The organism is Stutzerimonas stutzeri, assembly GCF_009789555.1.
Classification (GTDB): domain Bacteria; phylum Pseudomonadota; class Gammaproteobacteria; order Pseudomonadales; family Pseudomonadaceae; genus Stutzerimonas; species Stutzerimonas stutzeri_R.
The window spans coordinates 1-52,835 of the sequence record NZ_CP046903.1 but is presented as its reverse complement, the minus strand read 5'-3'; the positions used below and the strand labels follow the sequence as shown (position 1 = coordinate 52,835).

General features: G+C 57.6%; 68 protein-coding genes, 2 pseudogenes and 1 other annotated feature. Of the genes and pseudogenes, 38 read left to right on the top strand and 32 right to left on the bottom strand.

The window, feature by feature from the left end; genetic code table 11:
• Window positions 1-671: 671 nt before the first annotated feature.
• From GQA94_RS22170 to GQA94_RS22155, 4 genes are all read right to left on the bottom strand, one after another.
• Window positions 672-1,685 carry a ParB/RepB/Spo0J family partition protein gene (locus tag GQA94_RS22170; RefSeq protein ID WP_044314871.1) on the bottom strand — a complete coding sequence of 338 codons (1,014 nt, stop codon included), beginning with the start codon at window positions 1,683-1,685 and terminating at the stop codon, window positions 672-674.
• A 25-nt stretch (window positions 1,686-1,710) separates the two neighbouring features.
• The gene (locus tag GQA94_RS22165; protein WP_063542355.1) at window positions 1,711-2,808 is read right to left on the bottom strand and encodes a ParA family protein; all 1,098 of its coding nucleotides are present in this window, start codon (window positions 2,806-2,808) and stop codon (window positions 1,711-1,713) included.
• A 174-nt stretch (window positions 2,809-2,982) separates the two neighbouring features.
• Window positions 2,983-3,303 carry a hypothetical protein gene (locus GQA94_RS22160; protein WP_063542357.1) on the bottom strand — a complete coding sequence of 107 codons (321 nt, stop codon included), beginning with the start codon at window positions 3,301-3,303 and terminating at the stop codon, window positions 2,983-2,985.
• A gap of 4 nt (window positions 3,304-3,307) precedes the next feature.
• Window positions 3,308-3,655, bottom strand: a complete 348-nt coding sequence (locus GQA94_RS22155) for a hypothetical protein (RefSeq protein ID WP_063542359.1) — start codon at window positions 3,653-3,655, stop codon at window positions 3,308-3,310.
• Between the two features lie 209 nt (window positions 3,656-3,864).
• Between GQA94_RS22155 and GQA94_RS22150 the strand changes: the two genes are divergently transcribed.
• From GQA94_RS22150 to GQA94_RS23480, 7 genes are all read left to right on the top strand, one after another.
• Window positions 3,865-5,163: a tyrosine-type recombinase/integrase gene (locus GQA94_RS22150; protein WP_044316034.1), complete on the top strand. Its 1,299-nt coding sequence runs from the start codon at window positions 3,865-3,867 to the stop codon at window positions 5,161-5,163.
• Between the two features lie 248 nt (window positions 5,164-5,411).
• Window positions 5,412-5,594, top strand: a complete 183-nt coding sequence (locus GQA94_RS22145) for a hypothetical protein (RefSeq protein ID WP_044316033.1) — start codon at window positions 5,412-5,414, stop codon at window positions 5,592-5,594.
• A 15-nt stretch (window positions 5,595-5,609) separates the two neighbouring features.
• The gene (locus GQA94_RS22140; protein ID WP_044316032.1) at window positions 5,610-5,900 is read left to right on the top strand and encodes a hypothetical protein; all 291 of its coding nucleotides are present in this window, start codon (window positions 5,610-5,612) and stop codon (window positions 5,898-5,900) included.
• A 486-nt stretch (window positions 5,901-6,386) separates the two neighbouring features.
• Window positions 6,387-7,892 carry a UvrD-helicase domain-containing protein gene (locus tag GQA94_RS22135; protein ID WP_044316031.1) on the top strand — a complete coding sequence of 502 codons (1,506 nt, stop codon included), beginning with the start codon at window positions 6,387-6,389 and terminating at the stop codon, window positions 7,890-7,892.
• Window positions 7,893-7,953: 61 nt separating this feature from the next.
• Complete coding sequence (locus GQA94_RS22130) at window positions 7,954-8,253, top strand: hypothetical protein (RefSeq protein WP_158190219.1); 300 nt, start codon at window positions 7,954-7,956, stop codon at window positions 8,251-8,253.
• Window positions 8,246-8,650, top strand: coding sequence for a hypothetical protein (locus GQA94_RS22125; RefSeq protein WP_158190218.1), 405 nt, complete (start codon window positions 8,246-8,248; stop codon window positions 8,648-8,650). The genes GQA94_RS22130 and GQA94_RS22125 overlap by 8 nt, the downstream gene beginning before the upstream one ends.
• A gap of 80 nt (window positions 8,651-8,730) precedes the next feature.
• Window positions 8,731-9,411, top strand: a complete 681-nt coding sequence (locus tag GQA94_RS23480; protein ID WP_044316030.1) for a hypothetical protein — start codon at window positions 8,731-8,733, stop codon at window positions 9,409-9,411.
• Window positions 9,412-9,681: 270 nt separating this feature from the next.
• Here GQA94_RS23480 and GQA94_RS22115 read toward each other — a convergent pair whose 3' ends face one another.
• The 5 genes from GQA94_RS22115 to GQA94_RS22095 all read right to left on the bottom strand — a co-directional run bounded on the left by GQA94_RS22115 (window position 9,682) and on the right by GQA94_RS22095 (window position 12,949).
• Window positions 9,682-10,410, bottom strand: coding sequence for an EAL domain-containing protein (locus tag GQA94_RS22115; protein ID WP_044316029.1), 729 nt, complete (start codon window positions 10,408-10,410; stop codon window positions 9,682-9,684).
• 27 nt (window positions 10,411-10,437) lie between these two features.
• Window positions 10,438-11,415, bottom strand: coding sequence for an endonuclease (locus GQA94_RS22110; RefSeq protein ID WP_063542341.1), 978 nt, complete (start codon window positions 11,413-11,415; stop codon window positions 10,438-10,440).
• 84 nt (window positions 11,416-11,499) lie between these two features.
• A complete protein-coding gene (locus tag GQA94_RS22105; protein WP_125869317.1) occupies window positions 11,500-11,763 on the bottom strand; it encodes a hypothetical protein in 264 nt (87 codons plus the stop codon).
• Complete coding sequence (locus GQA94_RS22100; protein ID WP_019405861.1) at window positions 11,733-12,248, bottom strand: hypothetical protein; 516 nt, start codon at window positions 12,246-12,248, stop codon at window positions 11,733-11,735. The genes GQA94_RS22105 and GQA94_RS22100 overlap by 31 nt, the downstream gene beginning before the upstream one ends.
• Complete coding sequence (locus GQA94_RS22095) at window positions 12,245-12,949, bottom strand: DUF551 domain-containing protein (protein WP_125869316.1); 705 nt, start codon at window positions 12,947-12,949, stop codon at window positions 12,245-12,247. The genes GQA94_RS22100 and GQA94_RS22095 overlap by 4 nt, the downstream gene beginning before the upstream one ends.
• 257 nt (window positions 12,950-13,206) lie before the next feature.
• On the opposite strand from GQA94_RS22095, the gene GQA94_RS22090 reads away from it, so the two are divergent.
• The 3 genes from GQA94_RS22090 (at window position 13,207) to GQA94_RS23550 (ending at window position 15,139) form a co-directional block, all read left to right on the top strand.
• Window positions 13,207-14,361 (top strand): phosphoadenosine phosphosulfate reductase family protein, encoded by a 1,155-nt coding sequence (locus tag GQA94_RS22090; protein WP_044316244.1) that lies wholly within the window; start codon window positions 13,207-13,209, stop codon window positions 14,359-14,361.
• A gap of 72 nt (window positions 14,362-14,433) precedes the next feature.
• Complete coding sequence (locus tag GQA94_RS22085) at window positions 14,434-14,784, top strand: hypothetical protein (RefSeq protein WP_141239064.1); 351 nt, start codon at window positions 14,434-14,436, stop codon at window positions 14,782-14,784.
• A 223-nt stretch (window positions 14,785-15,007) separates the two neighbouring features.
• Entirely contained in the window at window positions 15,008-15,139 is a 132-nt protein-coding gene (locus GQA94_RS23550) for a hypothetical protein (protein WP_256371966.1), read from the top strand.
• A 106-nt stretch (window positions 15,140-15,245) separates the two neighbouring features.
• Here the strand turns inward: GQA94_RS23550 and GQA94_RS22080 are convergent, their stop codons facing one another.
• Complete coding sequence (locus GQA94_RS22080; protein ID WP_063542345.1) at window positions 15,246-16,493, bottom strand: DUF1173 family protein; 1,248 nt, start codon at window positions 16,491-16,493, stop codon at window positions 15,246-15,248.
• Window positions 16,494-16,524: 31 nt separating this feature from the next.
• Window positions 16,525-16,812 (bottom strand): hypothetical protein, encoded by a 288-nt coding sequence (locus GQA94_RS22075; protein WP_040138030.1) that lies wholly within the window; start codon window positions 16,810-16,812, stop codon window positions 16,525-16,527.
• A 209-nt stretch (window positions 16,813-17,021) separates the two neighbouring features.
• On the opposite strand from GQA94_RS22075, the gene GQA94_RS22070 reads away from it, so the two are divergent.
• From GQA94_RS22070 to GQA94_RS22040, 7 genes are all read left to right on the top strand, one after another.
• The gene (locus GQA94_RS22070) at window positions 17,022-17,396 is read left to right on the top strand and encodes a hypothetical protein (protein WP_040138028.1); all 375 of its coding nucleotides are present in this window, start codon (window positions 17,022-17,024) and stop codon (window positions 17,394-17,396) included.
• A 307-nt stretch (window positions 17,397-17,703) separates the two neighbouring features.
• Window positions 17,704-17,955, top strand: a complete 252-nt coding sequence (locus tag GQA94_RS22065) for a hypothetical protein (RefSeq protein WP_044316242.1) — start codon at window positions 17,704-17,706, stop codon at window positions 17,953-17,955.
• A gap of 83 nt (window positions 17,956-18,038) precedes the next feature.
• Window positions 18,039-18,452 (top strand): hypothetical protein, encoded by a 414-nt coding sequence (locus GQA94_RS22060; protein ID WP_044316241.1) that lies wholly within the window; start codon window positions 18,039-18,041, stop codon window positions 18,450-18,452.
• Between the two features lie 422 nt (window positions 18,453-18,874).
• A complete protein-coding gene (locus GQA94_RS22055; RefSeq protein ID WP_040138021.1) occupies window positions 18,875-19,132 on the top strand; it encodes a hypothetical protein in 258 nt (85 codons plus the stop codon).
• A complete protein-coding gene (locus GQA94_RS22050; RefSeq protein ID WP_040138019.1) occupies window positions 19,129-19,551 on the top strand; it encodes a hypothetical protein in 423 nt (140 codons plus the stop codon). Before GQA94_RS22055 ends, GQA94_RS22050 begins: the two co-directional genes overlap by 4 nt.
• Complete coding sequence (locus tag GQA94_RS22045; protein ID WP_019406418.1) at window positions 19,548-19,988, top strand: hypothetical protein; 441 nt, start codon at window positions 19,548-19,550, stop codon at window positions 19,986-19,988. The genes GQA94_RS22050 and GQA94_RS22045 overlap by 4 nt, the downstream gene beginning before the upstream one ends.
• An 81-nt stretch (window positions 19,989-20,069) precedes the next feature.
• Entirely contained in the window at window positions 20,070-20,339 is a 270-nt protein-coding gene (locus GQA94_RS22040) for a hypothetical protein (protein ID WP_019406417.1), read from the top strand.
• A 48-nt stretch (window positions 20,340-20,387) separates the two neighbouring features.
• Here the strand turns inward: GQA94_RS22040 and GQA94_RS22035 are convergent, their stop codons facing one another.
• A complete protein-coding gene (locus tag GQA94_RS22035) occupies window positions 20,388-20,651 on the bottom strand; it encodes a hypothetical protein (protein WP_019406416.1) in 264 nt (87 codons plus the stop codon).
• Window positions 20,652-20,867: 216 nt separating this feature from the next.
• Here GQA94_RS22035 and GQA94_RS22030 point away from each other — a divergent pair, with 216 nt between their 5' ends.
• The 7 genes from GQA94_RS22030 (at window position 20,868) to GQA94_RS22000 (ending at window position 24,855) form a co-directional block, all read left to right on the top strand.
• A complete protein-coding gene (locus tag GQA94_RS22030; protein ID WP_158190217.1) occupies window positions 20,868-21,152 on the top strand; it encodes a hypothetical protein in 285 nt (94 codons plus the stop codon).
• A gap of 129 nt (window positions 21,153-21,281) precedes the next feature.
• Complete coding sequence (locus tag GQA94_RS22025; protein ID WP_063541562.1) at window positions 21,282-21,815, top strand: hypothetical protein; 534 nt, start codon at window positions 21,282-21,284, stop codon at window positions 21,813-21,815.
• A gap of 17 nt (window positions 21,816-21,832) precedes the next feature.
• Entirely contained in the window at window positions 21,833-22,375 is a 543-nt protein-coding gene (locus GQA94_RS22020) for a hypothetical protein (RefSeq protein ID WP_158190216.1), read from the top strand.
• Window positions 22,376-22,441: 66 nt separating this feature from the next.
• On the top strand, window positions 22,442-23,173 hold the full coding sequence (locus tag GQA94_RS22015) for a hypothetical protein (protein ID WP_158190215.1): 732 nt from the start codon (window positions 22,442-22,444) through the stop codon (window positions 23,171-23,173).
• 310 nt (window positions 23,174-23,483) lie between these two features.
• Window positions 23,484-23,891: an antitoxin Xre/MbcA/ParS toxin-binding domain-containing protein gene (locus GQA94_RS22010; protein ID WP_019406411.1), complete on the top strand. Its 408-nt coding sequence runs from the start codon at window positions 23,484-23,486 to the stop codon at window positions 23,889-23,891.
• Window positions 23,892-24,010: 119 nt separating this feature from the next.
• A complete protein-coding gene (locus GQA94_RS22005; RefSeq protein WP_019406410.1) occupies window positions 24,011-24,211 on the top strand; it encodes a hypothetical protein in 201 nt (66 codons plus the stop codon).
• A gap of 62 nt (window positions 24,212-24,273) precedes the next feature.
• On the top strand, window positions 24,274-24,855 hold the full coding sequence (locus GQA94_RS22000; RefSeq protein WP_044316239.1) for a DUF262 domain-containing protein: 582 nt from the start codon (window positions 24,274-24,276) through the stop codon (window positions 24,853-24,855).
• A gap of 117 nt (window positions 24,856-24,972) precedes the next feature.
• On the opposite strand, the gene GQA94_RS21995 is transcribed toward GQA94_RS22000, so the two are convergent.
• From GQA94_RS21995 to GQA94_RS21980, 4 genes are all read right to left on the bottom strand, one after another.
• Entirely contained in the window at window positions 24,973-25,278 is a 306-nt protein-coding gene (locus tag GQA94_RS21995; protein ID WP_100218732.1) for a hypothetical protein, read from the bottom strand.
• A gap of 88 nt (window positions 25,279-25,366) precedes the next feature.
• Window positions 25,367-25,696 carry a hypothetical protein gene (locus tag GQA94_RS21990; protein ID WP_125869313.1) on the bottom strand — a complete coding sequence of 110 codons (330 nt, stop codon included), beginning with the start codon at window positions 25,694-25,696 and terminating at the stop codon, window positions 25,367-25,369.
• A gap of 253 nt (window positions 25,697-25,949) precedes the next feature.
• On the bottom strand, window positions 25,950-26,291 hold the full coding sequence (locus GQA94_RS21985; protein ID WP_063542781.1) for a hypothetical protein: 342 nt from the start codon (window positions 26,289-26,291) through the stop codon (window positions 25,950-25,952).
• Window positions 26,292-26,379: 88 nt separating this feature from the next.
• Window positions 26,380-26,655: a hypothetical protein gene (locus tag GQA94_RS21980; RefSeq protein ID WP_019406406.1), complete on the bottom strand. Its 276-nt coding sequence runs from the start codon at window positions 26,653-26,655 to the stop codon at window positions 26,380-26,382.
• Window positions 26,656-27,125: 470 nt separating this feature from the next.
• Here GQA94_RS21980 and GQA94_RS21975 point away from each other — a divergent pair, with 470 nt between their 5' ends.
• On the top strand, window positions 27,126-27,935 hold the full coding sequence (locus tag GQA94_RS21975) for an inositol monophosphatase family protein (RefSeq protein ID WP_158190214.1): 810 nt from the start codon (window positions 27,126-27,128) through the stop codon (window positions 27,933-27,935).
• Window positions 27,936-27,948: 13 nt separating this feature from the next.
• Here GQA94_RS21975 and GQA94_RS21970 read toward each other — a convergent pair.
• The 3 genes and pseudogenes from GQA94_RS21970 to GQA94_RS21965 form a co-directional block, all read right to left on the bottom strand.
• Window positions 27,949-28,836: pseudogene (locus GQA94_RS21970) on the bottom strand (S8 family serine peptidase); the annotation flags it as partial.
• Window positions 28,811-29,257, bottom strand: a complete 447-nt coding sequence (locus GQA94_RS23310; RefSeq protein WP_199270181.1) for a hypothetical protein — start codon at window positions 29,255-29,257, stop codon at window positions 28,811-28,813. The pseudogene GQA94_RS21970 and the gene GQA94_RS23310, both read right to left, overlap by 26 nt.
• 225 nt (window positions 29,258-29,482) lie before the next feature.
• Window positions 29,483-29,665, bottom strand: a complete 183-nt coding sequence (locus GQA94_RS21965) for a helix-turn-helix domain-containing protein (RefSeq protein ID WP_233270284.1) — start codon at window positions 29,663-29,665, stop codon at window positions 29,483-29,485.
• A 100-nt stretch (window positions 29,666-29,765) separates the two neighbouring features.
• On the opposite strand from GQA94_RS21965, the gene GQA94_RS21960 reads away from it, so the two are divergent.
• Window positions 29,766-30,809 (top strand): hypothetical protein, encoded by a 1,044-nt coding sequence (locus tag GQA94_RS21960; RefSeq protein ID WP_158190211.1) that lies wholly within the window; start codon window positions 29,766-29,768, stop codon window positions 30,807-30,809.
• A gap of 70 nt (window positions 30,810-30,879) precedes the next feature.
• Here GQA94_RS21960 and GQA94_RS21955 read toward each other — a convergent pair whose 3' ends face one another.
• From GQA94_RS21955 to GQA94_RS21930, 6 genes are all read right to left on the bottom strand, one after another.
• On the bottom strand, window positions 30,880-31,047 hold the full coding sequence (locus GQA94_RS21955; protein ID WP_158190210.1) for a hypothetical protein: 168 nt from the start codon (window positions 31,045-31,047) through the stop codon (window positions 30,880-30,882).
• A gap of 106 nt (window positions 31,048-31,153) precedes the next feature.
• Window positions 31,154-31,606: a chromate resistance protein ChrB domain-containing protein gene (locus GQA94_RS21950; protein ID WP_158190209.1), complete on the bottom strand. Its 453-nt coding sequence runs from the start codon at window positions 31,604-31,606 to the stop codon at window positions 31,154-31,156.
• 14 nt (window positions 31,607-31,620) lie between these two features.
• On the bottom strand, window positions 31,621-31,947 hold the full coding sequence (locus GQA94_RS21945; protein ID WP_158190208.1) for a rhodanese-like domain-containing protein: 327 nt from the start codon (window positions 31,945-31,947) through the stop codon (window positions 31,621-31,623).
• Window positions 31,948-31,957: 10 nt separating this feature from the next.
• Window positions 31,958-33,289, bottom strand: a complete 1,332-nt coding sequence (chrA, locus tag GQA94_RS21940; protein WP_233270285.1) for a chromate efflux transporter — start codon at window positions 33,287-33,289, stop codon at window positions 31,958-31,960.
• Window positions 33,290-33,318: 29 nt separating this feature from the next.
• The gene (locus tag GQA94_RS21935) at window positions 33,319-34,257 is read right to left on the bottom strand and encodes a chromate resistance protein ChrB domain-containing protein (RefSeq protein ID WP_158190206.1); all 939 of its coding nucleotides are present in this window, start codon (window positions 34,255-34,257) and stop codon (window positions 33,319-33,321) included.
• Between the two features lie 358 nt (window positions 34,258-34,615).
• The gene (locus GQA94_RS21930; protein ID WP_158190205.1) at window positions 34,616-35,329 is read right to left on the bottom strand and encodes an SOS response-associated peptidase family protein; all 714 of its coding nucleotides are present in this window, start codon (window positions 35,327-35,329) and stop codon (window positions 34,616-34,618) included.
• Window positions 35,330-35,413: 84 nt separating this feature from the next.
• On the opposite strand from GQA94_RS21930, the gene GQA94_RS21925 reads away from it, so the two are divergent.
• Together GQA94_RS21925 and umuC are read left to right on the top strand one after the other, a co-directional pair.
• Window positions 35,414-35,845 carry a LexA family protein gene (locus GQA94_RS21925; RefSeq protein WP_158190204.1) on the top strand — a complete coding sequence of 144 codons (432 nt, stop codon included), beginning with the start codon at window positions 35,414-35,416 and terminating at the stop codon, window positions 35,843-35,845.
• A complete protein-coding gene (gene umuC / locus GQA94_RS21920; RefSeq protein ID WP_158190203.1) occupies window positions 35,832-37,112 on the top strand; it encodes a translesion error-prone DNA polymerase V subunit UmuC in 1,281 nt (426 codons plus the stop codon). Before GQA94_RS21925 ends, umuC begins: the two co-directional genes overlap by 14 nt.
• A gap of 219 nt (window positions 37,113-37,331) precedes the next feature.
• Here the strand turns inward: umuC and GQA94_RS21915 are convergent.
• Window positions 37,332-37,580 (bottom strand): annotated as a pseudogene (locus tag GQA94_RS21915) (restriction endonuclease subunit R); the annotation flags it as partial.
• A gap of 146 nt (window positions 37,581-37,726) precedes the next feature.
• Between GQA94_RS21915 and GQA94_RS21910 the strand changes: the two are divergent.
• The 9 genes from GQA94_RS21910 to GQA94_RS21870 all read left to right on the top strand — a co-directional run bounded on the left by GQA94_RS21910 (window position 37,727) and on the right by GQA94_RS21870 (window position 44,345).
• Window positions 37,727-38,656 carry a LysR family transcriptional regulator gene (locus GQA94_RS21910; RefSeq protein ID WP_042920327.1) on the top strand — a complete coding sequence of 310 codons (930 nt, stop codon included), beginning with the start codon at window positions 37,727-37,729 and terminating at the stop codon, window positions 38,654-38,656.
• A 181-nt stretch (window positions 38,657-38,837) separates the two neighbouring features.
• Complete coding sequence (locus GQA94_RS21905) at window positions 38,838-39,767, top strand: ABC transporter substrate-binding protein (RefSeq protein ID WP_233270283.1); 930 nt, start codon at window positions 38,838-38,840, stop codon at window positions 39,765-39,767.
• Between the two features lies 1 nt (window position 39,768).
• The gene (locus tag GQA94_RS21900; protein WP_042920331.1) at window positions 39,769-40,560 is read left to right on the top strand and encodes an ABC transporter permease; all 792 of its coding nucleotides are present in this window, start codon (window positions 39,769-39,771) and stop codon (window positions 40,558-40,560) included.
• Window positions 40,557-41,324 carry an ABC transporter ATP-binding protein gene (locus tag GQA94_RS21895; protein ID WP_158190202.1) on the top strand — a complete coding sequence of 256 codons (768 nt, stop codon included), beginning with the start codon at window positions 40,557-40,559 and terminating at the stop codon, window positions 41,322-41,324. The genes GQA94_RS21900 and GQA94_RS21895 overlap by 4 nt, the downstream gene beginning before the upstream one ends.
• Before the next feature lie 9 nt (window positions 41,325-41,333).
• Window positions 41,334-42,038, top strand: a complete 705-nt coding sequence (nthB, locus tag GQA94_RS21890) for a nitrile hydratase subunit beta (protein WP_042920333.1) — start codon at window positions 41,334-41,336, stop codon at window positions 42,036-42,038.
• Entirely contained in the window at window positions 42,028-42,639 is a 612-nt protein-coding gene (gene nthA, locus GQA94_RS21885) for a nitrile hydratase subunit alpha (protein WP_158190201.1), read from the top strand. Before nthB ends, nthA begins: the two co-directional genes overlap by 11 nt.
• Window position 42,640: 1 nt before the next feature.
• The gene (locus GQA94_RS21880) at window positions 42,641-43,021 is read left to right on the top strand and encodes a nitrile hydratase accessory protein (protein WP_158190200.1); all 381 of its coding nucleotides are present in this window, start codon (window positions 42,641-42,643) and stop codon (window positions 43,019-43,021) included.
• Complete coding sequence (locus tag GQA94_RS21875) at window positions 43,018-43,734, top strand: cysteine hydrolase family protein (protein WP_158190199.1); 717 nt, start codon at window positions 43,018-43,020, stop codon at window positions 43,732-43,734. The genes GQA94_RS21880 and GQA94_RS21875 overlap by 4 nt, the downstream gene beginning before the upstream one ends.
• Window positions 43,731-44,345: a HupE/UreJ family protein gene (locus tag GQA94_RS21870; RefSeq protein WP_158190198.1), complete on the top strand. Its 615-nt coding sequence runs from the start codon at window positions 43,731-43,733 to the stop codon at window positions 44,343-44,345. The genes GQA94_RS21875 and GQA94_RS21870 overlap by 4 nt, the downstream gene beginning before the upstream one ends.
• 947 nt (window positions 44,346-45,292) lie before the next feature.
• Here GQA94_RS21870 and GQA94_RS21865 read toward each other — a convergent pair.
• Both GQA94_RS21865 and GQA94_RS21860 read right to left on the bottom strand, forming a co-directional pair.
• A complete protein-coding gene (locus GQA94_RS21865; protein ID WP_003291638.1) occupies window positions 45,293-46,723 on the bottom strand; it encodes an IS1182-like element ISPmo1 family transposase in 1,431 nt (476 codons plus the stop codon).
• Window positions 46,724-46,944: 221 nt separating this feature from the next.
• A complete protein-coding gene (locus GQA94_RS21860) occupies window positions 46,945-47,505 on the bottom strand; it encodes a hypothetical protein (RefSeq protein WP_080585066.1) in 561 nt (186 codons plus the stop codon).
• A 181-nt stretch (window positions 47,506-47,686) separates the two neighbouring features.
• Here GQA94_RS21860 and GQA94_RS21855 point away from each other — a divergent pair.
• Window positions 47,687-48,909, top strand: a protein-coding gene (locus tag GQA94_RS21855) for an IS3 family transposase (protein WP_101152418.1) whose coding sequence is annotated in 2 segments (ribosomal slippage) — window positions 47,687-47,972 and window positions 47,972-48,909 — 1,224 coding nt in all. Because the reading frame shifts where the segments join, the coding sequence is not laid out codon by codon here.
• Window positions 47,965-48,081, top strand: a sequence feature (AL1L pseudoknot). (Overlaps the previous gene by 117 nt.)
• A gap of 36 nt (window positions 48,910-48,945) precedes the next feature.
• Here the strand turns inward: GQA94_RS21855 and GQA94_RS21850 are convergent.
• The 4 genes from GQA94_RS21850 to GQA94_RS21835 form a co-directional block, all read right to left on the bottom strand.
• Complete coding sequence (locus tag GQA94_RS21850; protein WP_233270282.1) at window positions 48,946-49,533, bottom strand: GNAT family N-acetyltransferase; 588 nt, start codon at window positions 49,531-49,533, stop codon at window positions 48,946-48,948.
• A gap of 100 nt (window positions 49,534-49,633) precedes the next feature.
• Complete coding sequence (locus tag GQA94_RS21845) at window positions 49,634-50,113, bottom strand: YqhA family protein (RefSeq protein WP_017244573.1); 480 nt, start codon at window positions 50,111-50,113, stop codon at window positions 49,634-49,636.
• Between the two features lie 593 nt (window positions 50,114-50,706).
• The gene (dctM, locus tag GQA94_RS21840; RefSeq protein ID WP_017244574.1) at window positions 50,707-51,987 is read right to left on the bottom strand and encodes a C4-dicarboxylate TRAP transporter large permease protein DctM; all 1,281 of its coding nucleotides are present in this window, start codon (window positions 51,985-51,987) and stop codon (window positions 50,707-50,709) included.
• The gene (locus GQA94_RS21835) at window positions 51,988-52,614 is read right to left on the bottom strand and encodes a TRAP transporter small permease (RefSeq protein ID WP_017244575.1); all 627 of its coding nucleotides are present in this window, start codon (window positions 52,612-52,614) and stop codon (window positions 51,988-51,990) included.
• Between the last annotated feature and the right edge of the window lie 221 nt (window positions 52,615-52,835).

Below are 52,835 nucleotides of genomic sequence, written 5' to 3'. Positions count from 1 at the left end.
AGGACATGTTGGAGTTTTTTTTCAGCTATGTGCGCTGGAATCCTGCAGCTTTGTTGTCGCTTTAAAAAATAGTTCGCGTCGGGCGTCGTCGAATGCAGGCCACTATGGCAACGGCGGCGCTCGAAGTCCTTTACTATGAGTGCGCATGCTCAAAGCGCTGCCAATACGGCAATTGGCCGTCCACGCTTGGGGCGTTATGCCAGACGGCATCCAATTTGGCAGCATCAGAATTCCAGCAGATGCTGATGTTTCACAGTGAAACATTGATAAGGCTTCATCTCCTGACTTCACACCAGCCCATTCCTATTTGTTTATCGCGGCGTAGGGGAGGGGCGCATCAACATGTTTCACGGTGAAACACGCAGACGATAGAGTCGCCTCACTCGCTCTCTATGTGATTGGAGTGAGATCTGGGTGACCCATCATAATCAGCATCACATAGTGGGCGCTCAAAGGCGCGGGCATGCTGCGCTCAGCCTGCCATGTTTCACTGTGAAACAACGGCAGCAGCAGATCAGGGCGGGGCAGGGCAGGGCAGGGCGGTTGAATGTTGGGGGGTGGCGATATGCCACTCAAGCTGAGGGCTCAGTCGATAATAACGGGCAGTGTTTCACAGTGAAAAAAAAGGCCCCGTCATGAGCAGGGCCAAGGTAGTGCTTCGATAAAGCTGGCTATTGGATCGACTCAATAGCCTTGCGGATCACTTCCTGAGCCGCGCTCATGTCCAGATCCTTAGGAAGCTTGAGGCTGATCGTGTTCTTCCTGACCGTCATTGATGCAGCGCGTCCATTACCCAGCGTCAATTCAGAGGTGCTAAAGCTAGGTGATCTCTGCTTGTTGCTATCGTCCTTAATGGTCTTCTCGATCCACCTTAACGCCGCCTCTTGGCTGATGCCTTCTTCTTCGATCTTCTGTAGCGCCTGCAAAACCAGATCTGGATGAGATTCGCCGGCCGTTACAAAGTCAGCAATGCTTCGGCCGCCAACCAGGGAAGGGTGGGTTTCGAGATACTGAATTGCCTGGGGAGGAAGCTTCATGAATGACAAGCAGCGGGTTACGGACGCTAGGCTTGCACCAAGCCTAGAAGCTAGCGCCCTTTGATTCTTGATCTTGCCTCGGCTCAGGATCTTCGCGTATTGCCGGCCCTTCTCGAAGTCCGTTAAGTCGGTATGACCTTCGTTGTCGGCGACCGCGAGTATTTCGGCCTCAGCGTCATCAGCTTCGATGATTCGGATTGGAACCGATATCCAGCCAAGATCTGCGGCTGCTCGGTACCTGCCATAGCCGCCAAGCAGTTCCAATTTACCGTCATCCAGCAACCTAACCAGAACTGGCCTGGTGATCTTGCCTGCTACAGCAATCGAGGTCGTAAGACGCTCCTGCTGATCGTCGGTACGCGCGAGGCGCGGTTGGATCTCAGGATTGACGACAATGCGGGAGAGGGGAGCTACGGTCGCGTCACCCTGATCAGCATGCTCATCAGCACTAGGATACTGGGGGAGGGCGGTAGCGCTTGCAGAATGTTCATCAGCGGGCTGCTGCTGATCTTTTGCCTTGAGAATGTCGTCAAGCGTGACTCCAAGGCTCGCCGGTGGAATCTTGCTTGCACTCTCCTGCTTCTGCAGTTGCTGCAGCTCCTCGACCGAGGGCCGGTCCTGGCCGAAAGGCCGCACCTTCTTGGGCATCTGAACCTCCGTTGTGGTGACCTGATTAGCTCAGCGCAATCAGTCGATCAAGAATTTCACTGTAAACAGACCGCATGGCGCCAGCGGAATTGTCAGAAGCACCCTTCCAGGTAAGGATCGGCAGGCCCAGTTCGAGGGCCTTGGAGTAGTCTTCGGACATATACAGCTTCGATTCCGTAACGCACCCAGGGAAAACATCTTCCAGCTTCGCCAGGTGTTCCATGGCCCGTGGGCGATTCTTGATAAACATCGTAGGAATGGCTGCTACGGCCGGGGTGCGACCGTACTCCTCGTGGGAAGCGCGAAGACGGTCACCCAGGCGGGCGAGGGCGCGCGAGGAGAATTTATCCATCCTGATTGGGCAGACAATCAAGTCACAAGCGACAAGACTGTTGCGAGTCATAAGGGATGCTGTAGGGGCATTGTCGAAAATAATCACGTCATAAGAGCGCAGGTCCACACCGGGGAACTCGCCTTTCAGCCCCTTCGAGATGAGGGTGGCGTAGCGGTAGTCGTGGTTCTGCGATGCGTTGATGCCAATCTCCAGCTCTTCCAGCTGCTCCTCCGATGGGATGAGGTGAGGCCCATACTCACCAAAAGGCTTTTTGATGATCTCATCGAGGGATTTGGGGGCGAAAAGTCCACGAATGCCCAGCACGTTGCCAAGGCTTCCGTCTACGCCGCGATCTGCAGGAATTCCAAGGTCCTCCAGCTCTTCCGGGGTGAGGTCGGGATAGTAGCCGAGCATCTCCGTTGCATCGCTCTGCGGGTCATTATCGATGATCAGGACCTTCAGCCCCATGAACCCCAAATAGATCGCCAAATTCACGCAGTTGGTGGTTTTGGCCGTACCCCCTTTCTGCACGTATGTGGAGATCGTCATCGGCCGCTTGAGCGTCCGGGTAAGCCCTTTGCTGCGGCGCATGGCTGCGATCTGGAACAGGTCAGCAGGGGAGTACACACGACGCGCAACCGAGCCGCTACTAATCCGACGAATTTCGATTCCTGGCTCTTCTTCGACCAGGCGCAGGGCGCGCTGAGAGATGCCCAGGCAGTCGGCGGCAAACTGAGGCGCGTAAGCGATCTCATCGTAGTTAGGGTAGGGCGGTCGGGTGTTTTCCATGTCGATTCCTTGAGTGATTTTGGTGAGACTTTACACGGTGTGCGTTGTAAATCAAGTCTGCGTCATACGCGAGCGTTGATTAGAGCTAAAAAGCTTACGTGGAAAGACTTATAAGCATTTTTTACGGCAGGTACAAAAAAGCCCGCATAGGCGGGCTCAGAGAAGAGGCCAGCGTTATACCGCAACGGCATCCGGGAACAGTTCTATCAAGTCCGGGTATTGATCGAGCACATGGGCCGGGGGGAGGGTGGTTGTGCCGTAGAGCGAGCCCGACTGCACAGGATCGTTGAAGAAGAGGGCGTTATTTACGGCAGCACGATGCACATCAAGAAGGGCAAGCACTGCCGTTTCAGCGTCCGAGAAAGCTGAATAGCGCTCGCCTAGCTCCACATTCCAGCGCCGGCCGTGGTTGCTCAGGCGAACAGCCTTGGCCAAAGCGCAGAACTCCTCACGAAGCAACTCATGTGGTGCGGGCTGGCTATCTGTGGTGGTCATGGATTCAACCCTCAGTCCTGGATGTTTGCGGCACGAGCGTGATCAGGGCGCGTCGGTACCGAGCAGCCTGATCCGAGCTGAGTAAACCTCGGGCTTTCAATGCCTCAAAGATCGATACGGCGTACTTCATGGCCTCGCAATCGTCGGCGTGTTGATCGATGACGACCACCGGGAAGGCAGATGGCGCGTCGTGCGTTGCCCCGATGGCAAGCGTCTGCACGACCCAGCCGTGATCTGTCTCCACTTGATCAACCGTGAGGCGCGAGATTGCAATGATGATTCCGCGCTCGATCAGATCGAGCATGCGCAGCTTCGCGTGCGGAGCCTTGGGCTTGATGATTTTGGCTTGCATGGGTGTCTCGTTGCAGCGGGAGATGTACTCAAGTTACCAACGATCCAAGGGAACCCAAGCTGACCTGATGCCGGCCATTCAGGTGGAGTGGCAGCGGCCGGGGAGTGGATATAGAGATATGCAATATCCGATAATCACCAGACTCGGATATTGCACAGAAGGCCGCTGCACAGCAGAATCAGGACAGATTTCATCGCCTGGAATGTCCTATGCCGAGCCCAAACAAAACCGCGCCTGCGCCACTGTTCGAGACGTACCAGAGATTTCAGGCCCTCAATCACCTGAACCTCAACGCTGAGCTACCGGCCGTCCGCGATTACCTTCAAGCATTTCCGGCCGAGCTTCGCGCCGTAGATGGTTACCAAGTCGTTCGGAGCTTCCTCAACTCCTACGCCGGCAACGAAACCACGTTCAACTCCTACAGAACGCATGCCGAGCGCTTGCTGCTATGGTCGCTGCTGATCCGCCGCAAACCCATCCTGGATCTGACCCGCGTCGATGCCGAGGCCTTCATGGAGTTCTGTCTGAATCCTCCTTCTGGATGGGTCGGCCCGGTGGTCAAGTCACGATTCAACCGTATCGGCGGACGCAAGGCCCAAGACAGCGATGTCTATCAGGTCAACGAGGCTTGGCGCCCCTTCAATGCGGTCGCCCCGAAGCGCGCCAAACTCAATTCAGGAACGCCCTGCCAGGAAAAAAAATACACCCCATCTCAGGGCTCCGTGGCGCAGATTTTCGCCGTCTGCGGCAGCTTCTATCAGCACGCCAATGATGAAGGTTTCACCGAGGCAAATCCTTTCCGGGCGATCAAGCAGAAGACGCGGTACAAGCAGAGAAATACCTGGGAGGTGGGCAGTCGGTCGCTCACGCCCCTGCAGTGGGACTACGTGATCGAAACCGCCGAGAGAATGGCTGATGCCGATGACGCACATGAGCGCACCCTGTTCATCCTAGCCACCATCTTCTCAATGTACTTGCGGGTGTCCGATCTGGTTGGCCGGGATAACTGGGAGCCAACAATGGGGGACTTCCGGCGCAACGGACAGGGCATTTGGTTCTTCCATGTGGTCGGAAAGGGCAACAAAGCTGCCAAAATCAGCGTTCGTGACGACTACATGAACACCTACATGGCGCGATACCGGCGCCACCTTGGCCTCTCAGCTACACCTGCCCCTGGAGAGCGCACGCCGCTTCTGCAGGCACTCAATGGGCGCGCCGGGTTGAGTGATCGGCAAATTCGTCTGCTCATCCAAGGAGTATTTGACCAAGCCATCGAACGGATGAAACACGACGCCTGGAACGAGGCGGAAATCGAAAGTCTCCGTGATGCGTCTCTGCACTGGCTGCGCCACACCTCAGCAACCTTCGACGCACCGCTGCGTGATGCAAAAGATCTGCAGGCTGATCTGCGCCACGAGAGCATGAGGACCACGGTCGATGTCTACTACAACTCTCTTGATGATCAGCGGGCCAGTTCCGTCAAAGGGCTGCCAGTCAGGAGGCAGTAGCTCACGGGTGATCGCCTAATCGACTGTGCTTGCCGCAAGCAGGCGTCGAGAGCTATGTGCGGGCCATACAGGGCTACCAATACCTCATTGGCATTGTCCTAGTTTTCTTACCAGAAAGTGGTGACCTTTCAGGCCTTCCATGTGTGCGGGCTATGGGAGAATGCCGGCATGGCATTGGGATTGCGCTAAGTGTCGTCATGCTGGACTCATATCAACCTACCTCAGCGAACAAACCACGGTAATCGACAATGGCCATCTTCGACGAGATGCGGGAACAGCTTCAGGAACTGCTGGATCTGGTAAAGCAGGACGAACAGTACACCGCAGCTGTCGCATACGGCGCGTTTAAGGCTGATGAGGGCTCCGCCCAGGCCCACCGAAAGCGCGTCCTACGCATCGTAGAGCTGAAGCGCAACTTCGGACTGAAGTGATCGAGGGCATCGACCATGGGCATCATTGCCGCTGACCCAATGGGTCGCATTCTGCGAGTTACTGCGGTGCTGTGCATCACCGTTGGTGTCATCGCACTTACTGACTATTTCAGCCTGTTCCGGGCTATCGGCGTCATGTGTGTTGCACTGTCGCCTATCGTTTTTGCCTACGGCTATTTCCTCCGTAAACCTTGGATTACTCGGGTAGCTTCAAGTTTGATCATCACTGGGATGATCTTATGGTTTATCAATGCTGACATGGGTTGGCAGGATCGTTACTGCATCTTATCTCCGATTGGCTGCTGAAGTTTTTGAGGAAATTGTATGAATGTTTGGGTACTTATTTTGTCCTTGGCGACTGGAAGCTCAAGTGGTGGCCAGGCAATAACACATATTCCAGGATTCTCCTCGCAGGAGAAGTGTAACGCGGCAGCTGCGGCTTGGTTAGAAAAGGCCGTGAGAGAGCACAGTCCGGTCCATCCAGCAGCCGTTTGCGTTGAGTTGCGATAGGAGAAGAATATGAAGCGCTACTTAATATGCTCACCTGACGAGTCGGTTACAAATTGGCCACCGCGGTCTGTATTTGCAGCTACAGCAGATGACGCGCTGAACAAATATCTTCATATGCCATGGTTCCCGTAGTGGCGTTTGGGTTGGTTGCCGCCTACAGCGTAGGCCTACTTGCAGACTGTGAGCAGCCGTTCTGTGTAAATATCGCGAAGCAATAATGGGTAATGCTTGGGTTTCCTTTTGGGCGAGGGATAATTTCATTCAGCCCAGGAGGAAGTAACCATGTCATTCGCCTTCACGCACGAGCAACAACCTGCAATTAACTCGCTTGCTCGCCTGATCAGGCTTGTCGCATTCGCCGGAACTGGCAAGACAACCACACTGGTTGGGTATGCCCAAGCTCATCCCCAACAGCGCATTCTCTACCTCTGCTACAACAAGAGTGTCGAGATAACGGCCAAAGAGAAATTCCCACTCCATGTGACATGCAAGACCTCACACGGGCTTGCTTATGGCTCGATGGGTGCGAAGTACCAGCACAAGCTCACCGGGAATCTCAGGCTGACTGATATCGCCCGCGCGATTTCGAGTCAGAGCTGGGATTTCGTGCGCGCGGTGCAAGACACTCTCAATGCCTTCCTGGCCAGTGCGGATGACAGCATCACAATCGATCATGTGCCATCGAGCAGGCTCAAGAACGAACGCATGAAGCGCGCCGCAGGAAAGATCGTCGCCAGCGCCGATCATCTCTGGAGTCGAATGCTCGATGTCCGCGATACGTCTGTGCTCCAGAATCATGACGGATATCTGAAAGCGTGGGCGCTCACCCGACCGGATCTGTCGAAGCGTTTCGATATTGTGCTGGCGGACGAGGCGCAGGATATCAACCCTCTGCTGGCCGGCGTCCTTGCTGACCAAGCGCGCTACGGTATGGGTGTTGTTGTGTGCGGTGACGGCCACCAGATGCTGTATCGCTTCAGGGGAGCCGTCGATGCGCTAGATGCTCACTGGCTCGACAAGGCCGAGACGCACTACCTCACCCAGAGCTTCCGCTTCGGCCCGGCCGTCGCGAAGGTGGCGAACATGATCCTGCACTTCAAGGGCGAAACGCGGCCGCTGGTAGGGCTGGGCGAGGCCACCCGAGTGACAAAAACCCTTCCCGAGGACCTGGAGCACCGTACCGTTCTCTGCCGCACCGTAATCGGCGTCATCGAGACGGCCCTGATTGCACAGGCCAAGAATGATCAAATCTTCTGGGTCGGCGGCATCGATAGCTACCACCTGCAGGACATCGAAGACCTGTATTGGCTCTATGCCGAGCAGCGGGACAAAATCAAGAACAAGCGCCTGATGCAAGAATATCCTACGTTCGACCTGTACGAGGAAATCGCAACAGAGAGCCAAGATGCTGAGATGCAGCGCACGCTACGAGTGGTCGAGCAGTACAAAAACGCCCTGCCCGACCTCTTTGCCAAACTTCGCCGCACGGCAGTCAAGGACGAGCTGGAAGCCACAATCTCGGTCAGTACAGCGCACCGTGCCAAAGGTCTGGAATGGGATGCGGTGGAGCTAAGCGATGATTTCTCCTTCGAGCCGTTCAACCCAGAAAACACCCTGGAGCAGTTCGAGGATGAAATGAATCTGCTGTATGTCGCCTGCACGCGAGCGATGAAGGTTCTGGCTATCAACGGACCAGTGCTGGAAATCATGCACGAATTCGTGGGCCGGCGTGACGGCAAGCGGCCGAATATCCCCCTTACCTTCAAGCGCGCAGCAGAGGCGGCGTAGTCCTTGGGTTTGACCAATGCAGCGGTAGTGTGGGCAATACCAGCCTCCCGGAGTGCCCCCGATGTCCGAGCTTTCGCCTTTGACCATCGTCACCGCCTGCAGACTTGAACTTGCACTGACGCCGGTACCGATGCCCGTGATGCCTAGCTCCAGAAGCGAGCATTGGCTGGCCTTCATCTTGCCGAGCAGTTCCCAGTACGGGTTCGAGTTGCACCCTGATGTCGTTGAACGTATTCAGGCGTACATGATCGAGCACCAGACCGAGTGCCTGAACGATGGTTGGCGCAACTACACGATCTACGGGCGCCGTCTCGCCGGCTGTAACCCTAAGGCTGTTGCCGAGCGGCTTAGCCATGTGTGAGTCGATTGAGTTCAGCTCCTTCGTGGACTGGTTGGAGCACCAGGGCGAAATCGACGGACCCGTAGTGGTGTCGGTCACGAGGAGCAGATTTTCCGGCAATCACCAGGACTTCGCTCACGGCCTTGTCGAGGCCCGGCTGGACTCTCCTTTCGGCCGACTGTCGATCATCAGCGGCTGGTCGGCTTTCGTGCAGCCTCGACGTGCGGACGGTTGGTATGTCGAGCATCGGCCCGATGCAACGGGCGCAGGAATTACCTCCGAACATCCGGTTGTCATGACGGTTGAGGCGGAACAAATTCGCCTTGAAGCCCGCTGCGAGGAACTAGCGAAAGCGGCCTGGGACTTTTGGTCCTATCAGGATCTTGAGCGCTATGTGACTCCCCACCTGCTCAGCTAAGCCCCCACTTCCCTGCTCTTGGGTTTAAGCGCCCATGAGACAGCATTGCGCTGCACCTTCAACAAAAACGGAGTTTTCACATGTCGGTTACGACTAGCTCAATCCAGGTTCATGTCCTGCCCAACAAGGCCACCATCCATCTCCACGAGGCAGATCGCGAGCTGGTAGGCGTCCATGGCGTTGAGGTTGATGTCATGGATTACCCCTCCCAACAGGCGACGGCGGCGCTGAATGCCTTCAATGCGAATGTCACCCTGAACCGAGCCGAACATTTCACCCTGATGGTGTTCGATCCCAAGAAACAGAGCTGGCTGACGCCCCCTGAGGGCCATCAGACATTCCCAAGCGACGGCGATTACAGTGGCATGCTGGATGTCCCTCTCCTACCCCTCGGGTGCGTTCTCGAAGCCGAGAAGGACGTTGCTTATGAAGATGGCGATGGCCAGCCGATTATGGCCGGATCGAAGTGGAAGGTCCTCGCGGCTGATCGGGCGACCGTGCGGCTGGTGTGTGAGGATACTGAGGCGGAAATCTTCATGCCCGTCTGCCAGCTTCATGAGGGCCTGGTGATCAACACTGGCTACGATGAAGACGCGCATCTGAGCGCCGATCAGCTTGACGATAAGTACAACCCCGAAGGCGCCGGTGAGCATCCGATGTTCACTCGCCAAATGTGGCGCGAGGCGGTGGCCAATGAGGACACGATCTGCGGCTATTGGTCGTGGTTGGTGAGCGAAATCGCGCAGGCACACTGGAAGTAGCGGCCTTGATCGCCGCATAGCGGCCTGTTGTTGAAGCTGAGGGCGGTGGTGATTCAGCCGAACCACTTCAAAATGAAGCCTGGGACTGACCGCTACGCTTTCCAGAATCCCGCAGGAGACGCCTCGCAAGGTCGTTCTGCGGGTGTGGCGTGTAGTCCTAGCCCTCAGCGTCCAAAAGGAGCACCAGCGAGCCCATAGGGGCCGTAACTTGAAGATTGCCCGCCATGCCCGCCATGCCCGGCTGTTCGTGCCGGCAAAATCATCTTGGCATCAGCCCCACGCCAACACCCCAGCGTTTGCACGAGATTGCTCAAGCCCCACCAGAGCATGAGTCGGCCCTACGACTTCAGGACGCGAGAAACAGTACCCCTGAAACCACGCAGTATTCCTAACCGGATGCAGCAGGTGGTCGATATCTTGCGACGACTCGACTTTCTCCATGATCAGGTGCGTCTTGTTGGCATAGCAGTGCCGGATTGCTGCATCAACCCAGTTCAGATTTTCCGTGGTCTGGATTGCCGGGAGATCGATCTTGCAGAAGTCCCAATCGAACGCCTCCAGGCGCTCTTGATTGGCGTGTTCCTGCCCGAAATCATCAATGGCTACCTTGGCTCCGGTGCTCTTGATCGCACGCAGCCGCCTCACAAGCTCAGCGCCACGCATATCGGAACTCTCTGGAATTTCGATCACCAGGCGATTGCGGACTTCTGGATCAAGCGCCATCAGTTTCGATTGGAACAGGCTGAAGAATGTACGGATGTCGAGTGTTGCAGCGGATATGTTCATGAACACGAGCAGCGGTGAATGGAGCTGCGCCGTGCTGGCCTGCAGCATGTGCAGCACCTCAATGTCGAGCGCGAACCATGAGGCCATCGACTTGCCGGCCATGAAGCGAGGTGGGCTTAGCACGGTGTCGCCAAGCTGCAGGCGCGCCAGAACCTCGGTTGCGACGGCGGCTCCGTCGCTGCTGTGAATGGTTTGCTGGGCAATCTTGAGCATGTGGCCCTCGGATCGTGGAGGTTTCGGTTATCTGCAATTCCCAGCCAGGCGGAAGCCTGCTTGTTCGGCCTGTGCAGCGGTCTGGAAGCTAACGCGGTTGTGCTCGCGCACGAGGTCATAACTGGGGCAACCAGTCGGCAGGTGATAGACGCGGCTATTGCGGTTGCCTATAACGCTGCCTGCCGTGGCGCCCGTCATTTGTGAGTGCTGCAAAATAGAGCGGGAATTCTTCCCCTGGAAGGGATGAGTGGCCACGCCCGGTGTCGCAAGTCCGTCGCCACTCGGTTGCTGCCCCACCGTCCAGGTGCGCTCGCCGGTGACATAGGGATTGCTGTGCCCCATCACCTTCGCAATTCGCCGGTCGCGTTCGAGTTCCCAGTCGCTGGGTGGGTACATGCGATCCCAGGCGGTAAAAAGCTGCTGCTGCTGCCGGGACATCCGCAAGCCGTACCAGTCGTGCATGTAGAGCTGCACACGGGCCACGAGTCCTTTGGCTTCGTCGCGAGGCTCGGCTGCACGCTGGTTGAAATCCACGCGGGTCGCGCATGCGCCGTACTGATAGGGGGTTTTGGAGAGCTGTGCGTAGTTGTAATGGGATCGGTCAGCGTTGACCTCACCGACGACTACGGTGAGGTTGTGTGCATCGGCCTCCATGGCGCGGAACACAGGATCGGTCGCCACGCAGTTCTTCCGCCCGCCGTTCTGCCAGCATTGGCGCTGGTGACCAAACGACCAGGCCGGCGTTATGTGCTCGTACTCGATCCGCGCCGCACGCTCAGGTAACGCTCGAACCTCATATCCGCAAGACCGGGGGTCGATGCGTCCACCCGTGCGACCAACCCAGCGCCATGTGCAGCCGCAGTAGGTGTCACCCTGAAGGTTACGGTCGAAGTAGACGCGCTCGCGTAGCTCAACTTTCGCTTGGTCGAACGTCGCCGGTGCGGCAGTGCACACCAGTGAGATGGCAGCCGGAAAAGCAGCGAGAATGAGGGCAGTGGTTTTCATGGAGCACGGCGTGGGTAGTTTCACGCCATGCTATAGATCGAAACCCGGAAATTGGGCTGGTATCTGACACGATTGTTGTCAGTTTTAGACTTCCGTGCTTCCTACCCATTCGCCGGCTATGAAAGCATCTGCACCATCCTGGGTGCGGTCTTTCAGTAAGCCGGCTATGGCAAGCAACGCCTCATGTGTCCAGCCAGATGCAGGAGCCGGCTCAGCATGAATCCGCGTTCCCCGCAGATCGCAGATCTCCAAGGGACCGTTGGCGATGGTCACCAGAATGTCAGGCTCGCCAGCATTCACATCAGTAACAAAGCAGATCATTTTTCCCTCGCTGCTGCCTGTCGCCATTCGTCTCTCATGCGCTGATACCGAAGCATTTTGAGAGCTTGGCGCTCCTTCTCCACAAGCACTTTATGCTCGATGGCACGAAGCATGGACCAGGTATTGCGTGGAAGCTTCGGCGGCTTTCCGTCAACGTAGGGAGGGTAAGCGCCATCTTCTACGCATGGATGCGACCAGTCCAACGCATTGGATTGTAGCTCTTCCCGAACAATCCGAGCTGCGTGCGACCAGGCGATATCGCCATCTCCTTCCCCTCCGTCTGGGCCGTAGTCGGTCCAGCAGAAAAATGCCGTGCGCTTGGGTGTCAGCATGTCGCCCAAGCGCAACGAGCCTTCCCGGTGACGGTACCGTGAGCGGTGGGAGGGTTTCCGACTCGCCCGCTTAGGGGTGTGGTAGGCCGCGCACGGCCCGTCCAGATCGATGCTGTAGCCGAGCGCTTTCGCGTGGACGGCCACGCGCTTGCTTAGCTTCTTCAAGATGCGCGGATTCATGCGTCGGCTCCCTTGGTATCCTCGTTCGGCTCTGCTGGAAGCGGCATCCAGAACGCTACCTTCGCCTGGTAGTCAGCGCCGTATCCACCGTCGATATAATCGCCGTTGTTCAGGCAGAACCATTTCCCGTCGCGGTACAGCCCCTCAAACCCACACACTGCATGCTGACCTTCGTATGTGCCGTAGCACCAGACCGTGCCAGCGTCACGCTCAGGCAGACGATCAGCGACGTTGATCCATCCCCCTGCGTCCCGATGGAATGCGTGGTTCTGCTCAGGCAGGGTGTCCATGGGCTCAATTACCTCTTCTGGCGCTTGCTTAGCGAGAAGGTCTGCGTAGGCATTCAGCAGCCGCTCTACCCCGCTGCCACCGAATGGCCCAAAGATATCGATGCACGCGTTCCAAGTATCTGGATCGAAGCCGTGCCCCTCGCACAGATACTCCCAGTCTCCGACCTCGTTGCGGCGCACCTGAATGCCATCAATCTCGAACTCACCCTGGTCCTGCCGCGCCTTAGACGATGGAGCCTCGGCCCACTTTGTGCCTGGATGTTCGTAGGCCCACGGCCCGCTGTACGTCGAGAACGGAGAGCAGCATTCACGCCGGAAACAGCGCTGCTCGCAACGATGATGGCATTTCCCGCCGTCAAGACAGGTTTCGCCCAGCAGCTCGGTTGGTTGTTGTGTGCCTTGTGTGGTCATGCTGCAGCCCCTTGAGTTGTAGGTACGCATAGCGTCTCACCTGCTCGAAGGTACCCAAGTGCTCTGTCGGTCGCCGTACTTCGTCAGCGCCGGGATCACCTCATTCGCGCTTCCGGTTACGGCTGCGAGCGCCACCGGCATCTACCCATCCAGGATGTGGATGACGAGCGCTTGGCTCGCGGTAGGCGCTGGCGGCCACGCTTGGGATTCATTCAGATCGCGAGATGCTGGATGAACAAAGCAACAGGAGCTGCCGAATGTCATCCCCAGCCGTCGCCACAACCCCCGAAGTCGAAAACATGCTGGCTCGTAACGCTGTCGTTGCCATCGGCGTAAGTGGTGGCAAAGACTCAGACGCCTGCGCAATCGCCACAAGCGAATATCTGGACCGTATCGGTCACACCGGGGCGCGCCTACTGATCCACGCAGACCTTGGATCAGTGGAGTGGCGGCAGAGCCTGCCCAAGTGCCACGCGCTGGGCGAACGACTGGGCTGGGAGGTGGTGGTTGTAGAGCGTAAAGCGGGAGGGATGATGGAGCGCTGGCAGACTCGCTGGAACAACAACGTTGAGCGCTATAAAAACCTCTCGTGCGCAAAGCTGATTCTGCCCTGGAGCACTCCAAGCATGCGTTTCTGCACTTCAGAGCTGAAGAGCGCTGTGATTGCCAGCTATCTCAAGAAGCGTTTCAAAGGCCAGGAAATTCTCAACGTCACCGGAATTCGCCGGGAAGAAAGCGCCGGTCGCCGCAAAGCGGACGTTGCCAAGGCAGATCCACGCCTTGCTCAGCGCGGCGCCCAAGGTTTCACCTGGAATCCGGTGATCGAGTGGAAGATCGATGAGGTGAAGGCTGCGATTGCGCGGCGAGGCCTGGAGCTTCATGAGGCCTATACCCGGTACGGGATGACGCGTGTTTCCTGCGCTTTTTGCATCATGTCCTCAGCGGCAGATCTGAAAGCGTCCACCACATGCACCGACAACCAGGACATCTACCGCACGATGGTCGAGCTTGAGGCCAGCTCAACATTCGCATTCCAGTCTAACAACTGGCTGGGCGATGTCGCTCCACACCTGCTGGGCAGCGAGCTTGCAGATCGGCTTCAAGCTGCAAAGCGGGCGGCACAACTGCGCGAGATTGCAGAGAAAAAAATCCCCCTCGGGTTGGAGTACCAAAAGGGCTGGCCCACTCGCCTGCCGACGATGGACGAGGCGAAGCGGCTTGCTGAGGTTCGGCATACGGTTGCAGGACTCGTAGGGGTTCAAGCGGGCTACCTTGATCCGGCCGCGATCCTTGAGCGCTACGATGAGCTGCTGCGGACACGTATCGACGCCACCCCTGCTGTGCCGGTCCATCTGGCGTTCGACTCCAGTCAGGCCAACAGCTGGGGGCAGCAGGCGGCGTTCGGCTTCTGAGGCGGGCACTTGGGTTTCTGCAGGATGAAGTGATGCTGAACGCGTCCAAACCATTGCGCAGAGGTACGCAGCATGTTCAAGCCCAACTCTCGTGTTATCTGGAGCAGCACTGATTCAGATGGGCCGGGGCCGGTGGTGGCCACGGTAGTTGGTCCTCTGAGTCCAGCTGAATACGACCGTGAAGAGGTCGGGTCGATGTTCACGATCAGCTTGCCGAACGGAACCACGGAAACCGCGTTCGCGGATGAGCTTTCGGCGGCGGATGCGGCGCCCGATTTTGCCGTGATGGACCGAGCCGAATTGTCAGCCTGGTATGAGGAGAATGTCGGCTACGATCTCGGTCAGGATGATCCAGCGATGACGCTTGAGAGCTATCGCCAGCAGTGCGGTGAAATGTTTGCCCTACACGCGCTGGCCCGATGAGTGTTTCTGATGGATCAGGGATGCTGTAGCCTCCGTTTACGGCCATAGCGTCCAGCCCATTCCAGTTCGAGCGGCCAATACCCGGATGATTACTTGGACCTTCTTTTTCGTATCGGTGATCGCGGCCTGTGTTCACCGCTACAGCGGCAATCATCAGAAGTGCACGATCACATTCCTACTGCTGGGGGGCGTAACGCTTTGGATGCGGGAGGATTGGGAGCAGATGCCTCATATCTTTAGCGCCGACACCCAACTGGTGATCTGGACGGTGTTGCAAGCCATTTTCGCTGGCATTGCCTTCTATGTCCGGGACATTCCTGTTGAGGATTCACACAGGTCTAGTGGCGCCTCGTGAGTGCCGTGATAGCAGCGCTTACACATGCCGCTGCCGTCAGACGTTCATACCCACCCACTGCGTCATGCATATTCACCGCGCATCAGGCCCGGCGACGCAAGCATCCTTATCGGCGGTCCGCTAGTGGAAAGTCCGGGATCTGGAGACCTCTGGGGTCACGGTACGCGTTCCAGCTCCACCAGGCAGTCGGGCCGTATTCGCTGTTGTAATGGTTCACCTTGTCCGCCTTGCGCTGAAGGTACTCCGGCGTGCCCATTCCAAACACCTCCATCGGGAATTTTGCGTCAACATCGAGCAGCCAGAAATCGGGGAAGACGCAATCCTCGTCGGCGTCAAACCGCATTGGCTTCTCAAATGCCCGACCTTCGGCGCGCAGCTTCGACTCGATAACGGCCTCGAACCCAGAATCGAGTGGAATCCACTGCTCAGAGAGGTGCATCAGGGCAATGTCCAGGATCTTGCCATAGGCGCTCTTGGCACCGGCTTTCATCTCGACGTGGGCGATAGCCATGACGGTATCGCCTCGCATCCAAGCGGATAATTCCTGCCGGAAACTCTGGTGCACCCGGCCCCACTGCCCTTTCTGCAGGTACAGGGTCGGCATTCCAAACGGCCAGCTCAGCGGCAATTTTTCAAGCCCATCACCGTGTTTCTGGGCGTCGTACCGAGCAAGCGGCGCGACCACAACCAGGCGCCTTTTTCGTTCCAGCGCTTGTGCGGCTACCCGTTGGTTGGCCAGTGCGCCTTTTCCATCCTTGCGCGCAGGCACCAGCAGAACATCAGCGATGGTCAGCCTGTCCGTTGCGACGCGTTCAGCTGCTCGGCGAAGGGCACTGCCCACTACCAATGCGTTGCGCTTGCCTGCCATCGCCGGGTACCACGTATTCAGCCGTGATTCCTGCCATAGCAGATGCAGAAGGCCCAGCAGAGTCATCGCAGGTTTGCGAGCACCGGGGCGGGAAGGAGCAGGCTCGCTGTCATCAGCCGCTTCCCTGGCCGGGAGAATCCTGATGCCGCGTGCAAGCCTGATCCGCAGCTGTCCATCATCCCCCTCCTCCACCACGCCCTTGTCGTAACCCTTCATCCCGGAATGCTCGGGGGCAGGCGCATAGAACCTGCATTCGTTGGCGTGTTCGTACCCGGTCAGGGGGAATCGTGCCAGGTGGTAGGTGCCCGCCCGAGGCTTGATTGCCAGCTTTCGGTCACCCCTTCCAGGACAACAGCAGGTACCGTGTGAATGGCCGTAGTGTTGAGCCAACACGCGCTGCCAATGCGCGGCGAAGCGTTCGGCAGTCTGAAATTCCTTTGAGTACCGTTTGTCCCCGATCAGGACGGGGAAGATATGATCGACCATTGCAAGCCTCGGATTTCAACTGAGGGGGAGATTAACTCCCCGGTTTTTCCGCCTGGACGCGCTCAGTGGCCTGCTGGCCTGTGTAAATGCAAAGCGCCGAGTTGAAGCCGTTGTAGGTAACGGCATAGTTGAAGTCGCAGAAGTAGGCGGGATGCTTGGTCGCAATGGCGTCGCCGGCCTTGCAGTGTTCTTCGATGGTCTCGACCAGGGAATCATTATCCGCCCCGAGGCAGGCATAGCCGGTGGTCTTGTCCTCGCTGCAGCCGGCGAGCAGTGCAGTAGCCGTGGCGACAGCCGCCACGATGAGAATGCGTTGCATGGGCTTCCTCCAGTGAATTAGTTGGGCCGAACGGAATTCGGCTTCGCTTATTCTCTGGGAAACCTCAGCGCAATAATCCTCTAATCCTGCAGGATTGTTGTCGGTTTAGGCACGACCTGGCGTCACGGTAATGCGAGTGAGTAGTGCGGTAGTTGGGTTCTCCTGAGCGCGGGCCACTATCAGGCCTCTACTCTCGAAGGAGCTACCACATGGCACGTCAGACACACATCCCCGGTCTTGAGCAGCTTCAGCTCAACGGCATCGCATACAGCTGGAACGCAACTATGGGGGAATATTGGTCTGAATCCGGCGACCCGCGCGTTCTTCAATCCGAAGAGATTCACGCCTGGCTTCTGGCGTTCAATACGAAACGCCCTTATTCCCCTGAGGGGCAGAAGATCGAGGCGAAAATAATCGCTCAGGATGTATGCTCGGTAACCGACCGCCCTCTCTTCGGCCTGCGCTTTCTGGACCACACTCGCGGCATCTGCGGCGATGTGCTCGTGTCGGAGGTCACCGCCGACGCCCTGATGGCCGAGTACGACGCCGGTCGATACCAGAGTCTTTGGACCGGGGCCTTCTAGCTCGCCAGTGGCGCGGAGCGAGGATTCTTGGGATTTCGGCAGTCACTGACAACATGGGGTCATCTTCTTCCCCGATCCGAGGAACCGCCCCATGAGTCATTCGCTTATCGCTATCAAAACCAGCTGCAGCGTCCCGGAGAAAATGCACGCGCAATCTGTGTTGGCAGGACAGGGACTCGTAGGTTGCCGCTATCCGCACACCATGACATAGGTTCCTCTGTCGATTCGGCATTTCTTCGAGGAGGTGCCAGCAGCACCGCCTGCAGAAGCCAGTGACTCCAAATTTGAAGAGCAGTACAGCGCAGCGATGGATCGGTTGGCAACGGAGTTCCCCAGCTCCGACACGCCGGCGCCAAGCCTCGAAGTGATGCAAGCCAGCATCACCACCATGCTCGATGACGAAGTAATCAGCTTCCCGACATTCGAGTCTTTCCAAGCCTGGTGGGAAGGACTCAACGCCTATGAAGAACTCGATACCGAGATGTCGGTGGCTGAGCATCTGCCGTTGCTGCGTATTGCCTACAACGCGCTCGTGCATGAAGGCGTTATTGCCGTTTAAGGCAGGTGGATTGCCTCGCCAAGTTGGGTTTCTCAGCGCAACACCGATTATCGAAGTGCCCGCCACTTCAGTACGGAGACACCATGAACGAAGTAATCAGCCAGAACGCCGAACCTGTATCGGCGCGATTCACGACCCATGTAGCCGGTGAGGTAGCGGTAGTTACGTCAGCCCTGCATAAAGCTGAGCGGTTCATTGAGGGCTTCGAGGATGACGCGGAGCAGGAAGGTATCGCGGAACTCTTGGCTGACCTACGAGCCGCGCTCCGGGTGGTTACTGGCGAGCCACACCCGGCGACAATTGCTGCCGAGAAGAACTACTGCGTAGTCTTCAGCAACTACACCGGCAACCTCATGGCCTGGGAAGGGACGGCGGATGAAATCCGCAAGTACCTGGGCAATCGTGAGATTGTTGGCGCACTTAGCGCCGTTGACGAAGAGTCTGCGATGGCCAAGTGGCGGTTGATCAACCACGGGAAGACTCGCGAAGGAGTGTGAGGCCATGCGCGTCCGTTCTAGCGCGGACCACCCGCTCATGGTTGCTACCGGGACTACGGCGGCGCCTGTTCGAAAGGAGCCATAATCGACATGACTGATCCGACCCAAACCCTGTGTACTGCCAAGACCGGCAGCGACGTGCTGAGCATCGAGCGCACCGGCCGTAAATGAGGGAAAACAGCCATGACGATGCGGACCTACCGCTACTTCGCTTGCACTAACGGTCACCAAGGCGAAGAAAAAACCAGCGAGAACGATCAGCCATATTCTGCTTGCTGGGAAAGTGTTTCGACTAAAGGGCTCAAAGGAGCCCCAAACGGCGGTTACCTATGCGCAGTATGCGGGGCGCCGATGGCCGAAGTTCCCAGGGCCGAGATGCCTAAACCTGATGCACTGTAAGCGGCTTACGTTGGAGATGGATTATGAGGAAGTCAAAAAGCGAGCGTCTGCAGATCGATGCGCTGATGATCAATATCAAGGCCGCGTTCGCGCTCGCCCTGATCGCGGGTGTTGGTCTTGTCTTTTCATTCGTTGGCTCGCCGATGGCTGAGATCGGCGGCCAGCTGGCAGCTAGTCGCCCACTTATGCTGATTGCGCTTGGATTCGCTGTTGTGTCGGTGATCCTCAGCGCCATCAGGATGCGGCGCTTGGGTGGAGCAAAGGGAAGGAGCTTGCAGTGAGGCGGGTATTTTCTTCTGTGATCGGGCTTGCGACGGTTCTTCTCGCCGGTTGCGGAGAGAGCAAACCCTTCCCCCGAGTAGATTTCCCCGTCGCGCCGGGACATTACGTGCAGTTCTATCAGGGGGCGGGAGCCAAGGTCTACACTGAGTTCTCCAGGGTGGATAAGGCAGGACAGGCGCAGTCCCTCGTTTCTGGCCTATGGCATGGCCGTTTCAACCTCAGCAACGGCGTAGAGAACGAAACGCTGTACCTGAACGAGTGCGGCATACTGGTCACATTCCACCGGGGCGATGTGGATGTGGTGCGCACCACCTATGACGTGAACTCCTACGTGCAGCGCGACGCCTGCCCGCTCAATCCGCTACCGGCAAACTGGATCGCCGTTGGCCCCGGCGCACTGATCGGGACAACCAAGTGAACGCCGCCGAAACCTACCAGATCACTCTCACCCGCGAGCAGCTGCAGTTGCTGTGCCGGGCGACCGAAACCTGCAGTCGGCTGGTCATGGGTCAGATGGATATGGCGTTGGATTACCTGCGCAACCGCGACGGCGAAATGATCAACGGCTATGAACTCACCCGTGCGGTGGAGGCCATCACCAAGCCCGCACAGGGCTTGGCACCCAACCAGAGTGGCGGTGTGGGCTGGCATGCGACCGGCGACCAGCTCTGGGACATGTTCACGCAAATGCGTCACCGTCTTGCCTGGGATTCCGCCATTTCTCAGGGGGTAATTTCTGCTGGCGAGCCGCGCAAGTGGCCTGAGATGGGGGGTGTTGCCTATGACGCCCCCACGACGCTGACCGGCGCTGGTATCAAGATCGAGCGCGTTACTGCCGATGACCATCAAGGTTGAGCTTAATGACTGCTGCCCTTGGGTTTGCCCTGTGCAGAGCTATGGTAGTCAGCAAAGATCGCTGAAAACGAGGTTTCGCAGATGAATGCCACACTTCCCAGCCTGGACGCCTTGCCTGTCATCCGGCATCCCTATGCGGATTACGGCCTGGATGAGGCCGTGCGCCTCGCTGTAGCTACCAAGCGCATACGGATGGAGCCGGAGCCAAAGAACTTGATCGAGGTGCGTGAAACCATCGAGGACATGGCAAAGCGCGCGAGCCACCTCTGGTGCACCGGCATGGCCGCTCTGGACGTGCTTGATGCCGCCATTGACGGCCGTGATCTGCGCCAATCCTGCCGTCTCTGCTGACGCTTAGTTCTGAGGCGAGAAAAACCCCGCCGAGGCGGGGTTTTTTTGTCACTCTTCATCGTCGCCAGTTACACCCAGCCGCTTGTAACTCTCCAGAACGCGGGCGCATTCGGAGGAGCCATTGCGCGTGCCGTCTGAGATCGCACCCTTCACGGACTCAAGCCCTGCCACGAACCCAACCAGCGTGCCGGCTTCAAAGCCTTCCTGAAATCCCTGCTCGTGCCCACGCTGTAGGCCGATCTCGAACGCCGTTCGCGCCGCAGCATCGACCGCCTTGGCTGCGAACTGATCGTACAGCTCTTCTTTCTTCATGCCATTACCTCGCTTGTGAACAGGCAGCGCAGGAAATCCACGCCGCCAGTGCCAGCATAGGGGCATCACTACCTGCCGACCAGCAGCGGCCGCGTGTCCTGCAAAATCAATCTTTCGTTCTGCACATCCTCACTTGGGATTCAAATGGTCGGCGGGAAGATTAGGTTCATCAGCTCGGTTTGCCGGGCGTTAATCCACCGGACCAGGGGCAGCATGATGGACCGCAAGCAAGCAATCGACTTTGCAATCCGCTCCGCACGCATCGGCGTGGACCAAGGTCAAGTCGCGGACTATCGCGACAACGTGCGCGACACCCTCAACGATGAAGGGGCCAGCGAATGGGATCAGATCGCGGATGACGCCTTCACCGCCGAGGTGGCGCGGCTCCAGCCGGACTACGACGCCGCAATGGCTTCTTGGGAAGAAGAACAGGACAACTTCGCCTGGGAGCGTGAGCAGAGCGCAGTTCGCCGGGCCGAGAATGGTGGATATCCGGTATAGGCGACACTTTCATTCGCTACGCACATGGGGGCTTCGGCCCCTTTCTTGTGCATGGGGCTGCGGCTTGGGTTCTAGGGCCATCGTGCGAAGCTGAGGCTATCTAAACCAGCACACCGCGAGGATACGAGCATGGCAGTCATCTGCGAATTCGGTACCGCCCCCGAGCAAGCCAGGGATGGATACAAGATTGTCGGACTCGTCTACGGGACCGATGAAGATTTGCTGGCCGAGTACAGCAGCCTCGATGTGCGCTTCGTCCGTGGCGCTGCGGTCCACGGGCAGCCCGGCGTCTGGGAGTTTGCTGCCATGCACCCGCCCAAGTCGGTTCAGGTCAAGCACTGGCAAGCCTACGGCGAGGGTGAGGCCAAGCCGGCTACGCATCAGATCGACATCGAGGACCAGCGAGGCGTAAATGGTCAGGTTTACCTAACCGTTGGCGCTATGGATGGCGCCTTGGATGACATGATTTCTGTCGTGGCCGAGGTCAACACCAACCCCGTGACCGGAACTGATGAGGTTCCCTGTGTGCATGTATCGTTCGACGATGATGCTATGGCCTTCTCGCTGTTCAAAGTGGGCGACAAGATCCTGCTGCGCCTGGAGAACGATGTGACGCTCACACGCACGGAGTCGCCCACCGGCCCGCTGTTCGTTGTGGGATGACCGAGCACCACGCCGGCATGCAACGGGTGATCGCGGTCATCGGCACCGCAGGGCGCGATAAGCAATTCCCAATGGATATTTCCCACTGGGAGTTCATTTGCCGTGCGGTCAGGTTCTATGTGCGACCCGGCGACCATCTCGTTTCTGGCGGTGCTGCGTGGGCCGATCATGCAGCAGTCTGGGCCTTCAATGAGGGCTTATCCGCCAGCCTGACACTGCATCTTCCTGCGCCATTCGAGGCGAGTTTTTCCGGTGGCAATGGCACCAGCGGCGGTGCAGCAAACCATTACCACAGGCAATTCAGCCGGGCGATCCGGCGAGACACGCTAGCCGACATCCAGGAAGCGATCCTCGGTGGCGCGCAATGCACCTACCAGGCCGAGTGCAAAGGCTATGCAGCGATGTTCGCACGCAACCGGCTCGTGGCAGAGCAGTGCACGCATGTGCTGGCCTTCACTTTCGGGATGGGCGCTGAGCCGGCCGATGGCGGTACCAAGGCCACATGGGACATGGCCGGACCTGGGAAGATGCGCAGGCATGTCAGCTTGAAGCCGCCCTAGCAGCTTGGGTTTTGCGGGCCTGGCCGTAGCCTGAAGCCATCTCCCCCGCTTCCCCAGGACAGCGCCATGACCATCACCGATATCACTGTTCAATCCGCCCGCCTGGCGGCTGCTGAAGCGCAGTTCTGCACAACAGACTTTGGCTACCGCAATACGGCCGTCGAGCCGTGGCGAGAAGACGGAGCCAAGCTCGTGCGCTTTGTCCAGGCCGAGCGTAACGGACAATCCAGCCTGCTTGAGTACAGCGTTCTGTTTGCCCCGGACTCGGCACGGGTTATCTGCTGCCGAGTCTTCGACTTCACCGAAGCGCTGGCCGAAGATGACGACTGGGTGCCGATGTTCAGTGCGTGGCGTAAGGGCGGATGGTACGTCTGGAACATCGCGCGGCCGGAAGGAGGTTGCGGCTGCGTCAGTCGCAACTATGCGGACGGAAAGTGGCGGATCGTGTGCGACCCGCGCCGCGACGAGCCGGGAGCGCCTGGCGACTTCACCTACGCATCGGGCACCGAGGCGGCCAAGGCCGAACGTGCTCTGATTGCCGAGCAGGCCCGCGCGCTGCTGCACAAGGCCCGCTGCAACGAGTTACCCCCTCATCTGCTCAGCGCGCGCCTGGTGTGCGACAAGCACGGGTACCAGGATTTCGATATCGAAGGCCACCCGACTGTGCATCGTGCATGCGTGCCCAACGGTATTCGTGTGGGCCAGCAGTTCAATGTCTATCACGGAGAAGGCATGAAATCCGGGGCAATCTGGACCGGGACCCTCGAAGGCTCCCTTCGCAAATTTGCGTGCTGCTGAGGGTGTCATCATGTGCTTCCCACGAAAACCCAGCCTGGGGCGCTACAGTGGTACCAGAGCTGAATGGCAATGTGCATACCGTGCTGCCCGAGTGGCAGCTGGCCAAGGCTTGCCTGCTAATCCGGCGTATTCTGGCCTTCAGTGGAAGGCCCAGCTGATAGTGGCATATGAGCGGCCATCTCTTGACCCCCTCGCCTGCTCGGTTCTAGGCAGGCTCGCCGCTTATCGGATCATTGAAGAAATTGTTTCGGATTGAACGCAAGGCTGTCGATACCAGTGAAAGTTATCTCTCTGGATGGGACGCCTTACCATGCTCGATATCGCATTTGATGCACAGACATACCGCACTTACAGAAAGCGGCTCGAAGACATTGCGGGCCTTTCGGTGGCTATCCCTGAAAGGGAGGTGTTGCGCGCAGTAGGCGACGGTCTGCCGGCGTCGGTGATCGATCAGTTGTCAGCCAGTCGGCCCCTGGCTGCGTATGCACGCCAGATCCGCCCGAAGGGGGCCTGCTTGGGCCAGAAGGAAAGCTATGTCGCCTTCGAGCTGGCTTTCGTGTTGGCTTTGGCGCAGGCGGTTCTCGGCAATGCCGAAGCTGCTGATCAGTGGCTTGCTACTCCGAGCGAGCAGCTGGGCGGGCACAGGCCCGCAGAAGTATTTCACCACGACAACGGCGCGGCCCATCTGACCGTCTCCCTGATCCGAAGCGCCCGATAGTCCGCTCTGCCGGGCAGCATCTGCGGCCACTGCGAAGCTGGCCCGGCCTCTTTCGGGCTTGGGTTAGCGGCGCTTCATGCGAATCTGAGTTCAGTCCAAACAGCTCAGGTAATCATGTAATGACTCAGGCAGCCCGCACTTACAATCACGCTTACACCATCGCCTTCAGCGTCTCCGGCTCCAGGTGTGAAGACGGCGAGGATGTGACGGCGCAACAGATGGCTGATGCGCTGAAGCTGCGTGTTGATGATCTGATGGCGAAGGGGCACCTCTTGCATGCTGTCGGGTCGGCCTATGATTCCTTCTGTGAACAAGACTGAATCGGTCGATCTCGACATAATTCAAGCTCCCCGCTTTGCCTGGAATATCCGCAGGAAGAACCATGTCTCGTGTAATTACCGACTTTGAGCAGCACCTGCTCAGCATCATTCAGCCTCTGCACGCGGCCAAGTGGCAGGCCGACTATCGCTGGTTTGACCTGGAGCGCTCATTGGCCAGACTCGCCATAGATTATGGTGGACTAGACCTTTGCCCGGATTTCCAGCGGGGCCATGTTTGGTCCGCCGAGCAGCAGCGCCACTTCATTGAAAACTGCCTCCGCGCTGTAGTCCCCACCAGCGCATTTCTGATCCAGTTCAATTGCTCGGAATGGGGTGATCCTGATCCTGAGTCGGATCTGCCGGTTGGCCTGCAGTACGATGGCCTGCAGCGCTACACCGCTGTTACCGAGTTCGTCAAAGGCAATGTCAAACCGTTCGGATTCACTGCAAACGAGCTAGCCGGTACCCAATTTTCCCCGAAGCGGATGTGCATGAAGGTGGCCATTCACGGCTTCACCAAGCGTGCGGATCTGCTGTCGCAGTACCTCGCCTTGAACGCAGGTGGAACGCCTCATAGCGCAGAGGAAATTGCCCGCGTGCGCGCCCTGCTGGCCGAGGCCCAAACTGACGGCGCGACTGGCTAACCAAGTGGCTTCAGCTCAGGCGCTTTATGTAGTGGAGCGCCGGTAATCCCGACTCGCTCGCACAGATGGGCGTCGGTTCGCAGAAGCGCTGTTCGGCGACGCGGTTAGATGGACAGTTCAGTCGTCGGCCTGGTCTTTGGCCAGTATCGCGTTAAGCACGGTTTCGTCATCGTCGAAGTAGCCATCCTCAGCCAGCCCCAGTTTCCCATCGAGGACGACGCAGACGGCTAGTGCGGCTTCCGTTGGATCAGCACCATATTCACGAATCACGCGCTCGATCTGCTTGCGCAGAAGATGCGCGGGCTCCACCTGGCCTACGCCACGCTCAGCACCCGGATCAGGAAGGCTCACGGGGCCGGGGGAATCAGCCAAAGGGTTGGCATTGACGATTGCGCCGGATGTGGTGCGGAATTTCATTTCCATGCTTTGTCTACCTACTCGGTTCGGTTGGAACGGCCAATTGCCGCTACACGCTAATCGAAGCCCGACCTGCTGACTGGTAATGGTTTTCCTAAAGTCCCCTTGGTGGTACTGGACCAAGGCTGATATACAGCCCGCGCCGCAGTTGTTCATGGGTTTCTTCTGGGGATGAGTGCGAGCCAGCACCATAGAGCAAAGCAGCCTGTTCAATGAGCATTTCTGCTTCACGGGCAGCTCCGTATTCATCGTCACTGACCACATACACATCGCAGAGGACGGTGAGCCTATGAAAGAAGCCACCTGGCGGCAGCTCCTGCCGACATTTCCAGGCATACAGTTCTTGGCACAGGGCGCTTAGATTATTCGCTAAGAACTGCTTAGCCGCTTCTTGGTGCTGCTGCTCAGGCTTTGCTGGTGACATGGCGTTTTCCCTCAACTGGCGAGCTGTTCGGTAAAGGGGTTCCAAGCCGGAACCCCCGATTTTTCCGGCAAGCTGGCAAAGCCAGTATTGGTGCGGGTCGTCGCTAAACAGTTGTTTTACGGCACTGGTACGCCATTGGCTGAAATCCCCGGCTTGCACAGCCAGAACATGCGCGACAAACCATGTCGGATAGTCTCAGCAGCCGGAAACTTCGCCTGCGACCTTTTCCGACAGAATTTTCGGGGATTCCGGCTTACAACCCCGTAAACGTCGATTTCAGCGCCGCAAGGTGATTAATCGCGGCCTGCAAATTCACCGTTGGATTGCGCACAAACGCCGGTTTGCCTATGTATGTTTTCAGGGACTGAGCAATGCTGTCGCAGTAGCTGATGACCTTCGAGACATTACCAGCAGCAAGGTATTCGCCCATGAATTCAAAGCTGATTAACGTATCCGAGAGGAACATAACGTCTTCAGGTGCGAATTCTTCCAGATCGCTGCCGCTTTGGTTGTATGCGGTGTACATGCGGATGGCGGTTGCTACCTGGCCGGTGAAAATGAGAATTCCCGCCAAGTGTTTTGTCTGATCGCTCATACCTAATCTCGATTTCGCGGACGCGAAAAACGCGCCCTGGTACTGCCAAAGCCCGCACGCAGCGGGCTGATGATCGGCGGTAGTTTTCCTACAGCTTTACGTTGATTGCGAACACCTCGACCGGCTCTGCGCCGAAGTGTGGATGCGTGATAGTAGTCACGCGGTATCCTTTCCAGGGCAGAGACAGCCGGCGCGTTTCATCGGCGCGTGCTGGGTAGCCCTTCGTCAGTTCAATGCGGTCATAAATACGGCCCTCCAGACGCTTGCGCCAGTACGGCGTCCGCAGCCGGAATTCCTCTGGCTTGTTGCCTGCCTTGATCGCGTCGAAGTACTCACCCTTGAGGGCCAAGGTCAGCGTGGCCATGTCCGATTTCCTATGCCTCAAGAGTGGCTTGTGGAGCTTGGGTAAAAAGCATCTTCTTGGCCTCGGCCATAGGTACTTGCTGGATTGCCATGCCGACGCATTCCATTTCATTGACCCAAGCCTGACTGTCCTCGGCGCTGATGAGGCAAGCCCCCTCGACATAGCCGGAGGACGTAGCTGGCAAGAATATAGTTTGACACAATAGCCCCTGGAAACACTGGGCTTGAGCGTTCTCTTCAACCCTAACTCCGACAATATAGTTTGACACACGCCATGGCCTGTATCGAATACGAGCAGATCATGCAAACAATATAGATTGACACAAGCTTGCCAGCGGCCGCGCGAGTGATCGCTCAGCGGCCAAGAATAATCAAGTTTTTGTCTTCCCGACCATCGGACTCCGCTCCAAAAGCATTTTGGGCAAAAGCGATTAATCTTCAAGAGTTGATCGACAAATGCAAGGGGACCGTATGAACGTCTTGGACTTGCTCAACCCTGCGGTCGACAGGGTTCGTCGTGCCGGCGAACTGTTGTCCGCTGAATGGCATCGCACCGGTGGCCCTAGAGGACACGGGGACAAGGCAGTTATCGATTCTCAGATTGAAGTTCAGCTACGTTTGGAGTTACTCAATCTTCTGGATTGTGACTTCTGGGGCGAGGAAACCGGTTCCCACATGGCGGGCCATGAGTTCTGCTGGGTAGTTGACCCGAATGATGGGACGCGAGATTTCTTGCAGAAAATCCCTGGTTCTGCGATTTCAGTTGGGCTCCTCCATAATGCAAAACCAATTCTCGGGGTCGTTTACGCACCGATAACGCTAGATCTCGGTGAGGACTGTATCTATTGGGCAGAGGGGCAAACGGGGCTGATGCGTAACGGGCAATCAGTTCACGCTCCACTCGGCCAATTAACGCTGGAGCCTGGTAGTGCAGTGCTGGTGAGCACTGCCGCCGCCGGCAAACCAGAGCTCAACGCAGAGCTCTGTGCCCCAGCAGAGTTCATACCGATGCCCAGCGTAGCCTATCGTCTTGCCCGCGCTGCTGCAGGTGATGCTCTGGTTGGTACATCTTTAGTCCCCGTGTCCGCCCACGATGTGGTCGGAGGACACGCGTTGCTAATCGGTGCGGGTGGCGTGCTACTTAATCAGGATGGTGAACCGGTCTCTTATGAATCCGAAGACCGGATGAGGGAGGTTTGCTCGCGTTGCTTTGGTGGAGCGCCACAGGCGTGTCGCGAGCTCGCCACCAGGGATTGGAGCCGCTTGTTCCAGCAGTCATGAGGCTCCATCGTGACTACCGTCGGGCCTGCAGACGCTCAGCCTGTTGCCGCTCCCGAATCTCAGCCTGCTGTGCAATCACGGCCTGGATCTGGGCATAGAGCTGGGCATCTTCGTTGTCACGGTCAGCAACCGTCACAACCAGTGCATAAGGTTCTTTCTCCAAGACGTCTGGATGATTCCACTCGCGATCTTGCCTGATCACCACTACAAACCATTTTTCATCGGGATTGCGCCGCCGGAACGTCCAGCGTGAAGACTGAACGGTGCCGCGGCTTCGCTGCTGAGCCGTAATTTCACGATTGCCTGTTGCATCATCGTTGCGCGAATCCACATCCGCTTTTTCGGCTTGATTGAAGTGCTTCTGGACCTCTTCCAGAGATGCACCTTTGACTAGGCGATAACTGATCTGGGTCGCCAGATATTCGATCCTGGTCGTACGAACTGCAGGCGAATACGCCAGCGTGACAGTGAGCTCGCGGGTAGCAAGGCTTTTGCGTAGAAAGTCAAGAGGCAAAGGCAATTCGACAAACTGGCAGGAGTCCTTTTCGATAGTCTGCTCCGAGACCAGGACGACGGCGTTATCTGATGAGCGAAAGAGGTCACCCTCATTCACCTCTCCGTAGCCGGCTACATCCCTCGCCACTTCACGATGCAGCGTACTTTTGTCCGCTTTGTAGGCGTTCGTAAAATCTTCAGAGAATGTCGAAGCAACCTCATCAGGCAGAGAGGCTTGATTTACCAGCATTGCTCGGAGCAAATTCGCAGAGGCCAAGGGGTACTCGTTCAGCAAGCGCCCGGCCAAATGGGTGATGTAGGGAGCAGCCAAACTAGTCCCGCTGACTTCCTTGAAGATCGTGTTGCCCACGAACTCATGGTTAAACGTCAGTACACCCAGCCCCCTTGTCGCCAGGCTGATGCAACTGACGCATTGCCAATGGTTGCTGCTGCACAAAACTGCGATAGCTGGCCGTGAACTGTGAATAGGCGATGCCGTCTGGCTCGGTAGCCCGCCACTCACGCCATAGCAGTTCCAGGGTGACGCTGGGGTTACGCATTTCCGCATGCACCCAGTTCCAGTCGGGACAGGCTTTCAAGCGGAATCCGTTGAACGGCTTGATACCCAAGCGCTCATAAAGCTGCTCGTCGCTCCAGCCGGCTAATTGATCCACATCGAGATCGATGCTTTCCAAGTGGCGGCACAAACGCTTGAGGCTGTTGCGCGAAAGCCCAGTGCTATGAGCGATTTCGCGTGTTGATAGACGTGTGCCATAGTGCAGGCGCACGGCCTCGCGCAGCAGGCGCGGTTCAATCCTGACTCTCATCCATACTCCCTCGTGCCCCGTGGGCGGGGCGCTGAACGGCAGGCAGTACCTGCCCCTCGGCCTTGACAGCCGATAGAAGGACGCTGAGAATTCACAAGCGTTGAAGGTACTTATGTCATCTAGAAAAAGGCTCGGAGTTGCTGCTCCGGGCCTTTTTTGCGTCCACAGTTTTTGTTGCTCGCATGACCTAATCGATAGCGTGATGTCCTGTAGTCTTTCTGGGCCTTAGCGGTCGTGGCTACCGGATACACCAGCCTGCGCGGCCAGCCAGCGCTCGACCTCCTGCTTGAGGAACAATCGGCGGCGGCCGACGCGGAACGAAGGCGGCATCGGCAAGCCCATGCTCAGTCGGTTGCGCGCCGTATGCTCAGAAATCCTGAGAATCTGGCTCACCTCCATGAGTGTCATCGTCTCCACCGTCATCCCCTTGCCTGCACTGCAATATCCCGATAGCGCATGCTAGGCAGTTGGTGGATGCCCAACTACTAGCCAGACTGGACACTTGATTTTGCCGCTCTACCTGGACGATGAATTTCTCGACTCTTTCGTATACGAGGACGTGGCGGTTGCCCTCTGGGCAATCAGGCTGCACGCTGCTGACATAGCTGTTACGCCCGCAATCGCACTGCGGCTGATCAGGCAGTACCTACAGCCACTGATCCCGCCTGAGCATTGCTATGTGCTTTATGGGCAGCGCATAGCGACCTGGAATGGCATCTGGGGAATTTATGCCGATCTGGGGTGCTGTGTTGGCAAGAGCAACAACCCCCAGCTGTTTGAAGTAATGAAGGCAGTGGAGCTTATTCATCAATACACGACCTGGCCGCCAAGGGAGTACACATTCCCTACTGTCATTGAGGTCACCTACTTCCTCAGCATGTGTACTCAACTGAAGATTCCCGTGCAGAGTCATTTGCGCTTGGAAAATGGTCAGCGAGTTGATCCGTTCAGCTTTTGCACGTTGTGTTGGCGGCAGCCATTACCAGGACGAAAACTCTGTGCACACCACTCTCCCCATGTTCCGCTCCAGGATGAGGTCGGAACGCAAGCTGCGGCGGCACGCTACAAGTCAGGCGTTCGCCAAAGAGAGCGGTTCGATAAGGCGGTAAATCGCATCCTGACCAAGGAAGTGACGGAGTTCCATGAAGGGCTCTTCACTCCCGTGGTGCTGTTCCCCGAACAGGGCATTGCGGCCTGGCTGACTGAGCGTCGCCCGCTGTTGTGGCAATTGCTCGGTGAGCGGCAGCAGGAACTCAGCGATGGGAATGCCATGAGCATGCTGCTTGATCTACTGCACAGCCCTGATGGCCTACCGCCCAAGGCCCACCAGACTTACCGTCTGATTAATCAGCACCTGCATGAGCATCCGCTGCTGATTTGGCCAATGCTCATACGGGCCGAGGGCTGGCACCGATGCCGAGAAGACGTGCGGGGACAATGGGGTGGCAAACGCTCTGGTGCAGGGCGTCCTGTACAGCCGTCAGCTACTTCGCCATGTACCGATCAACAACCGGGCGTAGCTCGCGGTTGCGCTGACCATAAGTCTCAATGACCTGCTGATAGACCTTCACGTCCGAGCCCGGCAGCGAATACTGCACGTCGAATATCTCCTGATCCAAGGCTTACCACTCTGCGATCAGGGCCATATCTGGCTGCGCCTGCTGGCTCTCCGCATGAATCAGGTAGGTCAGGCTGGACGTCAGGAAGTCGAGTGTATCCTCGGCGCTTTCCAGCAAATCCAGGCATTGGCGTTGCGTCATTCCCAGCGCTTCTGCTCCCGGTAAAAGCATTGCGTATCTCCTCTGAGTAAGTGCTGTGCATCACCATCACGGAGATGCACGGCCACCCTACAGCCTGCAACATTATCGTGGAGCTTGGCAGTGGCTGGCAGTCGCCTCACATCTGTGGCGGCCAGTTATGCGATTCGCCCTGGCAGTCCTTGCACCAGGCATACAGGGCGTCGTACATGATGAGGCCATGGCGCAGCATTTCATGGTCATCGCTGAAGGTCTTCGACAATCCCAGGGAGATGGCATACAGCCCCGCCGACTGAGGCGTGAGATTGAGCCTTGAGGTATCGGCACCACGCACTATCTGCGCCAGTTGCTGCAAGGCCGGCTCGTCCAGTTGGTACTTCTTCAAGAACGCATCGAAGCTGCACAACTCGCCTTCATGGGTGAGTTCGACACCGGGAATGTCGTAAGGCGTCGCGCCTTCCTCTTGCGCCAGGCGTAGCACATCGCCACTCGGCACATAGAGAAACTCCGGAGTTGTGTCGATAAAACGGGCGATCAGCCAAGGACAGGCGATCCGGTCGATCTTCGGGCGTTCTCGGGTGATCCACTTCATGCAGCACCTCCTGCCTATCGGGATAGGCTCCGGGTGGGCTGGCCAGCGCTGTGCCAGCCAGTAAAACCATCGATCAAGTAGCGCGCATCCAGGCCCATGGCCTCAAGTGTGGCGGCGATACCCTGGCTGATTTCATGCCCCTTGGCGCAATAGAGAATCACTGGCCTGTCCCGTGGAACCTGATCCTTCCAGGTGAAGACTGCTTCGGGATCACGCCAGTGTGCGCCGGGGATCTCTGTGGCATCGGCAAGCCGAACGCTCGTGCGGCGTACATCCAGTAGGCTGAACGTCCGCCCTGCGGCCTGCCACTCCGCCAGTTCGCAAATCGAGATTCGACTCATTTCCCACCTCTCAGTTTTGCAGCAAGTGCACAGCCAGACCTACCAGCGCACAGGCCGCCAGCACCTGGATGACGCCACGCTTGAAGCGGAACAGGGCAACGGCGGCTGCCAGCGCGATCAGTGCTGATGGCCAATCGAAATGGCCGCTGAAGCCTTGCGGCCAGAGCACGTGGTAACCGAAGAACAGTGCCAGGTTGAGGATCACCCCGACCACGGCGGCAGTGATTGCCGTCAGTGGTGCGGTGAACTTCAGTTCGTTGTGGGTCGACTCCACCAACGGGCCGCCTGCGAGAATGAACAGGAAGGACGGCAAGAAGGTGAACCAAGTGACCAGGCTGGCGGCCACGGCTCCGGCCAGGAAGGCCTGATCGGCACCGAATACCTGCTGCACATAGCCGCCGACGAAGCCGACAAAGGCCACAACCATGATCAGCGGCCCCGGCGTGGTCTCGCCCAGGGCCAGGCCATCGATCATCTGCGTCGGGGTCAGCCAGCCGTAGTGGCCGACTGCGCCCTGGTAGACATAGGGCAGCACCGCATAAGCACCGCCGAAGGTCAGCAACGCGGCCTTGGTGAAGAACCAGCCCATCTGGGTCAACGTGCCTTCCCAGCCGAACAGAGCGGTCAGCAGGCCCATGGGCAATGCCCACAGCGCCGCGCCTATGACTGCCAGCAAGAGCAGGCGCGGCCAGCGAAAGCGCGCATGTTCCGGTGTCGGGGTGTCGTCATCGATCAGCGCCGGGCCGAAGGATTGCTTGCTAGCACCATGCCCGCCGCCGATGCTGAACTTGTCAGGGGCGAAACGCCCGCCGAAATAGCCGATCACGGCAGCACCCAGCACGATCAGCGGGAACGGTAGTTTGAGAGCGAAGATGGCCACAAACGAAGCGGCAGCTATCGCCCACAACCAGTTGTTCTTCAGCGCCCGCGAGCCGATGCGGTGAGCAGCCTGTACCACGATGGCGGTCACGGCGGGTTTGATCCCATAGAACAGCCCCGCAATCACCGGCACGTCGCCGTAGGCGATGTACAGCCAGGACAGGCCAATCAGGATAAACAGTGACGGCAATACGAATAGCGCCCCGGCAATCACCCCGCCCCAGGTGCGGTGCATCATCCAGCCGATATAGGTGGCCAGTTGTTGGGCCTCCGGGCCGGGCAGCAGCATGCAGTAGTTCAGGGCATGCAGAAAGCGGCGTTCAGATATCCAGCGTCGGCGCTCCACCAGCTCCTGATGCATGATCGAGATCTGCCCGGCCGGGCCGCCGAAGCTGATGAAACCGAGCTTCAGCCAGAAAGCGAAGGCCTGCCAGAAGCTGACCGGCTGCGGTGCTTGTGTCAGTGTTTCCGCGTTCTGCGCGGCTGCTTGCGTCACGTTGAAGGTACTCCTTTGTCGAAGCTGGCCAGCAAACCGTCAAAAATGGCGGAAGCGGCAGTCAGTAATTGATCGTCTTGGGTAAGGGTTTCGCGCAGCCCGGCTAGTACGCTCTCGATGCCTGCGGCCTCGGGCGGTTGTACGCCGCCTACGTCGAGGTAATGCACAAGCAGACCCAGCCGTGCGATAGCGGGTTGCTCCAAGCCGAAACTTGCCGCCAGCACCTCGAAGGTGACGCGGCTGCCGACATGACTGAAGGTCGCGCCGTCGAAGTCGAAGCCCAACGCATCGGCCGGACAATCCCCAGGACTGGCCAGCCACAGAATCCTGGCCTGCGGATCGATAAAGCGGCGGATCAGCCAGGCGCTGGCCAAGCGATCCACCCACGGCCGCTGTCGTGTCGCCCAGGTGCGCCCCTGGTAGTCGGATGAATGCAGCTGCGCGATGACACCGGCTATGGCGTGAGGCTCATCCGGGGACAGAGCGCGGGCGCAGGCTAGCTCCAGTTCCTGTAAGGCTTTATCCGTTTGCTGCTGTGCCTCGCCAGGGAAAAAGTCGATTTCGACCAGGCTGGCGAAAGCTTTGCGGAGCTTGCGCACCTGCTTGAGCGTGTCCTGCACGGTATCGACAGTCAGCACATTCCGCGCTTGTCCGACTTCACCCAAGACGGCCGCATAGTCTTCGCCGCGATCAAACAGGTCGGTAAAGTTCGCCCCCTCAGGCTCTTCGACGCGCAGCACATGGGCTGCCCCGCCAGCGTCCCGTACATCTGAGGCCAAACCATCCAGGGTGGCGCGACAGTCCTCGCGCTCAGGCATCAGATAGACACCATCACGCAGAACAGCTGCACCGGAGGCTTTCAGCGAGCGCCAAGCCCGTTGCCGAGCAGTGGCATTCTCGGTGGGCAAGGAAAGGATGAGTGCTAGCAACTTCATTTAGTAGAGATATATTCAGATATGAATGATTCTCTACATATTGATCCGGAACAAAGGAGACCGCAAGCGCTTGCGGTGTACCTACCGGCTTTCGGGGCGGGTCAGAATCATCAGCGGAGTGGATCACAACCACTGGAATGGGTGGGGCGGAACCTCCAGCATGGACGGGTCACAATCGCTGGAACTGGGTGTCAGCATCACTGGAATACACAGGAGCGAAGCAAGTAGCGCAGAAACAAAGCGGTTCATTTGAGCGGGGGCATCAGGAAATGGACGCGCATTCTACGGCGTGATTCGCTTTTGACTATCGAGAAACGAGAGATGTTTTCTACTACCTCAGGAGGGCGTCCCGTCTAATTCATAACAGAGGATGATTGATCTGTTCGATCAGTGCGGGACCCTCGTTCCGTACGTTGCCTACTGCTTTGCCTACCGGATGCCAGTCGAACTCCTCCACGCACAATCCATGCTCTAGGGCGAGATTCTCAGCGTCGCGCTGCGAAAGCTCGGGATCAATCCAGCGCGAAGCGCACTCCGGCGATAGCACCAATGGACGCCGGTCGTGGATGTCGAACATCCCGGCATCACTGGATGAGGTGATGATCACAAAACCGTCACCATCACGCGGCTCCAGTGAGCCGCCTCGCTGGAATCTTCCAAGTGCTGCAAAAAACATCGGCTCGCCTGTGCGGAGCGTGGTGTAGTAGGGCTGCTTGAGCTTCGGGTTGGCCTCGTCCTTCTTCCACTCGTACCAACCGTCCGCCGGCACGATCGCGCGGCCGGTCTGCCATATATCGCGGAAAAACTTACTTGTCGCGGCTGTTTCCACCCTAGCGTTTATCGCTGGCGGTCGCTTCCCCTGCGCCCACAACGGGGCGTATCCCCACTTGACCGGTTCCATACGAAGGCCGTCGTCGTCCTGGTGAAGCAGTTGAACCATCGATTGAGGCGGTACGTTGTAGCGCCCGATAGGCTCAGGGTTTATGCCTCCACGTAACGGCAAGGGCAACTGCACTGCGATCCTGTCTAAGTACTCGTAGGCGACTCGGTACTGGGCGAAACGTCCACACATGATGACTCCGCACGTCTAGTTCAATTGACCGGGGATCACCTTAAGAATACTGTGTAAATATACAGTATTCTTAAGGTGCGTATCATGCCCGTCCACATCTTGGGACCTGCCGCTCCCTCCACAATTGCACTGCCGTTTTTCAGTTTTTGCGTGCCAGCAGGCTTTCCTAGTCCCGCTCAGGACCACATGGAGGGAAGCATCTCGCTTGACGAGATGATGAACATTCGGGCCCCGCACACTTACCTTGCTCGTGCCGATGGCGAGAGCATGATTCATGTAGGTATTTTCGACAGAGATATCCTGATAATTGACCGTGGGCGTGAGGCGGAGAAGGGCGAGGTAATTATCGCAGCGCTGAACAACGAGCCACTGGTCAAGATTTTCGACCGGGACGGTAGCCAGGTAATCCTGCGCTCAGCTAATCCGAAATTCCCGCCGCGATATTTGCTAGAAAGCGAAGAACTCTACGTATGGGGTGTGGTGCCATACAGCATCCGAATCCATGGCAAATATTGAGAGAGTGATCGCTCTCATCGATTGCAATTCGTTCTACGCCAGCTGTGAGCGCGTCTTCCGACCGGACTTGCGGCGTACCCCTATCGTTGTGCTCTCGAATAACGATGGCTGTGTGATCGCGCGTTCAGCCGAGGCCAAGCTACTGGGCATCAAGATGGGCGCGCCGTACTTCCAGATCCGGCGTGACCTGGAGCGCTGGGGCGTGGTGGTGTTTTCTAGCAACTACGCGTTGTACGGCGACATGAGCGAGCGAGTGATGACGGTCATCGAAAGTCTGGTGCCGGCTGTAGAGGTCTACTCAATCGACGAGTCATTTGCGGATCTGACCGGTGTGCCGAACACGGAAGCGCTTGGCAGGCGAATCCGCGCCGATGTACTGCGCTGCACGGGCATCCCGGTTGGAGTGGGGATAGCCGGAACGAAAACACTCGCCAAGTTGGCTAACCATTCTGCAAAGCGGTGGCAGAAACAGACCGGCGGGGTTGTAGAGCTGCTCGACCCAGTGCGCCGCGATAAGGTGCTGCGGGTGACCAACGTTAGCGACGTGTGGGGCGTTGGGCGTCGGATGACTGAACACCTGAACAAGATGGGCATTCGCACAGCCTGGGACCTGGCCAGCGCGGATGCATGGACTCTGCGCAAGCAGTTCAGCGTAATGATTGAGAAGACTGCCCGTGAGCTGCGCGGCACGCCGTGCCTTGATCTGGAGGAAATGGAGGCTCCCAAACAGGAGATTTGCTGCTCGAGAATGTTCGGGAAGCGTCTGCGCGAACTAGAGCCGATTAAGGAGGCGGTCGCGGCGTACGCCGCCAGGGCCAGCGAGAAACTGCGGAAGCAGCAATCGATGTGCAAGCGCGTACGAGTGAGCATCCGCACCGGCATGTTCAATCCCGACGAGCCCAAGTTCGCAAAAGGGGTAGTGTGCGAGCTGCCGTATCCCACTGATGACACCCGGCACATCACTCGGGCGGCTATTGCAGGTCTGGAACACGTTTATCGGGACGGCTTCTCTTTCAGCAAGGCCGAGGTCCTTTTGATGGACCTCCGCCAGCGCGGCGAATATACCGCTGACCTCTTCACCGAAACCCAGCCTGCCGCCTCGGAGCGCGTCATGGGCGTGCTCGATGCGATCAATGCCAAGTGGGGCCGCAATACCCTGAGACCAGGCCGAATAACTACGACGCCGGATTGGGGAATGCGACGGGACATGATGAGCCAGAGTTTCACGACCAGGCTGGATCAGCTATGGGTGGTTCGCTGCAACTAGGGGAGCGGATGTGACACTTCCCAACTGTCGGAGGGATGACGGGAAAAGTTAGTTTGATATGGGGTTCAGCAATGTCTGCTCTCGGCCAGTAGCGGTCATTGAGTACATAGGAGATTTAGTACGGTTCAGGTTGTGGCGGCAAAGGCGAAGTAGTTATCGGAGGCGCGGCCGCAGCATGACGTCAGCGGAATCAGCTGTAATTCCGCTGATGTAAGTCAATTAAGGGCTAACAATGACTTTTATGTCCGAGCCCGAGATGCTCTTGATATACGAGTAGCTCGTTCCCAATACGGCAAGCTGCTCCTTCGATACCTTCTTCGCAGATATCGCGGGCTGCACGATCACAAATTTGAAGAACAGCTCGTGATCGTGACATTTGTTGCGCAGTATCTCCAGCTGCTTAGGCGTGCCTTTCAGGATTCTGTCGAAGTCCTTAAGCAGTGATTGCTGGTAGCGGTCCAACAGTCGCATCCCCGCACTGCGCCCCAGTGGCATGAAGCTTGCTTATGCCTCTGTGTCAAATGGGCCACGGCCCCGTAACGGTCCGCATGCCCGATCCATTGAGTAGTCTCGGCACTGTACCGAGGGTGTCTCGCAAGACCTCAGGAGCTCGAATGAACCTTTCGGATATCGATCTCAAGTTGCTCAAAATTTTTCTCGCGGTGGTTGAAGCTGAGGGGTATGCCAATGCTCAGGCAGGGCTGAACCTGAGTTTGTCGACCATCAGCTCACATATGAGCAAGCTGGAAGGGCGGCTAGGCTTCCGACTGTGTGACCGCGGCAGAGGTGGTTTCGCGTTGACGCCCAAGGGAGAGGTGTTCTATCGACAGATGCTGGATTTTCTCGCCGCCGTAGAGCTGCTAGAGACAAATGCCAAGAACCTGCGAAATAACATCCTTGGTGAGCTGACGCTGGGCGTGATAGACAATCTGATTACTGATTCGACATGCCCACTGCCTACGGCATTGTCGCGTTTTCTTCGTTTGCCCAACTACCGATTTCAGCTGTGCATGCACGTGTTGTCGCCGCAAGAGCTGGAGAAAGGGGTGCTGGAACGGCGCCTGGATCTGGCCGTGGGCATTTTCTACCAGCGGAAACCAGGCCTCGAATACCGGTCCTTGTATAGGGAGCGGGACGTGTTGGTCTGCAGCGAGTCACACCCACTGGCGCGACTAACGGATCCCCACGAGATAGCGCAGCGGGTCCCTGGGGCGGCCAAGGTCGTCAGAAGTTTCATGCTGTCGCAGGAGTTCCCCTTCATTAGCGACCATGACGACAGCATCATCGCCTCGGTAAGTAACGTAGAGGCCGCTGCACTGATGATTCTGAACGGACCTTTCGTTGGCTGCTTGCCTGAACACTACGCCCAACGCTGGCTTGATACCGGTCAACTGGTAGCGTTGTTGCCCGACAAATTCGTGCGCTATTCAGACATAACGCTCGCCACCCGTGCCAACGAATCACCTCGCTCGGCGGTCCTGACCAGCTTTCTCGAATGCCTGGGTCAAGACTCGAAGGGCATTCACCAGCCTGCCCCTCTTTAGTGCGCTCGGCCGCTTACTTCAGAGAAATGCCAAGTAAAGACGCAAACTCGGTGATTTTTTCCTGCAGAGCGGTTGCCTAGTATCGACCTCAGTCATGAGCTGAACCGAGGAGAATCCCATCATGAAAAGATCGACACTGAGTTTACTGCCATGCGCTTTGCTGCTTGCAACCGCACAACCGTTGCTGGCCGAAGACGAACTGGTCAAGGTGACGGCGGGCCATCTGATTGCGCTGGATATGGCTCCTCTGTTCGTGGGGGTTGAGAGTGGCTGTTTTAAAGAGCAGGGCCTGGAGGTCGATACGCGCTTTTTCGCCAACCCCGGTGACAACAACGCGGCGCTGGCGGGCGGCGCCATCGACTTCAGCACCAACCCCTTTACTCTGCCATTCTTCGCCGCCAACAGTGGTGTGCCGATCAAAGTGATCAGCGCTGCGGGCGGCTGGGGTGTGATGGAAGTGATTGCAGACGGCGAGCTGGGCCTGAACTCGATGGAGGCGTTGGCTGAGCACGTGAAGGCGGGCAAGCCGAAGCTAACCGCCGCGGTACTGCAGGGCGATACGCTGGAGCTGATCTTGGTGACGGAACTGGCCAAGCGTGGCCTGGAACCGGATGCCATTGAGTTTGTTTACTTCGACGACCTGCTGGCCATGGTCGAGGCATACCGCAGTGGCAATGTCGACATACTCAGCCACATCAAGCCCTATACCTCGGAGATGGTCGCTTCGCGCGGCGCGACAGTCCTGACCAACAACGCCAGTACCTGGTCGACCAACACCCCCAACACCGTGGTCAGCGTACTGGAAGAGACCCTGACCGAGCGGCCCCAAGTGGTCGAGGGTTATCTGAAGGGCCTGATCTGCGCGGCTGACATAATCAACAACGAGCCGGAAAAGGCCGTTGATTTGCTTGAGAAAGGGAACTATTTCCGTGTGTCCAGCGATGTACTCAAGGGCGCCTTTGCCTCGGCACCCAAGCCGATCTCCTTTGTCCCGGATGTGGCAGCCGTGCAGCAGGTGGTGGATGACTTGGTGAAGATGCAGTACGTGCGTCCGGGTGTGAGCGCCGAGAGCATCTTCGAGATAGACCTGATCAAGTCGCTGGAGCAGTAGGATGCGTTTACCTGACTGGGAACGCTACGCGCCCTGGGTCGTGGGCTTGTCCTCAGTGACCTTGCTGGTAGCGGTCTGGGAGTTGGCGGGGTTGCGAGATATCGCCCTGACGACGGTGATGCCGCCACCGAGTCAGTTTCTGTCGATGGTGATTGAGAGCGACTTCCGCATAGGCCTGGGGTCACAGTCAGCGACGTTGTACGAGGCGCTGATGGCGACCTTTGGCCGGGTGTTTACCGGCATGTTTCTGGCTTTTATCGCGGCCATTGCCACGGGTGCGCTGATCAGCCTGTCAACCTTCGCTACCTGGTCGCTGAGTCCGTTGCTTTACGTGCTGGCCCCGATCGCGCCGATCGCCTGGATTCCTACCGCCATCGTGGTATTCGGCATCAGCAATGTGACGGCAGTATTCATCGTCTTCATGGGGGTGTACTTCATTCTGACCATCGGCACGCTGGCGGAGATACGCCGGGTGCCGCAGGAGTATCTGACCATCTCCGGCAATCTGGGCGCCAATCGCTGGCAGCAGTGGCTGTATGTGGTGCTGCCAAGCATCTTTCCGGGCGTGTTCACACTGCTGCGCACCAACTTCATCGCCGCTTGGATGGCGGTGCTGGTGGCAGAAATGGTCGGCCTGCGCGATGGTCTGGGCGCGATCATCATGATGGGGCGCAACCTGTTCAATAACGACCTGATCATGTTCGGCATGCTGGTGATCGGACTGTCCGGCTTCGTGGTGGACCGGACACTGGCGTTCATCGGCAACAAGGTGCTGTGGTGGAGGGTCAAATGACGACCGTTGACGCGTCCAAGGCGGTGTTCAGAATCGAGAATCTGACCATCAACTTTCCGGCCAAGCGGCAGTCGGTACCAAGCCCGCTACAGGGACTGAACCTGACCATTCAAGAGAATAAGATCACCACCATTCTCGGTCAGTCCGGTTGCGGCAAGAGCACGCTGCTCAACGCGCTGGGTGGTTTCGTGATGGGCGAGGACAGCGGAGGCGTGCTCTATCGCCAACGCTATCTCAATGCGCCGCTGGAAGAGATCGTGATGATCTTTCAGGAAAACAATCTGTACCCGTGGCTCAGCGTGGCTGGCAACGTGAACTTCGGCCTGCGTTTCCGCAATCAGTACAAGAAGGACGTCAAGGCGACAGTACGGCGCATGCTCGACAGCGTCGGCTTGAGCGAGGCGGCCGATGCCTATCCACATCAGCTGTCAGGCGGCATGCGTCAGCGCACGGCGATTGCCCGGGCGTTGATTACGCGTCCCAGGGTGCTGCTGCTGGACGAGCCATTCAGCGCGCTGGATATCAGCCTGAAGCGGCGTATGCACGGTCTGCTGCGCAGCCTGCAGGAGGAGACCGGCACCTCCATGGTCATGGTGACTCACGATGTGGAAGAGGCTATCACGGTGGGTGACCGGGTATTGGTGCTGGGCGGCAATCCGGCACAGGTGTTGGTCGATGCCGATACCAGTTCTGACGCAATGCGCGACCGTTACTCCAGTGACTACCTGCAACTACAGAAGCGAATAGAGGATGTGATCTATTGAGGAGGCCTGATGAACGGCATTCATGACATGGGAGGGCTGCACGGCTTCGGGACAGTCAAGGTCGATCCCAACGAGCCGGTATTCGTGACACGCTGGGGCAGCCGGGTGTTCTGCATGACCCAGGTGATCGATCGTCTGGGGGTGTGGAACCTGGATGAGCACCGCCACGAAATCGAGCTGATGCGGCCCCAGGATTACCTGGAGTGGGGCTACTACGGCCGCTGGATGTTCGCGATGGAGCGGATTCTCGACCGCCGCAACATTCTGACGACCGCTGAGATCAATCGGCGTGTCGATGAGTTGAGCGCCGGACTCAAGCATCTGACTCCGCCAGCCAACCCGGATCGCAACTGGCCTTTGCAGGAAGAAGACAAGGTGCGTTGGGGCGCCTGGCGAAAGGAGGTGCAGGTAACGCCCCAGTTCAGCGTCGGGCAGCGCGTACGAGTACGCAATATTCATCCCCCGGGCCACACCCGCGTGACCAGCTACACCCGCGGCAAGGTCGGCGTGATCCACCGCGTGGATGCCCAGGCCTGGGTCTTCCCGGATACCCGCGCGCATTATCGCGGCGAGAACCTTCAGCCCGTTTATAACGTTCAATTCAGCGCCCAGACGCTATGGGGCGAAGAGCAGGCCGAGGCCAATCTGTTTATCTACATCGACCTGAGTGAAAACCACCTCGAGGCCGTCGGAGAACATCAACATGAGTCATGACCACAAGATCGAGAAGGCTTGGCAGGCCCTTCGCACTGAAGCGATAGAGAGCCTGTTGAATGAAATTGGCGTGCTGGATTCAGCGGAGGTGGATCAGGTGGTTTACCACTACGAGGAGAACGTCGGGCCTCGTACCGGTGCTAAGGTGGTGGCCCGTGCCTGGGTCGATCCGGCTTTCCGTCAGCGATTGCTGGCCAACGGCCTGGCGGCCTGCGCGGAGCTGGGTATCGGCGGGCCCGAGACCGAATCCCTGCACGTACTGGAAAACACGGCAACCGTGCACAACGTGGTGGTATGCACCCTGTGCTCGTGCTACCCCTGGCCCATCCTGGGCCTGCCGCCGGTGTGGTACAAATCCAGCGCCTATCGCTCTCGGCTGGTACGCGAACCTCGCAAGGTCCTGCAGGAAATGGGGTTGACGCTGGGTGATGACGTCGAAATCCGCGTGTGGGACAGCATCTCGGAGATTCGCTATCTGGTTCTGCCAGAACGCCCGGAGGGCACGGAACACCTGAGCGAAGCTGAACTGGCCGAACTGGTGTCCCGCGACGCGATGATCGGCGTGGCCCATCTTCCAGCCCACGACATTGCAGGAACTTAAGATGCAGCCACATGAACTGCTTGACCAGATGCAACGCGCAGGCCTCGCCAACTTGAGCTTTGCCTCCCCCTGGGCTGCACGCCTGTTCGGCATGACGCTGGCAGCGGCGCAGAAAAAGATATTTTCGCTGCAGGAATTCCAGCAGGCCTTGATTGCTTCCATTCAACTGCACGAGCAGGACGGCTGCATCGATAGTGATGAGCAGTACTACACCTGCTGGCTGGAGGCGTTGCAGGGCTTGCTTGAGCAGCAGGACCTAATCAAACCGGAGCGGCTCGGCGTGCGTGAAGATCAGCTTCTGGCGGCGGCGCAGGACCGGCACGATCATCAGCGCTCCGGGCACCATCACCCTCATCACGCGGACTCGGAGCACCACGCATGATCGTGACAGGAGACCCTTATGACTTTCCCATTACCGGAGTACTAGAACCGCAGCGTACGGCACTGCTGATCATCGACATGCAGCGCGACTTTTGCGATCCGGCAGGTTACATGCACTCACGGGGCGACGACGTGGCGGCAGCCCGGGCCATCGTGCCGCGCATTCTCGGGGTGTTGGAGATTGCGCGGCGCACCGGAATGCTGGTGATCTACACCCGTGAAGGGCATCGCGCCAACCTGGCGGATTTGCCCGCCAGCAAACGTCTCAAGACCGCCCGGGCCGGCGCTCAGATAGGTGCCACAGGTCCATTGGGACGATTGTTGATCCGCGGTGAGGCTGGCTGGGACTTCATAGAGGAAATCCAGCCGTTGGAAGGCGAGGTGGTGGTCGACAAGATCGGCACCGGAGCCTTCCATGCAACCGACTTGCACGATGTTTTGCGCAACAGACGGATCGAGAATGTGGTTCTGACCGGGGTTACCACTGGTGTCTGTGTCAGCTCGACCGCCAGGGAAGCTACGGATCGGGGTTACAGCGTGCTGGTGCTTGAGGACTGCTGCGCTGAGCCCAATCCACGCTATCACGATATAGCGATCGAGCTACTCAAAATCGAGGATGGCTACCTGGCTACCGTCTCGTCTGCGAAGTCGTTCAACAAAGCCTTCCAAAGCGTATCACCGGGGGACACCTCATCCGAAGGAGTAAGACTATGAGCAGGTTCAGCAAGATGCTGGCTGGGAAGGCGATCAGCCTATTCGCCATTCCGGGGTATGCGCATCACCCGACCGGAGGGGAGCTGCCAGGTAGCATTCTCTACGGTGTATTGTCCGGTGTTGGCCATCCCCTTATAGATCTGACGCATATCGTTTTCATTCTTGGTATGGGGCTGTTGTTCGCCCTGCATCCGGGATCGGTGGGGAAACGTGTAGTGCTTTTCTTGGCCGCTACCTGGATCGGCGCGCTGGGCCATCTGCTCGGAATGGACGTTCAGGCGGCGGAAGCTCTCATGGCGCTCGGTATCATCGTGGCTGGGCTGATGCTGATGCTCAGGCAGTTCGCGATTCTGCCGGGCATACTCGGCCTCGCGGCGATTACCGGAATTATTCACGGCTTTGCTTATGCCGAAGATGTCATAGGTGCACGGACGGGTCCGCTGATGGGATATTTTTTTGGATTTACCTTGATCCAGGCGGTCGTGTTATCCGCTACCGCTATGGTGGGTCGCACCTGGGTAAAAACACACGCCCCCGGCGTTGTGCGACGATGGGCGTTCAATGGCGGCGCGGTCTTCACGGGGCTAGGGTTGCTGTTGTTGGCGAGTTAGCGAACCGAATCGCTGGGCTTGCCTGGGCAGGGAGGATGATGCCCAGTACTAGCCGTTAACTTGCGCTCGAATAGCCCAGCGCTCTAACCGCAGCGTCTTGTCGTTTCCATCAGCCGGCTGCACTCGGCCAGCGTCCGCAGCGAGGCGACTTGCGTCCTTCACCGCCGATGCGGCTGCTGATCTGTTACCACGAAGGTGATGCTTGGCCACATCCGGCGTCGAGCTATGTGGAATCATTTATTGGTACGCAAAGCTAGGAAGAGACAGCAGGGCGAAGATGTAGCACGACGGGATTGCTCGAAATCGTTTATTTGGCGCCGCGCCGACTCACGGGGCCGCCTACCTGGCGGCGCTCCCTGGATCTGTAGTGCAAGTTGGTGGTCGGCATGTTGTTGCATCGCGTTACCATCGACAGATGGTGACGCGTCCCGTAAGTATGGCGGTATGGCTCCAGGGCGACTTGTCATTTACTCAGCACTTGCATCGTGGCAGCCCGCCCGCCAGCGCTTCGTTTCAGTGTTTGGGGGAGGATCCGCCCAACCTCAAGGGATGTAGGCGTTAATGCCTGCCAAATCATGGAAACGGGTGAGCTCCCATGCGCCTCCACCCCAAACTCGGCAGCGCCAGCGCCGGGCTGGCCCGGCCCCAAGGTGGCTTGTCGACAACCCACGGCTATTGCCTTCATGCTGGCTTCGGATAGTCGGGTGGGTGTTTGACGATAGGGGTAAAGACCAGATCATCTTGGGGGGCCGCTTGGGTTCTAAAGTAAGTGAGGAACGGCCGCTATCGGCTCAGAGTGTGTAAAAACACTTTCTTATCTTGCGTGCTTCAGCCCATTGCTCCTGGGCGTGGCGATTTCCCGATTATTTACCACGATCAGCGCCGGTAACGCTTCAGAGCGCGTATGAAGCGCTTTGGCACCTCTTGGGGCAGTAAAAGCTGGGCTTTTACGCCGCCATCGCCTTCAACAAGCCTTCGGTGCCGATGATTTTCATCACCCGCTTCAAGTTGTAGGCGAGCACATTCAAGCTCATTTCTGCGCTCACCCCATTCAGTTTTCGAGTCAGGAAGTGCGTTGCTCCCATCCATTGTTTGAGCGTCCCGAAGGGATGCTCAACAGTCCGTTTTCGAACCCGCATCATCTCCGGTGCTTGGTTCAGCCGGCGTTGCATTTCCTCCAGCACCGCTTCATGTTCCCAGCGCCTTACTCGACGATTTGTGCTTGGCGTGCACTGGGTTTTCAGCGCGCAACTCTGGCACTTTGAACTCCAGTAACAGTGCATATTCATGCCTTTCTCAACGCTGGAGAATCGCCAAATCAGTGCCTCTCCAGCCGGGCATGTATATTCGTTTTTCGTCGCGTCATAAACGAAGGCATCTTTGTTGAACCGGCCATCAGCCTTGGCGCTTGAAGTCATCGGCTTTGGCACATAAGCGGTGATGTTTGCATCGTGACAGGCGAGGATTTCTTCACCCTTGAAGTAGCCTCGGTCGGCGACTACCGACAATGTTTCTGCGCCAATGGCTTCCCTAGCTTGCTTGGCCATCGAGCTGAGTTGGTCGCGGTCAGAACCTCTGTTGGTGACCTCATGAGCAACAATCAAATGGTGCTGCGTATCGACCGCCGTCTGCACGTTGTAGCCGACGATACCGCTGCCGCGCGTCATCATCGAACGGGCATCCGGGTCGGTCAGCGAAACCTGTTTGTCAGGGGAATCGTTGAGCTGAGTTTCGATCCCTTGAAGCTCTTTCATCTGCGATTTGAGCTTGGCGATTTTATCTTCCAGGCTGGCAATGTCTGGCGCGGAGGCGCTAGGAATCTGTCGATCAGCCGCATCGAGCGCAGCCAAATAACGGCCGATGCTCGCCTCGATTTCTTCCATGCGCCGCTTCAGTTTGGCGCTGGTGAAATTGCGGTCACGGTTGTTCACTGCCTTGAATTTGCTGCCGTCGATGGCAACCAGGTTTTCGTCAAACAACCCCAACTGCTGGCAGAGCAAAACGAACTGGCGGCAGACGCCGCGAATGGCCTTGCTGTTGTCTTTTCGGAAGTTGGCGATGGTCTTGAAATCGGGCATCAAACGCCCGGTTAGCCACATGAGTTCGACGTTGCGCTGGGCTTCTCGCTCCAGACGTCGGCTCGATTGAATTCGGTTTAGGTAACCGTAGATGTAGATCTTCAGCAGGATCGCCGGGTGGTAGGCAGGTCTGCCGGTTTCGGCTGGAATGACGCCATCAAAACCTAGATTGGCCAAATCGAGTTCATCGACGAAAACGTCAACCACCCGAACCGGATTGGTATCGCTGACGTAGTCGTCGAGGCTTTCGGGAAGTAAGGTGCTTTGACCTCGATGTTCACCCTGGATAAACCGTTTCATGGGCGTCCCTTGCGATGAGATTCTCGGAAATCATAGCAAGGGTTTACCGGGATGTTTTTACACACTCTGGGCCAGAAGCGGACATTCACAGTGACTGAGGAATGAGGGGCGGGTCACTTTTGCTCGGATAACCTAACGTTGGAATTCAGCGGATGCCGTAGGCAGTCCGCTGGAATGACTTGTTAGGCAACAACTCCACTGCCTATGGGTTTATAGCGGATTTACTTAGGTTGGTACTCCAATGATGAATGGTGAAGGTTAATGCGCAAATTTCCCGCATCGTCTTTAACGTAACCCCACGTTTTGTCAACGGTAGTCACTTTCCCATTTTTATCTGTGAAGTGAACTTTCCCCATAGTAATTGCGCTATTGCCATCAAGAAAAATAGCAGAAGTGACAGGCTCACATTTTCTCCAGCCTTTTAGAGCAAAACCTGTGTCGGCAGGGAAGGATGGGTCACCGCCAACGAAATAAGATAGCGCACCGGCACGTGTGGGGCGAAATGTTTGAGGGTTCACCGTGAGCGTAGGCTTAAAGAGTACTGCGCCCATTTGGTAGGCGTAAGCGGAATCTATGACTTTCTCGGCCAATGCTCTCGCTGCTACTTTTCCATCCTTTTCGTATGCGGCGTTGATATCAAGAAGAGCAGCACACCATGCTTGCTGAGCTGTTAATGCTTCCTTCTCTGTTACTGCCTGATTTACAACGATGGGCTCGTTTGCGTTCGCAATGTTTGAGGTAAGTGCGACTAATGCTGTTAATGCTACAAGTTTGACTTTCATAGTTGGGAGACCCCTGGGTTGAAAGAATTGGATTGTTGCGTGTTTGACTGTGCCTAACGCCGCAATCACCCGCTTGTCGGGTGCATTGCTTTGTTATGCGCTTTCTCTGCAAGTGCGTTGATCGCACATTCTGAATCGCCCCGGGTTTCGTGGAGGCCTCAACTCTTGAGAAGATGAGGCTATGAGAAAGACTACGACCTACTCCCCCGAAGTCCGTGAACGTGCTGTGCGCATGGTTCTGGAGCACCTGAACGACTACCCCTCCGAGTGGGCGGCCATTGAGGCCATCGCCCCGAAGATTGGTTGTGCAGCGCAAACCCTGCATGGCTGGATTCGTCGCCACCAGACTGATGCCGGTCAGCGTCCTGGGCCGACCACCGAAGAGCGCGAACGCATCAAAGCCCTGGAGCGTGAGAACCGTGAGTTGCGCAAAGCCAACGAGATTCTGCGCCTGGCCAGTGCGTATTTTGCCCAGGCGGAGCTCGACCGCCGCACCAAGTCCTGAGGGCATTTGTCGATCAGCATCGTGACCGTCTCGGGGTCGAGTCGATCTGCCGTGTCTTGCAGATCGCCCCGTCCGGTTACCGCCGGCACGCGGCGCAGCAGCGCAACCCGGAACTGCGCTGTTGCCGTGCTCGGCGCGATGACGCGTTGATCTTGGAAATCCAGCGGGTGTGGAACACCAACATGCAGTGCTATGGCGCGGTGAAGGTCTGGAAGCAGCTCCGGCGAGAAGGCATCGAGACGGCCAGATGCACGGTGGAACGGTTGATGCGTCGGGCTGGATTGCAGGGCATTAGGCGCGGCCAGGTCGTGCGGACAACGGTGGCCGGCGACAAGTCGCTCTGCCCGCTGGATCGCGTACAGCGCCAGTTCCATGCCGATCGCCCGAACCAGTTGTGGGTGTCGGACTTCACGTATGTGTCGACCTGGCAGGGCTGGCTGTATGTGGCCTTCGTGATTGACGTGTTTGCGCGGCGGATCGTCGGCTGGCGAGTCAGTACCAGCATGAAGACCGACTTCGTGCTGGATGCCCTGGAGCAAGCCCTGTATGCCCGTCAGCCACATCGCACGGGTGGCCTGATCCACCACAGCGACCGTGGCAGCCAGTACGTCTCGATCCGCTACACCGAGCGACTGGCAGAGGCCGGCATTGAGCCCTCAGTTGGCAGCAAGGGCGATAGCTACGACAACGCCTTGGCCGAAACAATCAACGGGCTGTACAAGGCCGAGCTGATTTACCGTCAATCATGGAAGAGCCGCGAAGCTGTTGAGATGGCGACTTTGAAATGGGTGCACTGGTACAACCACCAGCGGTTGCTGAGTTCAATCGGCTATATCCCGCCTGCGGAAGCTGAGGCAAACTTCTACCAGCAACAAGCAGGTCAGGCCATGGCGGCCTGACTTAAACGAAACGGCCTCCACAAAAGCCGGGGCGATTCATTCATCTAACCGGGCACGCCGTACCTCTTCGAATATCCGAGCGCCCGAGCGCTCGTAGAAGCTCCTTCCTCGATCATTGTCGGTAGCCACGATCCAGTCAATACGCCCGCAGCCAGTATTCTGAGCGAGGATACACAGCTCTGAGAGTAGAGCTTCGCCCACACCGCTTCCCCGGAACTGCGGATAGACAAACAGATCGTCTAGCCAGATGCCAGGCTTGGCAATGAACGTGGAATAGATACTGTAGTACGTCGCGATACCCACGGCCTCGCCTGACTTCATGGCCAAGAGCGCAAACGCCTTGGGTTGTTCGGAGAAGAAAGCTTCCTCAATGTCAGCTTCCGTAGATTGAAGCGAATTCAAACACCCATCGAATTCCGCTTTTCCTCGAACAAGGTCGAGTATCGCAGGAACGTCCGCTTTTTCTGCCTTCCTGATTTCAATAATAAGAGTACCCTCTCTATGGATGCGCATAACGCCGCCAACACGCGCAGCTTTGTAGTGAAGGCGAAGCCGCAACCGAAATGGTGTCGCTATGCTTGGATTGGTTAGTGGCAGACGCCCGTGACGTTGGCTCTTGCCCAAAGCAGGCTCCCATGAAGCGTTGGCCGCCTACATTCTCTGCGGAGTGGTTGCCTCTCTAGTTCAGGCAACCAGCAGGTGACGTCTAACCGCGTGCTGTGCATCAGTCTTTCATATTCTTCCACGCGAATACCGAGGCCAAAATAATGATACCGATGGCAGCACCAAAGTATAACGTAGCGATCGTAGCGCCAATCTCTACCGCCTGCTCAAGGAACAGAACCATCAGTAGCACAACAGCCACTTGGCTTACTGTTATCTTCAAATCATGGAAGCTCTTAATGTCCAGAGGGTTTTGGGATTCTCTGTCATCATCAGACACCGGACGGATGAACAGACGATACAGGTTAACCGCCATGATCTGAAAAGTAATAGCGATCAGCAGGAGATCCAACAGCTTCAGGAGGCGAACCGCGAGGCTCTTGCCGTCGTCAGCAGAGACCGGTATATCACGTACTACATCCAGTGCGGTATTCCAGATTATGTTAACCGAGGCACCATACAAGAGCAAAGATGACACCGCACAGATAACGACTGCCACCCACACCATAAACCGACTACTTCTGAAAACTCTCTCGATCATAATTTCTCCGGGCCGCGTCACAACGTCAGTTACAGACTCACAATTTTCTCTTAGTCGGTTTCACCGGACCATCTACTATCTCGTTAATCAACCTCTAGATTGTGCTTTCTACGGCGTTAGCCGAACACTGGAGCTGTCGGATTACTGCTGGATTACTTCAAACGTTCGTGACCCTGACATGACCTGGAGAAAAGCCACTAACAGTGATTAGACCGAACGCTCGACTAATACGCAGCCTAACATTTCGCTAACAATGTTGACTTTTCTCTTGCGGATCAGTGTTTTATGCATCTTTCACTCCCTTCTGCTGCGACGTTATATCGAACGCGGTATAAGCCAGGGCGGCCGAATGCGGCATAAGCCCGCGCTTCACAGCATGTCGCCAAAGCTAGCAGGAATGAATGCTTGTGTGAGATAAGCAAGGCATCCATGCCGCCGAAGATGGGACTGCGCGTGAGCAGTTGTTTCCATAATGCTTTTTCTGCTGTTGATTGCCAAGAAATTAGTGGCCGCTTCTGGCCGAGATTTGCCCGTCTACGGTTGAAGTAAGAATGAAAAAAGCCCGGCCTTGCCGGGCTTCCCTAAGGCGAGCCTTACATGCCCAATGCGTTCGGAAGTGCGAGCGACAAGGCGGGGATATAGGTGATCAGCACCAGAAAGCCGATTAGCAACATCAGCCACGGCATGGCCGCGCGCACAACCTGAGGCACTGACATCCCCGTCACAGCTGAGGTCACGAAAAGGTTCAGGCCAACCGGCGGTGTGATGAGACCGATTTCCATGTTAACCACCATGATGATGCCAAGATGAATCGGGTCAATGCCCAGCTCCATGGCGATCGGAAACAGAATCGGAGCCAGGATCAGAATGATCGCAGAGGGCTCCATGAACGCGCCGGCCACCAGCAATACGATGTTCACCACCAGCAGGAACATCCAGGGCTGCAGACCCGCCTCGAGAACCATAGCGGTAATCTGCTGTGGGATCTGCTCAGTGGTCAGCACGTGCGCGAACAGCATGGCGTTGGCGATGATGAACATGAGCATGATCGACAACTTGCCTGACTCAAGAACGACCTTCGGGCAATCTCGTAATGTGATGTCCTTATAGACGAATACCGCGACAAAAGCCGAGTAGATCGCGGCGACCGCAGCTGCTTCGGTGGGTGTAAACATCCCCGAATAGATACCGCCCAGAATCACCACCATCAGCAGCAAACCCCAAACGGCCTTGCGGGCGGCTGACAGCCATTCGCGAAACGTCGCCCGCGGTAGAGCCGGCAGTTTTTTCTTGACGGCAATAATGTAGATCGCCGCCATCAGCACCACGCCAAGCAAAACACCGGGCACGACGCCTGCCATGAATAGCTTGCCGACCGATGTTTCCGTCGCGGCGGCATAAACCACCATCACGACCGAGGGCGGAATGAGAATGCCCAGGGTTCCGGCGTTGCAGACGATACCTGCGCCAAAGGCTTGCGGATAACCTGAGCGGACCATGCCGGCGATGGCGATGGAGCCGACCGCCGCCACAGTTGCCGGCGACGAGCCGGACAGCGCGGCGAACAGCATGCACGCCAGCACGGCGCCGATGGCCAGACCACCACGGATATGGCCGACACACGCATTGGCGAAGTCAATCAATCGGCGTGCGACACCGCCAGTGGTCATGAACGCGCCGGCGAGAAGGAAGAAGGGGATGGCCAGCAGGGTGTAGTGCTCGGATGTCTCGAACAGCTTGATCGCCAGGGAGGTTACCGAGTCAGGGCTGAACAGCAGGATTGTCAGCGAGCCGGCGAGTCCCAATGAGATAGCAACCGGCACGCCGATAAACATCAACGCGAAGAGCGCGACGAAGAGGAAAAGAATGGTCATTTACTTCAACTCCTCTGCGCCCAGCTTCACGGCTTCGGCGGCTTCATCTGCCAGGCCTAGCCCGGTTTGCTCGTTACGCAGAAGGCGTACGAAGATCTCGGCGAAACGGATGAACACCAAAGCAAAGCCGATCGGAACGATCATGCCGATGTGCCATTGCTTAACACCAAAATGTCCAAGGTCCTCGGCGCCGATGTTGGCGTTAAGCAACGCCGATATCCAGCTGAAGCTCGCCGATGCCAGCAGCCCGGCATAGCCAAGGCAAAACAGGCACGCAAGGACACCGATATAGCGCTGGACATGGCGCGGAGCGAGTTTGACCAGGGCGTCGACCCCAATGTGGCCGGCGGTGCGTACCCCATAGGCCAAGCCGAAGAAGATCAGCCAGGCAAATAGCGCTTTGGTCAGGGCGGTACTCCAGGTCATCGACTGGGCCAATCCGATGGTGAAGTCGCCCATGGCGAAGAACAGGTCTTCAGCAGAAGCGAAGCGATCGCCCAAGCTGTAAAACGCGGTGTAGAGGTTATTGAGGATGACGTAGACAAAGGTGACTAGCGTCATGGCAGCAAGCAGGAAGGCAATGAAGCCCTCTTCAAAGTGATCCCAAGCGCGCCTGAGGGCGTTCATGGATGTCTCTCCAATAGACCAGCATTGTTATGTGGCACGTGAGGTGCCGTTGATAAGCCGTGGCAGGCGTGAATAGGGATGTTCATGGCGCTTGCCATGAACGGCGGTACTCAATGACCTGTCGAGAATCTGGAGAGCAAGGCATGTGCCAGAAGGCCGCAGGTGACGCTGGGATGGCCGAGGGAGATCGACCAAATCGGGGCGCCGCGCGTAAATCCTGG

Coding starts and splice junctions, on each gene's coding strand:
- GQA94_RS21990 (WP_125869313.1), bottom strand. CDS start 25,696: ATGTCACCAGCAAAGCCTGAGCAGCAGCACCAAGAAGCGGCTAAGCAG.
- GQA94_RS22020 (WP_158190216.1), top strand. CDS start 21,833: ATGCAACGGGTGATCGCGGTCATCGGCACCGCAGGGCGCGATAAGCAA.
- GQA94_RS22115 (WP_044316029.1), bottom strand. CDS start 10,410: ATGCTCAAGATTGCCCAGCAAACCATTCACAGCAGCGACGGAGCCGCC.
- GQA94_RS21835 (WP_017244575.1), bottom strand. CDS start 52,614: ATGAACGCCCTCAGGCGCGCTTGGGATCACTTTGAAGAGGGCTTCATT.
- GQA94_RS22155 (WP_063542359.1), bottom strand. CDS start 3,655: ATGCAAGCCAAAATCATCAAGCCCAAGGCTCCGCACGCGAAGCTGCGC.
- GQA94_RS22170 (WP_044314871.1), bottom strand. CDS start 1,685: ATGCCCAAGAAGGTGCGGCCTTTCGGCCAGGACCGGCCCTCGGTCGAG.
- GQA94_RS21870 (WP_158190198.1), top strand. CDS start 43,731: ATGAGCAGGTTCAGCAAGATGCTGGCTGGGAAGGCGATCAGCCTATTC.
- GQA94_RS21880 (WP_158190200.1), top strand. CDS start 42,641: ATGCAGCCACATGAACTGCTTGACCAGATGCAACGCGCAGGCCTCGCC.
- GQA94_RS21860 (WP_080585066.1), bottom strand. CDS start 47,505: ATGAAAGTCAAACTTGTAGCATTAACAGCATTAGTCGCACTTACCTCA.
- GQA94_RS22145 (WP_044316033.1), top strand. CDS start 5,412: ATGGCCATCTTCGACGAGATGCGGGAACAGCTTCAGGAACTGCTGGAT.
- GQA94_RS22135 (WP_044316031.1), top strand. CDS start 6,387: ATGTCATTCGCCTTCACGCACGAGCAACAACCTGCAATTAACTCGCTT.
- GQA94_RS22000 (WP_044316239.1), top strand. CDS start 24,274: ATGTCTCGTGTAATTACCGACTTTGAGCAGCACCTGCTCAGCATCATT.
- dctM (WP_017244574.1), bottom strand. CDS start 51,987: ATGACCATTCTTTTCCTCTTCGTCGCGCTCTTCGCGTTGATGTTTATC.
- GQA94_RS22100 (WP_019405861.1), bottom strand. CDS start 12,248: ATGAATCCGCGCATCTTGAAGAAGCTAAGCAAGCGCGTGGCCGTCCAC.
- GQA94_RS22130 (WP_158190219.1), top strand. CDS start 7,954: ATGTCCGAGCTTTCGCCTTTGACCATCGTCACCGCCTGCAGACTTGAA.
- GQA94_RS22125 (WP_158190218.1), top strand. CDS start 8,246: ATGTGTGAGTCGATTGAGTTCAGCTCCTTCGTGGACTGGTTGGAGCAC.
- GQA94_RS22095 (WP_125869316.1), bottom strand. CDS start 12,949: ATGACCACACAAGGCACACAACAACCAACCGAGCTGCTGGGCGAAACC.
- GQA94_RS21875 (WP_158190199.1), top strand. CDS start 43,018: ATGATCGTGACAGGAGACCCTTATGACTTTCCCATTACCGGAGTACTA.
- GQA94_RS22010 (WP_019406411.1), top strand. CDS start 23,484: ATGCTCGATATCGCATTTGATGCACAGACATACCGCACTTACAGAAAG.
- GQA94_RS21925 (WP_158190204.1), top strand. CDS start 35,414: ATGCCCGTCCACATCTTGGGACCTGCCGCTCCCTCCACAATTGCACTG.
- GQA94_RS22005 (WP_019406410.1), top strand. CDS start 24,011: ATGACTCAGGCAGCCCGCACTTACAATCACGCTTACACCATCGCCTTC.
- GQA94_RS22150 (WP_044316034.1), top strand. CDS start 3,865: ATGCCGAGCCCAAACAAAACCGCGCCTGCGCCACTGTTCGAGACGTAC.
- GQA94_RS21950 (WP_158190209.1), bottom strand. CDS start 31,606: ATGAAGTGGATCACCCGAGAACGCCCGAAGATCGACCGGATCGCCTGT.
- GQA94_RS21865 (WP_003291638.1), bottom strand. CDS start 46,723: ATGAAACGGTTTATCCAGGGTGAACATCGAGGTCAAAGCACCTTACTT.
- GQA94_RS21955 (WP_158190210.1), bottom strand. CDS start 31,047: ATGCTTTTACCGGGAGCAGAAGCGCTGGGAATGACGCAACGCCAATGC.
- GQA94_RS21845 (WP_017244573.1), bottom strand. CDS start 50,113: ATGATCGAGAGAGTTTTCAGAAGTAGTCGGTTTATGGTGTGGGTGGCA.
- GQA94_RS22015 (WP_158190215.1), top strand. CDS start 22,442: ATGACCATCACCGATATCACTGTTCAATCCGCCCGCCTGGCGGCTGCT.
- GQA94_RS21965 (WP_233270284.1), bottom strand. CDS start 29,665: ATGACACTCATGGAGGTGAGCCAGATTCTCAGGATTTCTGAGCATACG.
- GQA94_RS21995 (WP_100218732.1), bottom strand. CDS start 25,278: ATGGAAATGAAATTCCGCACCACATCCGGCGCAATCGTCAATGCCAAC.
- GQA94_RS21930 (WP_158190205.1), bottom strand. CDS start 35,329: ATGTGTGGACGTTTCGCCCAGTACCGAGTCGCCTACGAGTACTTAGAC.
- GQA94_RS21935 (WP_158190206.1), bottom strand. CDS start 34,257: ATGAAGTTGCTAGCACTCATCCTTTCCTTGCCCACCGAGAATGCCACT.
- GQA94_RS21895 (WP_158190202.1), top strand. CDS start 40,557: ATGACGACCGTTGACGCGTCCAAGGCGGTGTTCAGAATCGAGAATCTG.
- GQA94_RS22040 (WP_019406417.1), top strand. CDS start 20,070: ATGAATGCCACACTTCCCAGCCTGGACGCCTTGCCTGTCATCCGGCAT.
- GQA94_RS21945 (WP_158190208.1), bottom strand. CDS start 31,947: ATGAGTCGAATCTCGATTTGCGAACTGGCGGAGTGGCAGGCCGCAGGG.
- GQA94_RS22090 (WP_044316244.1), top strand. CDS start 13,207: ATGTCATCCCCAGCCGTCGCCACAACCCCCGAAGTCGAAAACATGCTG.
- GQA94_RS21910 (WP_042920327.1), top strand. CDS start 37,727: ATGAACCTTTCGGATATCGATCTCAAGTTGCTCAAAATTTTTCTCGCG.
- GQA94_RS22085 (WP_141239064.1), top strand. CDS start 14,434: ATGTTCAAGCCCAACTCTCGTGTTATCTGGAGCAGCACTGATTCAGAT.
- GQA94_RS22025 (WP_063541562.1), top strand. CDS start 21,282: ATGGCAGTCATCTGCGAATTCGGTACCGCCCCCGAGCAAGCCAGGGAT.
- GQA94_RS22060 (WP_044316241.1), top strand. CDS start 18,039: ATGAACGAAGTAATCAGCCAGAACGCCGAACCTGTATCGGCGCGATTC.
- GQA94_RS22030 (WP_158190217.1), top strand. CDS start 20,868: ATGGACCGCAAGCAAGCAATCGACTTTGCAATCCGCTCCGCACGCATC.
- GQA94_RS23480 (WP_044316030.1), top strand. CDS start 8,731: ATGTCGGTTACGACTAGCTCAATCCAGGTTCATGTCCTGCCCAACAAG.
- nthB (WP_042920333.1), top strand. CDS start 41,334: ATGAACGGCATTCATGACATGGGAGGGCTGCACGGCTTCGGGACAGTC.
- GQA94_RS23310 (WP_199270181.1), bottom strand. CDS start 29,257: ATGAGAGTCAGGATTGAACCGCGCCTGCTGCGCGAGGCCGTGCGCCTG.
- GQA94_RS21985 (WP_063542781.1), bottom strand. CDS start 26,291: ATGAGCGATCAGACAAAACACTTGGCGGGAATTCTCATTTTCACCGGC.
- GQA94_RS22165 (WP_063542355.1), bottom strand. CDS start 2,808: ATGGAAAACACCCGACCGCCCTACCCTAACTACGATGAGATCGCTTAC.
- GQA94_RS22070 (WP_040138028.1), top strand. CDS start 17,022: ATGGCACGTCAGACACACATCCCCGGTCTTGAGCAGCTTCAGCTCAAC.
- nthA (WP_158190201.1), top strand. CDS start 42,028: ATGAGTCATGACCACAAGATCGAGAAGGCTTGGCAGGCCCTTCGCACT.
- GQA94_RS22065 (WP_044316242.1), top strand. CDS start 17,704: ATGGATCGGTTGGCAACGGAGTTCCCCAGCTCCGACACGCCGGCGCCA.
- GQA94_RS22055 (WP_040138021.1), top strand. CDS start 18,875: ATGAGGAAGTCAAAAAGCGAGCGTCTGCAGATCGATGCGCTGATGATC.
- GQA94_RS22075 (WP_040138030.1), bottom strand. CDS start 16,812: ATGCAACGCATTCTCATCGTGGCGGCTGTCGCCACGGCTACTGCACTG.
- GQA94_RS22140 (WP_044316032.1), top strand. CDS start 5,610: ATGGGCATCATTGCCGCTGACCCAATGGGTCGCATTCTGCGAGTTACT.
- GQA94_RS23550 (WP_256371966.1), top strand. CDS start 15,008: ATGCCTCATATCTTTAGCGCCGACACCCAACTGGTGATCTGGACGGTG.
- GQA94_RS21975 (WP_158190214.1), top strand. CDS start 27,126: ATGAACGTCTTGGACTTGCTCAACCCTGCGGTCGACAGGGTTCGTCGT.
- GQA94_RS22080 (WP_063542345.1), bottom strand. CDS start 16,493: ATGGTCGATCATATCTTCCCCGTCCTGATCGGGGACAAACGGTACTCA.
- GQA94_RS22105 (WP_125869317.1), bottom strand. CDS start 11,763: ATGGCGACAGGCAGCAGCGAGGGAAAAATGATCTGCTTTGTTACTGAT.
- umuC (WP_158190203.1), top strand. CDS start 35,832: ATGGCAAATATTGAGAGAGTGATCGCTCTCATCGATTGCAATTCGTTC.
- GQA94_RS21980 (WP_019406406.1), bottom strand. CDS start 26,655: ATGGCCACGCTGACCTTGGCCCTCAAGGGTGAGTACTTCGACGCGATC.
- GQA94_RS22110 (WP_063542341.1), bottom strand. CDS start 11,415: ATGAAAACCACTGCCCTCATTCTCGCTGCTTTTCCGGCTGCCATCTCA.
- GQA94_RS21900 (WP_042920331.1), top strand. CDS start 39,769: ATGCGTTTACCTGACTGGGAACGCTACGCGCCCTGGGTCGTGGGCTTG.
- GQA94_RS22035 (WP_019406416.1), bottom strand. CDS start 20,651: ATGAAGAAAGAAGAGCTGTACGATCAGTTCGCAGCCAAGGCGGTCGAT.
- GQA94_RS22160 (WP_063542357.1), bottom strand. CDS start 3,303: ATGACCACCACAGATAGCCAGCCCGCACCACATGAGTTGCTTCGTGAG.